The organism is Paraburkholderia lebeckiae, from assembly GCF_050436325.1.
Classification (GTDB): domain Bacteria; phylum Pseudomonadota; class Gammaproteobacteria; order Burkholderiales; family Burkholderiaceae; genus Paraburkholderia; species Paraburkholderia tuberum.
The window spans coordinates 2,128,609-2,186,279 of the sequence record NZ_JBNDLZ010000003.1; the positions used below are offsets into that span (position 1 = coordinate 2,128,609).

Annotated in this window: 48 protein-coding genes and 3 pseudogenes; 23 read left to right on the forward strand and 28 right to left on the reverse strand. The window is 64.5% G+C overall.

The genetic code is table 11. From position 1 onward, the window contains the following. Positions 1-183 precede the first annotated feature (183 nt). The 3 genes from OKW44_RS27725 to OKW44_RS27735 all read right to left on the reverse strand — a co-directional run bounded on the left by OKW44_RS27725 (position 184) and on the right by OKW44_RS27735 (position 1,300). Positions 184-372 carry a hypothetical protein gene (locus tag OKW44_RS27725; RefSeq protein WP_018418322.1) on the reverse strand — a complete coding sequence of 63 codons (189 nt, stop codon included), beginning with the start codon at positions 370-372 and terminating at the stop codon, positions 184-186. A 254-nt stretch (positions 373-626) separates the two neighbouring features. Beyond that, positions 627-929, reverse strand: a complete 303-nt coding sequence (locus OKW44_RS27730) for a hypothetical protein (protein ID WP_113061865.1) — start codon at positions 927-929, stop codon at positions 627-629. Next, positions 926-1,300, reverse strand: coding sequence for a phage holin family protein (locus OKW44_RS27735; RefSeq protein WP_018418324.1), 375 nt, complete (start codon positions 1,298-1,300; stop codon positions 926-928). Before OKW44_RS27735 ends, OKW44_RS27730 begins: the two co-directional genes overlap by 4 nt. Before the next feature lie 224 nt (positions 1,301-1,524). Here OKW44_RS27735 and OKW44_RS27740 point away from each other — a divergent pair, with 224 nt between their 5' ends. Beyond that, positions 1,525-1,926 carry a DUF6566 family protein gene (locus OKW44_RS27740; RefSeq protein WP_018418325.1) on the forward strand — a complete coding sequence of 134 codons (402 nt, stop codon included), beginning with the start codon at positions 1,525-1,527 and terminating at the stop codon, positions 1,924-1,926. Between the two features lie 162 nt (positions 1,927-2,088). Here OKW44_RS27740 and OKW44_RS27745 read toward each other — a convergent pair whose 3' ends face one another. Then, positions 2,089-2,334 carry a hypothetical protein gene (locus OKW44_RS27745; protein ID WP_018418326.1) on the reverse strand — a complete coding sequence of 82 codons (246 nt, stop codon included), beginning with the start codon at positions 2,332-2,334 and terminating at the stop codon, positions 2,089-2,091. A gap of 160 nt (positions 2,335-2,494) precedes the next feature. Further along, complete coding sequence (locus OKW44_RS27750; RefSeq protein WP_018418327.1) at positions 2,495-3,904, reverse strand: 3-deoxy-D-arabino-heptulosonate 7-phosphate synthase; 1,410 nt, start codon at positions 3,902-3,904, stop codon at positions 2,495-2,497. 326 nt (positions 3,905-4,230) lie between these two features. On the opposite strand from OKW44_RS27750, the gene OKW44_RS27755 reads away from it, so the two are divergent. From OKW44_RS27755 to OKW44_RS27795, 9 genes are all read left to right on the forward strand, one after another. Continuing rightward, the gene (locus OKW44_RS27755) at positions 4,231-5,481 is read left to right on the forward strand and encodes an MFS transporter (RefSeq protein ID WP_018418328.1); all 1,251 of its coding nucleotides are present in this window, start codon (positions 4,231-4,233) and stop codon (positions 5,479-5,481) included. Positions 5,482-5,937: 456 nt separating this feature from the next. Continuing rightward, complete coding sequence (locus OKW44_RS27760) at positions 5,938-7,296, forward strand: IS110 family RNA-guided transposase (protein WP_280783790.1); 1,359 nt, start codon at positions 5,938-5,940, stop codon at positions 7,294-7,296. A gap of 92 nt (positions 7,297-7,388) precedes the next feature. After that, positions 7,389-8,252 (forward strand): TetR/AcrR family transcriptional regulator, encoded by an 864-nt coding sequence (locus tag OKW44_RS27765; RefSeq protein ID WP_018418330.1) that lies wholly within the window; start codon positions 7,389-7,391, stop codon positions 8,250-8,252. Between the two features lie 212 nt (positions 8,253-8,464). Beyond that, positions 8,465-10,963, forward strand: a complete 2,499-nt coding sequence (locus OKW44_RS27770; protein WP_018418331.1) for an acyl-CoA dehydrogenase — start codon at positions 8,465-8,467, stop codon at positions 10,961-10,963. 144 nt (positions 10,964-11,107) lie between these two features. After that, complete coding sequence (locus OKW44_RS27775) at positions 11,108-12,523, forward strand: 3-oxoacyl-ACP reductase (RefSeq protein WP_018418332.1); 1,416 nt, start codon at positions 11,108-11,110, stop codon at positions 12,521-12,523. 14 nt (positions 12,524-12,537) lie between these two features. Beyond that, the gene (locus tag OKW44_RS27780; protein ID WP_018418333.1) at positions 12,538-13,473 is read left to right on the forward strand and encodes a MaoC/PaaZ C-terminal domain-containing protein; all 936 of its coding nucleotides are present in this window, start codon (positions 12,538-12,540) and stop codon (positions 13,471-13,473) included. A 59-nt stretch (positions 13,474-13,532) separates the two neighbouring features. Next, on the forward strand, positions 13,533-14,834 hold the full coding sequence (locus tag OKW44_RS27785) for an acetyl-CoA C-acetyltransferase (protein ID WP_018418334.1): 1,302 nt from the start codon (positions 13,533-13,535) through the stop codon (positions 14,832-14,834). A gap of 37 nt (positions 14,835-14,871) precedes the next feature. Further along, positions 14,872-16,659 (forward strand): AMP-binding protein, encoded by a 1,788-nt coding sequence (locus OKW44_RS27790; protein ID WP_018418335.1) that lies wholly within the window; start codon positions 14,872-14,874, stop codon positions 16,657-16,659. A gap of 97 nt (positions 16,660-16,756) precedes the next feature. Then, positions 16,757-17,695 carry a DUF1571 domain-containing protein gene (locus OKW44_RS27795; RefSeq protein WP_018418336.1) on the forward strand — a complete coding sequence of 313 codons (939 nt, stop codon included), beginning with the start codon at positions 16,757-16,759 and terminating at the stop codon, positions 17,693-17,695. On the opposite strand, the gene OKW44_RS27800 is transcribed toward OKW44_RS27795, so the two are convergent. The 5 genes from OKW44_RS27800 to OKW44_RS27820 form a co-directional block, all read right to left on the reverse strand. Further along, positions 17,692-18,123 carry a hypothetical protein gene (locus OKW44_RS27800; RefSeq protein WP_018418337.1) on the reverse strand — a complete coding sequence of 144 codons (432 nt, stop codon included), beginning with the start codon at positions 18,121-18,123 and terminating at the stop codon, positions 17,692-17,694. The genes OKW44_RS27795 and OKW44_RS27800 overlap by 4 nt on opposite strands. A 60-nt stretch (positions 18,124-18,183) precedes the next feature. Further along, entirely contained in the window at positions 18,184-19,761 is a 1,578-nt protein-coding gene (locus OKW44_RS27805) for an FAD-binding oxidoreductase (protein WP_018418338.1), read from the reverse strand. 100 nt (positions 19,762-19,861) lie between these two features. Then, on the reverse strand, positions 19,862-20,770 hold the full coding sequence (locus OKW44_RS27810) for an anti-sigma factor family protein (RefSeq protein ID WP_018418339.1): 909 nt from the start codon (positions 20,768-20,770) through the stop codon (positions 19,862-19,864). Next, positions 20,770-21,330 (reverse strand): sigma-70 family RNA polymerase sigma factor, encoded by a 561-nt coding sequence (locus OKW44_RS27815; protein WP_018418340.1) that lies wholly within the window; start codon positions 21,328-21,330, stop codon positions 20,770-20,772. The genes OKW44_RS27810 and OKW44_RS27815 overlap by 1 nt, the downstream gene beginning before the upstream one ends. Before the next feature lie 26 nt (positions 21,331-21,356). Next, positions 21,357-21,494 carry a hypothetical protein gene (locus OKW44_RS27820; RefSeq protein ID WP_018418341.1) on the reverse strand — a complete coding sequence of 46 codons (138 nt, stop codon included), beginning with the start codon at positions 21,492-21,494 and terminating at the stop codon, positions 21,357-21,359. Between the two features lie 445 nt (positions 21,495-21,939). Here OKW44_RS27820 and hfq point away from each other — a divergent pair, with 445 nt between their 5' ends. Then, positions 21,940-22,401: an RNA chaperone Hfq gene (gene hfq / locus OKW44_RS27825; protein WP_018418342.1), complete on the forward strand. Its 462-nt coding sequence runs from the start codon at positions 21,940-21,942 to the stop codon at positions 22,399-22,401. Between the two features lie 30 nt (positions 22,402-22,431). On the opposite strand, the gene OKW44_RS27830 is transcribed toward hfq, so the two are convergent. After that, positions 22,432-22,659 carry a hypothetical protein gene (locus tag OKW44_RS27830; protein ID WP_018418343.1) on the reverse strand — a complete coding sequence of 76 codons (228 nt, stop codon included), beginning with the start codon at positions 22,657-22,659 and terminating at the stop codon, positions 22,432-22,434. Positions 22,660-22,852: 193 nt separating this feature from the next. Between OKW44_RS27830 and OKW44_RS27835 the strand changes: the two genes are divergently transcribed. Next, positions 22,853-23,044, forward strand: coding sequence for a hypothetical protein (locus tag OKW44_RS27835; RefSeq protein ID WP_018418344.1), 192 nt, complete (start codon positions 22,853-22,855; stop codon positions 23,042-23,044). A 241-nt stretch (positions 23,045-23,285) separates the two neighbouring features. On the opposite strand, the gene OKW44_RS27840 is transcribed toward OKW44_RS27835, so the two are convergent. Further along, complete coding sequence (locus tag OKW44_RS27840; protein WP_026225445.1) at positions 23,286-24,002, reverse strand: DUF2968 domain-containing protein; 717 nt, start codon at positions 24,000-24,002, stop codon at positions 23,286-23,288. 153 nt (positions 24,003-24,155) lie between these two features. On the opposite strand from OKW44_RS27840, the pseudogene OKW44_RS27845 reads away from it, so the two are divergent. Together OKW44_RS27845 and OKW44_RS27850 are read left to right on the forward strand one after the other, a co-directional pair. Then, positions 24,156-24,467 (forward strand): annotated as a pseudogene (locus tag OKW44_RS27845) (ShlB/FhaC/HecB family hemolysin secretion/activation protein); the annotation flags it as partial. 200 nt (positions 24,468-24,667) lie between these two features. Continuing rightward, entirely contained in the window at positions 24,668-25,153 is a 486-nt protein-coding gene (locus OKW44_RS27850; RefSeq protein ID WP_018418347.1) for a DUF2147 domain-containing protein, read from the forward strand. Positions 25,154-25,311: 158 nt separating this feature from the next. Here OKW44_RS27850 and OKW44_RS27855 read toward each other — a convergent pair whose 3' ends face one another. From OKW44_RS27855 to typA, 6 genes are all read right to left on the reverse strand, one after another. After that, positions 25,312-25,770, reverse strand: coding sequence for a transposase (locus tag OKW44_RS27855; protein ID WP_018418348.1), 459 nt, complete (start codon positions 25,768-25,770; stop codon positions 25,312-25,314). Between the two features lie 99 nt (positions 25,771-25,869). Next, complete coding sequence (gene zapE / locus OKW44_RS27860) at positions 25,870-26,967, reverse strand: cell division protein ZapE (RefSeq protein WP_018418349.1); 1,098 nt, start codon at positions 26,965-26,967, stop codon at positions 25,870-25,872. An 87-nt stretch (positions 26,968-27,054) separates the two neighbouring features. Next, positions 27,055-28,497, reverse strand: a complete 1,443-nt coding sequence (lpdA, locus tag OKW44_RS27865; protein WP_018418350.1) for a dihydrolipoyl dehydrogenase — start codon at positions 28,495-28,497, stop codon at positions 27,055-27,057. A 138-nt stretch (positions 28,498-28,635) separates the two neighbouring features. Beyond that, entirely contained in the window at positions 28,636-29,913 is a 1,278-nt protein-coding gene (gene odhB, locus OKW44_RS27870) for a 2-oxoglutarate dehydrogenase complex dihydrolipoyllysine-residue succinyltransferase (protein ID WP_026225446.1), read from the reverse strand. Positions 29,914-30,053: 140 nt separating this feature from the next. Next, positions 30,054-32,915 (reverse strand): 2-oxoglutarate dehydrogenase E1 component, encoded by a 2,862-nt coding sequence (locus tag OKW44_RS27875; protein ID WP_018418352.1) that lies wholly within the window; start codon positions 32,913-32,915, stop codon positions 30,054-30,056. A 402-nt stretch (positions 32,916-33,317) separates the two neighbouring features. Then, complete coding sequence (typA, locus tag OKW44_RS27880) at positions 33,318-35,147, reverse strand: translational GTPase TypA (protein ID WP_026225447.1); 1,830 nt, start codon at positions 35,145-35,147, stop codon at positions 33,318-33,320. A gap of 317 nt (positions 35,148-35,464) precedes the next feature. On the opposite strand from typA, the gene OKW44_RS27885 reads away from it, so the two are divergent. From OKW44_RS27885 to OKW44_RS27900, 4 genes are all read left to right on the forward strand, one after another. Next, complete coding sequence (locus OKW44_RS27885) at positions 35,465-35,980, forward strand: MarR family winged helix-turn-helix transcriptional regulator (protein WP_018418354.1); 516 nt, start codon at positions 35,465-35,467, stop codon at positions 35,978-35,980. A gap of 52 nt (positions 35,981-36,032) precedes the next feature. Next, positions 36,033-37,553 (forward strand): efflux transporter outer membrane subunit, encoded by a 1,521-nt coding sequence (locus OKW44_RS27890; protein WP_018418355.1) that lies wholly within the window; start codon positions 36,033-36,035, stop codon positions 37,551-37,553. An 83-nt stretch (positions 37,554-37,636) separates the two neighbouring features. Beyond that, positions 37,637-38,878: an EmrA/EmrK family multidrug efflux transporter periplasmic adaptor subunit gene (locus tag OKW44_RS27895; protein ID WP_018418356.1), complete on the forward strand. Its 1,242-nt coding sequence runs from the start codon at positions 37,637-37,639 to the stop codon at positions 38,876-38,878. A gap of 34 nt (positions 38,879-38,912) precedes the next feature. Then, positions 38,913-40,475: a DHA2 family efflux MFS transporter permease subunit gene (locus OKW44_RS27900; protein ID WP_018418357.1), complete on the forward strand. Its 1,563-nt coding sequence runs from the start codon at positions 38,913-38,915 to the stop codon at positions 40,473-40,475. Between the two features lie 125 nt (positions 40,476-40,600). On the opposite strand, the gene truB is transcribed toward OKW44_RS27900, so the two are convergent. From truB to rimP, 5 genes are all read right to left on the reverse strand, one after another. Continuing rightward, positions 40,601-41,536, reverse strand: a complete 936-nt coding sequence (truB, locus tag OKW44_RS27905; protein WP_026225448.1) for a tRNA pseudouridine(55) synthase TruB — start codon at positions 41,534-41,536, stop codon at positions 40,601-40,603. 78 nt (positions 41,537-41,614) lie between these two features. Then, positions 41,615-41,980: a 30S ribosome-binding factor RbfA gene (gene rbfA, locus OKW44_RS27910; protein WP_008922231.1), complete on the reverse strand. Its 366-nt coding sequence runs from the start codon at positions 41,978-41,980 to the stop codon at positions 41,615-41,617. 221 nt (positions 41,981-42,201) lie between these two features. After that, positions 42,202-45,123, reverse strand: coding sequence for a translation initiation factor IF-2 (gene infB / locus OKW44_RS27915; protein ID WP_018418360.1), 2,922 nt, complete (start codon positions 45,121-45,123; stop codon positions 42,202-42,204). A 94-nt stretch (positions 45,124-45,217) separates the two neighbouring features. Continuing rightward, positions 45,218-46,693 carry a transcription termination factor NusA gene (gene nusA, locus OKW44_RS27920; RefSeq protein WP_018418361.1) on the reverse strand — a complete coding sequence of 492 codons (1,476 nt, stop codon included), beginning with the start codon at positions 46,691-46,693 and terminating at the stop codon, positions 45,218-45,220. Next, positions 46,690-47,148 (reverse strand): ribosome maturation factor RimP, encoded by a 459-nt coding sequence (rimP, locus tag OKW44_RS27925; protein WP_006052964.1) that lies wholly within the window; start codon positions 47,146-47,148, stop codon positions 46,690-46,692. Before rimP ends, nusA begins: the two co-directional genes overlap by 4 nt. Positions 47,149-47,798: 650 nt before the next feature. On the opposite strand from rimP, the pseudogene OKW44_RS27930 reads away from it, so the two are divergent. Further along, positions 47,799-48,185, forward strand: a pseudogene (locus OKW44_RS27930) (transposase); the annotation flags it as partial. A 301-nt stretch (positions 48,186-48,486) separates the two neighbouring features. Here the strand turns inward: OKW44_RS27930 and rluB are convergent. The 4 genes from rluB to OKW44_RS27950 form a co-directional block, all read right to left on the reverse strand. Beyond that, positions 48,487-50,262: a 23S rRNA pseudouridine(2605) synthase RluB gene (gene rluB, locus OKW44_RS27935; protein ID WP_018418363.1), complete on the reverse strand. Its 1,776-nt coding sequence runs from the start codon at positions 50,260-50,262 to the stop codon at positions 48,487-48,489. A 63-nt stretch (positions 50,263-50,325) separates the two neighbouring features. Continuing rightward, entirely contained in the window at positions 50,326-51,369 is a 1,044-nt protein-coding gene (gene scpB / locus OKW44_RS27940) for an SMC-Scp complex subunit ScpB (protein ID WP_018418364.1), read from the reverse strand. Between the two features lie 367 nt (positions 51,370-51,736). After that, complete coding sequence (locus tag OKW44_RS27945) at positions 51,737-52,957, reverse strand: pyridoxal phosphate-dependent aminotransferase (protein WP_018418365.1); 1,221 nt, start codon at positions 52,955-52,957, stop codon at positions 51,737-51,739. Between the two features lie 190 nt (positions 52,958-53,147). Further along, complete coding sequence (locus tag OKW44_RS27950) at positions 53,148-54,050, reverse strand: LysR family transcriptional regulator (protein ID WP_018418366.1); 903 nt, start codon at positions 54,048-54,050, stop codon at positions 53,148-53,150. Between the two features lie 403 nt (positions 54,051-54,453). On the opposite strand from OKW44_RS27950, the pseudogene OKW44_RS27955 reads away from it, so the two are divergent. Then, a pseudogene (locus OKW44_RS27955) lies at positions 54,454-54,849 on the forward strand (transposase); the annotation flags it as partial. 334 nt (positions 54,850-55,183) lie between these two features. Then, positions 55,184-55,441, forward strand: a complete 258-nt coding sequence (locus OKW44_RS27960; RefSeq protein WP_026225449.1) for a hypothetical protein — start codon at positions 55,184-55,186, stop codon at positions 55,439-55,441. Between the two features lie 368 nt (positions 55,442-55,809). On the opposite strand, the gene OKW44_RS27965 is transcribed toward OKW44_RS27960, so the two are convergent. Continuing rightward, positions 55,810-56,133 (reverse strand): hypothetical protein, encoded by a 324-nt coding sequence (locus OKW44_RS27965; RefSeq protein WP_018418368.1) that lies wholly within the window; start codon positions 56,131-56,133, stop codon positions 55,810-55,812. Between the two features lie 265 nt (positions 56,134-56,398). Between OKW44_RS27965 and OKW44_RS27970 the strand changes: the two genes are divergently transcribed. Both OKW44_RS27970 and OKW44_RS27975 read left to right on the forward strand, forming a co-directional pair. Continuing rightward, positions 56,399-57,118 (forward strand): YdcF family protein, encoded by a 720-nt coding sequence (locus OKW44_RS27970; protein WP_429411988.1) that lies wholly within the window; start codon positions 56,399-56,401, stop codon positions 57,116-57,118. Between the two features lie 198 nt (positions 57,119-57,316). Continuing rightward, positions 57,317-57,556 carry a hypothetical protein gene (locus OKW44_RS27975; protein WP_018418370.1) on the forward strand — a complete coding sequence of 80 codons (240 nt, stop codon included), beginning with the start codon at positions 57,317-57,319 and terminating at the stop codon, positions 57,554-57,556. Positions 57,557-57,671 lie beyond the last annotated feature (115 nt).

Here is a 57,671-nt window from a genome sequence, read left to right on the forward strand (position 1 = left end):
CGCGGACGGCGTGGAGTGCCGTGCTATGCGCGCTTGCAGAGTGGTTTCGGCTGCCGCCTGAATGCCCGAAGCCGTCATGACGACGTTTCGGACGCACCCGACCCGAGCGCCATGTCGCATGGCGCCTGCTGTATTGCCAGCCTCGTTTCGCTGAGCGCCTGGGCGCGAACAGCTAACGCCTCGTCAGCGTTTGTTAACGTCGATGGTCAGGATTTCGTATCCGGGGTCGGCGTGCTCGTTCGCGACTTTATTCGCTTCCTCGTACGAGCGAAAGGACGTGGCTTCCTTAATCTCCGGTGCCATGCCGATATCGCCGTCCTCCGCGGTGCAGAGGAACTTTTCGCCGGTCTTTACGACGTAGACGGTCGTCATATCTCCCTCCATGGCTTGCAGGGGAACTTCCAGTCTAGCAGGCTGGAAGGGTTGCACACGGTTCGCTGAGTCGTCCGAAAACGCTCGCGAGCGACCCGACGTCTAAACATGCCAACGACTCACTGACGACTGCTGGCCGCATCGAGACGACTTGGGGCGATCATGATCAGACAGCACCCGTGCGTCCTCGCCGTGGGTTCACGAACCAGGCGATTCTGCTTTGCTTACTCCAATCGCTGCTTTCGCTCAGGGCGTCACTGCGCGATCGACCGCCGCACATTGCGGGCAATCCACGCCGTAAGACCGGAACGGCCCGCGATCGACAGCGTGCGGCGCGGCCCCAACACGATGCCGCCGATCACCAGCACGAGAAGCAGCGCAACATGCGGCGCCTCGGCGAGCGACGCGAGCACATTGCCGGCGGAGGACCGCGAGGCCGCCCGCATCCCCGGCAACGCGGCGGTCCGGTTCGCCACGAGCAAGGCGGCTCGCGTTGCCTCCATGCGTTCCAGAATGGTGGCCCGGGCAAGCTCATTGGCGTGACGTGGCTGACTCATTTGAGCGACTCCCTGAGAGCGTCGAGATCGGAGTGAATCTCGGCCTTGAGGACGTGAAGCGATTGCGCCGGTTTCTGCGCCCGCAAGACGAGAAAAGACACGATGCACACGAGCAGCCACGCGGCGGCCACGCCCCAGACCACCGCAAGGAAGTAAGGCGTCTGCCACGCGGTGGCGATGATCGCGATGCAAAAGAAGGACAGCGTGAACAGGCCCGCGACTGCCAACGCCATGAGTGCGCTCAACTCGCGCACCAGACGCTTTCGCGTCTCCTCGACTTCCAGCGCGAACAGTTCGCTATAGTCGGTGACGCGTTCGACGCAGAATCGCCCGACGTTGCGCCACCTCGTGACCTTCGCATGGATCGACATGCCGTCCTCCTTACGATTCATTTGCGCCGGCCGCCATCAGCAAAGACTTCTCCCCTAGGCCGACAGAGCAAAGCGACGCCAGCGTTGAACGCGGCGCAAGGGCCGGGCCCGCGCTGAGCGATCGCACGCCGCGTGCCCGTGCCTGGACGGATGCATGCACGCGTTCGCCCTGGCGGCACAGGGCTTGCTTGAATCAGGCAGATCATTCGCCCCCCGAGGACAGCATGACCCCGCTCCCCCCAACCGATCACACTGACCGCGGCGCCGACGCCAGCATCGGCGAGACCGGCTCCGACATGGCTACCGCGGACGGCCGCGCGATGCCGGCCGCGCGCGCCGAGCGCGGCTCCCACCACGCGATGCACGACGCGCACCGCGGCGCGCTGATCACGGTGACCGCGCATCGGAACTCCCGAGGCGCCTGGATCGCCGACGTGTCGATTTCCCGCGAGGGTCGGCCGCTGGAGCTACCCGCCAATCTGGCCAACGTGGAGCCCGTGACGCCGGAATGGCTCACCGAGGCGGAAGCGTTGCGCGCCGGCATCGAACAGGGCCGCTATCTGATCGACCGGACACTGAGCGGCGGCGCCGCATCTCTGTCGGCGTCGCTGGGGCCGGTGCGCTGACGCGGGCGTCGCAATACGCGCACGTCGCAATACGCGCACGTCGCAATACGCACGTCGCAAATGTCGTGATTGCAGGTTCGACGGATGCCCCGGGTCGAGATTGTCTTTCTGATCGCCGAGGCGTCAGAACCGTGCCCGCGCCGGCGACCCGGCGCAAACGCGTTACTCGTCGCTATCGAGCCCGCCCGGGGGCGGCCCGATCGTCATGCCCGCGCCCGAGCCTGTGCGGGTTCCTGGGGGATAGGCATCGGTTGCTGTCTCGGGCGGAACGTCCGCGACGCAGCGGCTCGCGTCGCCGTCGCGCAGACATTGCACGAAACGGTCCGCCTCCTGTGGCGAGCGAAATCCGTAGATCTTGCTGGCAACCTGCACCTGTGTGTCCGACAGTCGCTTCGACGGCGTTTCCATCACTACTCCTTTTTGCTCGAAGATCTATCGCTACGAGCAACGCGCGCGCCACCTCTCATGCAATCGCCTTTCTCGCGGCCGACGACGCGCGCTTCATCACGGTCGTCAATCTGCCGGTCGACGGTGGGCTGAGCGCGTCGAACTGACAACCGAAGCAGGCCTAGCGCGCCGCGCTCAACCGTCTTGCGTCGGCGATGCCGACGGCGGCCCGCAAGTCGTCCGGATGAACCATCAATTCGCGGACCTCGCGCAGCGTCGCGTACTGGTCGAGCACCGTCCGCCATCTCGGCGATTCGAGCAACTGATGCCACACCGATTCCAGCACCGCGCAATCGGCGTCGCGCCCGTCCGCCAGTGCGCCCGCGAAATCGAGGCTGGCGTGCGCCGACAGCAGCTGCATCCGGCTCGCAGGGCTCAGCACGCGCGGCGCCGCTTCGACGGGTGCGTCACAGCAATAGAGCACGGTCCTGCGAAGACCGGCCCCGTCGCTCGTCAGCGCGGCGAGCGACGCGCCGCTCAAAACCACCGTCCCCTGCTGCGTCCGAAACGGGTAGACGGTGTGCGGGTCCGCATGCGCAAGCAGCGTCAGACCACGCACGAGCCGCGGCAGATCAGTGGTGGCCGCATCGACCGATGCCTTCGCTTCGACGAGCAGGCAAACGTCCCACGCCGCCGTGTCGGCTGGGGGCTGTGCCTGGCGCAGCAGCACCACGTCCCATTCGGTTTTCGCGCGCTCGTGGCTCGCGGGTATCGCGGCCGGCACGCGCATCGAGTTCACGACACGGTACGAGGCGAGCGCACCCTGCGCATCATTGAGGCGCCGCGCGAGCGCGTCGAGCGCATCGGCGGCCGATGCCTCGACCGCGGCGCCGCGCTGCTTCGAGCTCAAGCCTCGTGCCACGGCAGTCGAGCTTCCCGGGCGCGGCCCCTGGCGGTCCCACAGCGTCTGGTACTGACGCACGCGCTCGTCGGACGCGAGCGCGTAAAGACGGCGCAAGCGCTGCAAAGGGGCACTCTCCAGCAATTGCGCGAGGCCGCGTTGCAGCGCCGCGTCGTGCGCGATTTGCGGCGTATCGATGCAAGCTTGCACGGCTTCGGCCAGTTCGGGCCACGCTTCGGCAAACGCCAGCGCGTGCAGACGCGCCAGCGCGTCGCGTTGCGGGCCGGGTAGCAGCCGCTGCTGTTTGGCCGGATGTGCGATCGCATTGACGGCCGCGTAGATCAGCCGGCGATCGACGCTCGCGTGCGCGGCCAGCGACGCGTACTCGCGCACCACCGTGCTGCGATGCCGTAGCAGCATCGCCTGAAACACCGGGTCGCCGGCTTCCTCGCGCATCGCCTCCCGAATCATCCGCGCGAGCGCCTCGACGAAGAAGCGCTGGTTCGCCGCATCCGGCGCTTCGCGACGCGCGCTCGCCTCGCGAGCCTGCTCGATCGCGAGCGCGAGCACGGTGGCGGGTCTCGCCTGCTGCATCGGCGCGCAGACCGCCGCGAGCGCCGGCAGGCGATAGCGACGCGCGACAGCGTCGAGCATCTCGTCGAGCAACGAAGGCGATGGCGTCAAGGACATAGCGATATGTCGATCAGTTGGCGAAATAACTGTACATGAAGGTTCGATGCGGCGCGCGGACCGGCACGGGTCGCCCCCGTCAAAACGCCATTGCCATAAACTTCATAAAAAATGGGCGCTGGGAAATCCCCGATAAACATTACAAAACACAAACACAAATTCAGCACGAAAATTGCTGCCCCGGATTAACACGGAAAAAGACGGCTTCAACCATGCAGGCGCTTAATGCTCGGCGTACACTCGCCGGGAAGCCTTGCCATAAGGCGCAAGGACTACAGTGCCGTCCGCGATCAAACGCGGTTTGTGGAGACTCAGGAGAACAATCAATGAGCTGGACTCGGGAACAGAGAAACGTCACGATCGCCGCCTATCTAGGCTGGACGCTCGACGCATTCGATTTCTTTCTGATGGTGTTCGTATTGAAAGATATCGCGCAGGAATTCAATACGGACATTCCGTCCGTCGCGGTCGCGATCATGCTGACCTTGATGATGCGCCCGCTCGGCGCATTGATTTTCGGCTGGCTCGCCGACAAATACGGCCGCCGTCCGACGCTGATGGTCAACATCGCGTGCTTCTCGTTGCTCGAACTGCTGTCCGGTCTGTCGCCGAACCTGATGACGCTGCTCGTGCTGCGCGCGCTGTTCGGTATCGCGATGGGCGGCGAATGGGGGGTCGGCGGCGCGCTGACCATGGAAACCGTGCCGCCGAAGTCGCGCGGTATCGTCTCGGGTCTTCTGCAAGCCGGCTATCCAAGCGGCTACCTGCTCGCGTCGATCGTGTTCGGCCTGTTCTATCAATACATCGGCTGGCGCGGCATGTTCTTCGTCGGCGTGCTGCCCGCGTTGCTGGTGCTGTACATTCGCGCGCACGTGCCGGAGTCGCCCGCGTTCAAGACGCTCGAAAAGAAGGTACGGCCCGGCCTCGTCGCGACGCTCAAGAAGAATGTCGGCCTGTCGATCTACGCGATCATCCTGATGACCGCGTTCAACCTCTTCTCGCACGGCTCGCAGGATCTGTATCCGACCTTCCTGCGCGTACAGCGCCAGTTCGACGCGCACACGGTGTCGTGGATCACGATCACACTGAACATCGGCGCGATCTGCGGCGGTCTGTTCTTCGGCTGGGCGTCGGAGAAGATCGGCCGCAAGCGCGCGATTTTCATCTCCGCGCTGATCGCGCTGCCGGTGCTGCCGCTGTGGGCATTCTCGACCACGCCGATGCTGCTCGCGCTCGGCGCGTTCCTGATGCAGATCTCGGTGCAAGGCGCCTGGGGCGTGATCCCGGTGCACCTGAACGAAATTTCGCCCGATGAAATCCGCGCGACCTTCCCCGGTCTCGTGTATCAGCTGGGTAATCTGATCGCGTCGGTCAACGGTCCGCTGCAAGCGAAAATCGCCGAAATGCACAACAACGATTACGCGCTCGTGATGGCGGTCGTGATCGGCATCGTCGCGCTCGTGATCTGCGCGCTGATTCCGTTCAGCCGCGAGCGCCGCGGCATCGACATGACGCAGTCCGCGCGTGAAGTCGTCGGCGCGGAATCGACCGGCGGCGCGGTCGGAGGACGGGTTTAAGAGCTTGAGGCTTTCGGGAGCCGGGTCAACCCGGTCGCCGAGCGCAAGTCCAGATTACATCGCAACACAACACGAGGCCGTTCCGATTCGTTCGGAACGGTCTTTTTATTTTCCGCGCGGTATGACGCGCCGCGCTTCGCCAGCATGGCTACCCGACAGGTCTTCTAGAGGAGTTCGTCGAGCCCGTCACTTGATCGCACCGACCATCCTTTCTTATCCTAAAAAACATCCAAAGGGCCATGCCCTCCCCAAGGAGCAGAAACTCCGGGCAAGTCCTACACTGGCCACGCTGAAGGGAGCGGCCGTCCGCTTACTGGTGACTCATCCCGTTAAAAAACATGGTCCAGGGACCGATGCGGACCCGGCATTGGTGACACCGTGAGGTGATCCCGTTCAGGAAAGTGATAGATACCGCAGTCCCGCCCTTTGGCACTTCCATGACCAGGAGGGCCAGACATGGCACAGCCCAAACCGAGGCGAACCGTCGCTCGCCGCACCGATATGTCCGTTGTCAATCCGCACGCCGCAGGCATCGATGTCGGCGCACAGTTTCACGTGGTCGCGGTTGGACCCGAATGCGCCGAGGACCCAGTGCGTTCGTTCCGCAGCTTCACCGCCGATCTTCACGAACTTGCCAGGTGGCTCAGGCAGGTCAAGGTCACGACTGTCGTGATGGAGTCGACCGGGATTTACTGGCTTCCCGTGTTCGAAATCCTCGAGTCTTATGGTTTCGAGGTGTTGCTGGTCAACGCCCGGGAGGCAAAGAGCGTACCGGGCCGCAAGAGCGATGTGAACGATGCCCAGTGGCTGCAGAAGCTGCACCGGTACGGACTGCTGCGCGCCAGCTTCCGCCCCCGACAGGACGTGGCCACGCTACGATCCTATCTGCGGCAGCGGGAGCGCCTGCTGGAATATGCGGCGTCCCATATCCAGCATATGCAGAAGGCAATGATGCAGATGAATGTACAGTTGCATCACGTCGTTCAGGACGTCACAGGCGTCACCGGCATGAAGATCATCCGGGCGATCGTCGCGGGTGAGCGCGATACCGATGTCCTTGCACAGCATCGCGACATGCGCTGCAAAGCCTCCATCGAGACAATCCGTGAAGCGCTGGGCGGTCATTACCAGCCCGAGCACGTGTTCGAGCTCACCCAGGCCGTGGCCCTGTACGACTTCTACCAGACCCAGGTGACGCAATGCGATCAGCGGATCGAAATCGCGCTCAAGCAGTTGCAGGCTGGCATCGAACCCGTCGCCGCGCCACTGCCGGCAGCGCGACATCGAGGCAAGCAGTCAAACGACTTCTCATTCGACGTGCGTGCTGCGCTGTACGGGATGCTCGGTGTCGACCTGACGCAGATTCACGGCCTGGGACCCTACGTGGCGCTCAAGCTCATTGCCGAATGCGGCAACGACATGTCCCGCTGGCCGAGCGTGAAGCACTTCACGTCATGGCTGTGCCTCGCACCTGGCAACAAGATCTCGGGCGGCAAGATCCTGTCTTCGAAAACGCGCCGCTCCTCCAGCAAGGCCGCTGCCGCGTTGCGGCTCGCCGCCGTCACGGTCGGCAGGACCGACACCGCTCTGGGCGGCTTCTACCGACGGCTGTCAGCCCGCATCGGCAAGGCGAAGGCCGTCACTGCCACCGCACGCAAGATCGCGGCGCTCTTCTACAACACACTGCGCTACGGCATGGAATATGTCGATCCAGGCGCAGCCTATTATGAGGAACGTTACCGGCAGCGGGTCCTGAACAACCTGACGCGCCGGGCCGAGTCCCTGGGCTATGTCCTTCAGGCCAAAGCGACCTGACTCAGGGGAGTTTCTCAGGAAACGGTCGTTTCAAATATCGATTTGAATCGCGTGTTTGCGAGCCGGCAGCCCCGGCAACTGGAGACGGCATCATGGCAGTTCGCACAACCGGCCGGCATGCCCGCGATACGCAGTCACGCATTCTCGACGCCGCGGAGACGCTGTTCATCGAATCCGGCTACGAGGCGATGTCGCTGCGCCAGATCACTTCGCGCGCCGAAGTCAATCTCGCGGCGGTCAACTATCACTTCGGCAGCAAGGAATCGCTGATTCACTCGATGCTGTCACGCCGGCTCGATCAGCTCAACCACGAGCGCCTGAAGTTGCTCGACCGTTTCGACGTCATGCTCGGCGCGCGCCTGACCTGCGAGCACGTGCTCGGCGCGATGTTCATTCCGGCGCTGCGTCTGTCGCGCGATCCGCGTGTCGGCGGCAAAGCGTTTCTGCGCCTGCTCGGGCGCGCCTACGCCGACCCGTCGTCGTTCATCCGCGACTTTCTGAACGCGCATTATGAAGTGGTGGCGATGCGCTTCTTCGACGCGTTCCAGCGCGCGCTGCCGCATCTGCCGCGCGAGGAGCTCGGCTGGCGCTTGCATTTCGCGATCGGCGCGCTGTCGGGGGTGCTCGCCGGCACCGATACCGACAGCCTGATTGCCGAGTTCTCGCAAGGCAAGTCGATGAACGATCTGCAGCTCATCGCGCGCCTTGCGTCGCTGATGGTCTCCGCGCTGAAGGCGCCGCTGCCGGACGGCACGCAACTGGCCGCGTTCGTCGCCGTGCTCGGCGATGCGACCGACGGCGGCGTGGACGGCACGTTCGCCAGTGCGCAAGAACATACCAGCGGCGAGGAGGCCGCGTGCGCAGTGGCACGCGACACGGTCGACAGCAAAAGCCGCGGCGGCACTATGGAAGCGGCGCCGGCAAGCTATCAGCATGGGCTGCACGGCACCGCCTGACGACTTCTCACGGCGTCATCGCGTCATCACTCGACGTAACCACCACACGTCGTACATGGAACCCGATCGAGCTCGCTTACCCGAGCAGTACATCTACGTTGCGCAGCTGCGCCGTGCCCGTCAGTCGAGTCGGTAAGACGCGGTAACGCCCGACGCAAGTGCGCGACTCGCAGCTGGCCCGGCGATTGCGTCACCACAGAGGAGGAAACGTCATGCCGTGGTTCATCCTGGCGCTCGTCATCGCCGCATTCGCTCTCGTCTACGTTCAGGCCCGCGCCTCATGGTGGCTCGCGGCGCTGATCGTCTGGGTCGCCGCCGCGCACATGAGCGGCGCGGCCGGCCCGCTGCTGACGACACTGCTCGCGATCGTGTTCGTACTCCCCGCCCTCGTGCTGACGATCAAACCGCTGCGCCGCGCATGGCTCGCGAGACCGGTGCTCGACAGGTTCCGCAAGATCCTGCCGCAGATGTCGCCGACCGAGCGCGACGCGATCGAGGCGGGCACGGTCTGGTGGGACGCGGAGCTATTCTCGGGCCGCCCGCACTGGGACACGCTGCTCGGCTATGGCCCGGCCATGCTCAGCGCCGAAGAACAGGCGTTCCTCGACGTCGAATGCGAGCAGCTGTGCGCGCTCGCGAACGACTGGGAAACCACGATGGTCTGGCAGGACCTGTCGCCGCAAACGTGGCAGTTCATCAAGCAGCACGGCTTTCTCGGCATGATCATTCCGAAGCAGTACGGCGGCAAACAGTTCTCCGCGTACGCGCATTCGCAGGTGATCATGAAGCTCGCGACGCGCTGCTCGGCCGCGGCCGTGTCGGTGATGGTGCCGAACTCGCTCGGCCCGGCCGAGTTGCTGATGCACTACGGCACCGACGCGCAGAAGAACTACTATCTGCCGCGTCTCGCGCGCGGCGAGGAACTCCCCTGCTTCGCGCTGACGAGCCCGTATGCCGGGTCCGACGCCGCCGCGATTCCCGATGTCGGCATCGCTTGCCAGGGCCTGCACGAAGGCCGCGAAACGCTCGGCTTTCGCGTCACGTGGGACAAGCGGTACATCACGCTCGGGCCGATCGCGACCGTACTCGGCCTCGCGTTCCGCGCGCTCGACCCCGACCATCTGCTCGGCGCGAACGACGAACCCGGCATCACCTGCGCGCTGATTCCGACCGACCACCCTGGCGTCGACATCGGCCGCCGTCACTGGCCGTTGAACGCGGTGTTCCAGAACGGCCCGAACTCGGGCAAGGACGTGTTCATTCCGCTCGACTGGGTGATCGGCGGACGCGCCCAGGTCGGCAACGGCTGGCGCATGCTGATGGAGTGTCTGGCGGCGGGCCGCGCGATCTCGCTGCCGTCGTCGAACGTCGGGATGGCGAAGCTCGCGGTGCGCGGCACCGGCGCATATGCCGCGATTCGGCGCCAGTTCCGCACCGCCGTCGGCAAGTTCGAGGGCGTGCAGGAAGCGCTCGGCCGCATGGGCGGCAACCTGTATGTGATGGACGCCGCGCGCCGCCTGTCCGCGCAGGCGGTCGACCTCGGCGAAAAGCCGTCCGTCATTTCGGCGATCGCCAAATATCACATCACCGAGCGCGCGCGCATGGTCATCAACGACGGCATGGACGTCGTCGCGGGCAAGGGTATTTGCATGGGGCCGTCGAACTTTCTGGCGCGCGTGTATCAGCAACTGCCGATCTCGATCACCGTCGAAGGCGCGAACATTCTGACGCGCTGTCTGATCATCTTTGGCCAGGGCGCGATTCGCTGCCATCCGTACGTGTTGAAGGAAATGACGGCAACGCGCGAGCCCGATCGCGCGAAAGCCTTGCGCGAGTTCGACGCGGCGTTCTTCGGCCACCTGAATTTCACGGTGTCGAACGTGGTGCGCAGCGCCGTGTATGGGCTGAGCGGCGGCGCGCTGATCGCGAAGCCGCGCCGCGCGTATGCGCCGCTCCATGCGTACTATCGCGCGGCGACGCGTCTGTCGACCGTGTTCGCGTTGCTCGCCGACGTGTCGATGTTCGTGCTCGGCGGCGATCTGAAGCGTCGCGAACGCATCTCGGGACGCCTCGGGGACGTAGTGTCGCAGCTGTTCCTGATCTCGGCGACGCTGAAGCGTTTCGAGGACGAAGGCCAACAGCACGACGACCTGCCGCTCGTGCGGTGGGGTGTCGAGGATGCGCTGTACAAGGCCCAGCGCGCGCTCGACGGCGTGCTCGCGAACTACCCGAACCGGGTCGCCGCGACGCTCGTGCGTGTGCTCGCATTCCCGTTCGGCCTGCCGCATCGCGAGCCGTCGGACCGGCTCGGCAGCGAGATCGCCGAACTGATGCAAACGCCCGGCCCGGCGCGCGAGCGGCTCGTCGCCGACTCGTACGTGCCGCACCCCGACGTCGATGCGCTCGGCTATGGCGAGCTTGCGTTCGCGCTCAATCCGCAGTTCACGCGGATCGAGCAGAAGCTGCGCGAGGCGGTGAAGCAAGGTCTGCTCGAACCGCTGCCGCAGAGCCTGCCGCAGTTCGCCGCATGGACCGATGCGGCGCAACGCCAGGGCCTCGTCGACGCGGACGAGCGGCGCGTGCTCGACGACTACGCGCGCTACGGCGCGCAGGTCGTCAAGGTCGACGATTTCCCCGCCGACTTCGACCTGCTCGCGAGCTTGCAACAGCGCAAGCAGGCGCTCGAAAAGGCGCTGGAGCTGGTGGCCTGATGCCCGCGCTCACGCAGAAAAAACTACCGACCCGGCGCGGCAAACCGTACCCGAGTCACGCAACTCAAGGCACACTGACACACGTCCGGCGCCCCTGAAAATCACGGGGCTGCCTGCGGCGCGTCCAGCGGAGCAACCGATAACATGAACGACTCCTACCTGAAGTTCGTCAACTCGCCGTTCGGCGGCCGTCTCGCGCGCTCGCTCGGGCTGCCGAAGCCCGAGGTGCTGCGACGCTATCGCGCGGACCGGCCCGAGTTCGACGGACTGATCGCGATCGGCGCGGGCCGCGAGCCGCGCCTGTTCGACGCGCTCGCGAATCTGATCGCCACCATCGGCATGACGAGCGTCGCGCACGAAAGCGCCGGGCTCTGGGTGCCGCTCGCCCATCGCCACGGCCTGATGACCGGCCGCTTCGAGCCGGCCGAAGCCGGTGCGCCGGGCAAGCTTGCCGCGTTGATGTTCGACGCGAGCGGTATCGACGACAGCAGCCTGCTCGAACCGCTGCACGGCTTTTTCCACGACACGCTGCGCTCGCTCGGCAAGTGTGGGCGCATCGTCGTGCTGGGCCGGCCGCCCGAGGCCTGCGCGAGCCCGCGTCAGTGGACTGCCCAGCGCGCGCTCGAAGGGCTCGTGCGCTCGCTCGGCAAGGAAGCGCGGCGCGGCATCACCGCGAATCTCGTGTACGTGGAGGAAAGCGCTGAAAACGCCATCGAGGCGACGCTGCGCTTTTTCCTGTCGCCGCGCTCGGCCTATGTGTCCGGTCAGGTGGTGCGGATCGCGGCACATGGCGCGCTGCCGCACGACGCGCCCGCGTTCGACTGGCGCCAGCCGCTCGCCGGCCGGCGCGCGCTGGTCACGGGCGCGGCCCGCGGCATCGGCGCGGCGATCGCGAGCGTGCTCGCGGCCGAGGGCGCGCATGTGATCGGCCTCGACATTCCGTCCGCGCGCGACGCGCTCGATGCGACGATGCGGCGGCTGAACGGCAGCCCGCTCGCGTTCGACATCGCCGCGCCCGAAGCGCCCGCGCAGATCGCCGCCGCGCTCGACGAGCTCGGCGTCGACATCGTCGTGCACAACGCCGGCATCACGAAGGACAAGACCATCGCGAAGATGACCGACGCCGTCTGGCAAAGCGTAATCGACATCAACCTGAGCGCGCAGGAACGCATCGACGACGCGCTGCTCGCGGGCGGCATCTTGCGCGATGGCGGGCGCATCGTCGCGGTGTCGTCGATCAGCGGCATCGCGGGCAATCCCGGCCAGACCAACTACGCCACGTCTAAGGCTGGCGTGATCGGCCGGGTGCAGAGCATGGCGCCGCCACTGCGCGCGCGCGGCATCACGATCAACGCGGTCGCGCCCGGCTTCATCGAAACGCAGATGACCGCGAAGATTCCGCTCGCGATCCGCGAGGCGGGCCGCCGCATGAACTCGATGAGCCAGGGCGGCCAGCCCGTCGACGTCGCGCAGACCATCGCATGGCTCGCTCATCCGGGCTCGGCCGGCGTGACGGGGCAGGTCGTGCGCGTGTGCGGTCAAAGCGTGATTGGCGCCTGAACGGGAGCATGGGTATGAACGAACCGCGTGATCCGTTCGGCAGCCGTCAGCTTGCGCCCGCGCCGGGCGGCGACGGCACGCGGCCGAAAACCGTCGTCATCGAAACGCTGCCCGCGCCGGCAAAGCTGTACGGGCGCGCGCTGACGGGGATCGTCAAGCGCGGCCGCGACACGCGGCTGCCGCCGTTGCGGCTCGTGCGCCCCGCCGTCGTGCTCGAGCCCGGCCCCGTGTGGCGCTATGCGCGCGTGTGCGGCTTCATTCCCGAGCACGGCGTGCCGCTGACCTACCCGCACCTGCTCGCGTTTCCGCTGCATCTGCTGATGCTGACCGACCCCGCGTTTCCGTGGCCCGCGCTCGGTCTCGTGCATCTGGCCAATCATGTGCGGTTGCGCCGCCCGCTCGCCTACAAGGACCTGCTGCGCATCGAGGTCGAATTCGGCGCGCTACTGCGTCACGACAGAGGTCAGGCGTTCGTCGTGCATACGCGCATCTATCGGCGCGGCGAGGCGGTGTGGGACGGCGACAGCATCTATCTGAAGCGCGCGGTGCCGGCGCTCGGCCATCCGCTCGAAGCGTTGACGCTCGGCCCCGATGCGCTGCAACGGATCGCGCGCTGGCAACTCGCGCCGCAATTGGGCCGCGACTACGCGAGCGTGTCCGGCGACTACAACCCGATCCACATCAGCGCGCTGTCGGCAAAGGCGTTCGGTTTTCCGCGCGCGATCGCGCATGGCATGTGGACGCTCGCGCGCGCGGCGTCGTCGCTGCAGCCGCCGAAGCCGCTCGCCGAAGCGACACTCAGCGCCGAGTTCAGGGTGCCGATGCTGCTGCCGGGCGAAGCGTCGCTGTGGAGCGCATCGCCTTCGCTGATCGAGCGCGATCTCGAGGTGCGCGATATCGCCGGGGAAAAGCCGCATTTGCGCGGGCGCATGCAGTGGCGGCTGCTGTGAACCGCGAGCGCGCCGTTCGCATCGACCAATAATCTGGGAACGACACAAAGGAGCCGAGCATGTCCCACCCGCAACCTGCCGTGCGCCGCGTCGCCGTCATCGGGGGCAACCGGATTCCGTTTGCCCGCTCGAACACCGCGTACGCGAGCGCATCGAATCAGGACATGCTGACCTTCACACTGCAAGGGCTGATCGATCAATATGACCTGCACGGCGTGCGTCTCGGCGAAGTCGCGGCGGGCGCCGTCATCAAGCATTCGCGCGACTTTAACCTGACGCGCGAGTCCGTGCTGTCCACCACGCTCGCGAAGGAAACGCCCGCCTACGACGTGCAGCAGGCCTGCGGCACCGGCCTCGAAGCCGCGATTCTCGTCGCCAACAAGATCGCGCTTGGGCAGATCGACGCGGGCATCGCGGGCGGCGTCGATACCACGTCCGACGCCCCGATCGGCGTCAACGAGCGCATGCGCGAGATCCTGCTCGAAGCGAATCGCGGCAAGACGACCGGTCAGCGTCTCGCCGCGTTCAGCAGGCTGCGGCCCGGCATGTTGTTCAAGCCGCTGTTGCCGCGCAACGGCGAGCCCCGCACGGGGCTGTCGATGGGCGAGCATTGCGAGCTGATGGCCAAGCGCTGGAACATCTCGCGCGAGGCGCAGGACGTGCTCGCGTACGAGAGCCATCGCAAGCTCGCCGATGCGTACGCGCGCGGCTTCGTCAACGATCTGATGACGCCGTACAAAGGCCTCGCGCGCGACAACAACCTGCGCGCCGACCTGTCGCTCGAAAAGCTTTCGAACCTGAAGCCCGTGTTCGACCGCGACGCGGGCACGCTGACCGCCGGCAACTCGACGCCGCTGACCGATGGCGCATCCGCGGTACTGCTCGCGAGCGAAGCGTGGGCGGCCGAGCGCGGCTTGCCCGTGCTCGCGTATCTGAGCTGGTCGGAAACCGCGGCGGTCGACTTTTTCGACAAGCAGGAAGGCCTTCTGATGGCGCCCGCCTACGCGGTGCCGCGCATGCTCGCGCGCGCCGGTCTCACGTTGCAGGACTTCGATTTCTACGAAATCCACGAAGCGTTCGCGGCCCAGGTGTTGTGCACGCTCGCGGCATGGCAGGATGACGAATATTGCCGCACGCAGCTTGGCCTCGCCGGCGCGCTCGGTGCGATCGACCGCACCAGGCTCAACGTGAACGGCGGTTCGCTCGCGACCGGCCATCCGTTTGCGGCGACGGGCGGACGTATCGTCGCCGCGCTCGCGAAGATGCTGGCGCAACTCGACAAACCGGCCGGCAGCGCACGCGGGCTGATCTCGATCTGCGCGGCGGGCGGCCAGGGGGTCGTCGCGATTCTGGAACGCTAGCGCGGCAGCGCATACCAATATTTTCAGGAGGCAACCGATGACCGAGCCCACCCAAGCCCCGCTGCACGTGCCGGACGCAGGCGGCACGCCTCGTCAAAACCCGGTGCCCCACCCCGCTCCGAACACCGACGGCATCTGGTACGCGTCCTATCCGGACGACGTGCCGCGCGACATCGACGTCACGCAATACGAGTCGATCGACCAGTTCTTCGACGAATGCACCGCGCGGTTCCGCGAGCGCGTCGCGTACGTCAGCGTCGGCGCGAACCTGACGTACGGCGAGCTGGGCCGCAAGGCGAGTGCGTTCGCGGCGTACCTGCAAAGCATCGGCGTGGAGCCGGGCGAGCGCGTCGCGATCATGCTGCCGAACACCTTCCAGTATCCGGTCGCGCTGTTCGGCACGATCAAGGCGGGTGCCGTGGTCGTCAACGTGAATCCGCTCTACACGGTGCGCGAACTCGCGCACCAGCTAAAGGACAGCGGCGCGCAGACGATCGTCGTGTTCGAGAACTTCGCGAAGACGCTCGAAGATGCGTTGCCGGGCACCAAGGTGCGCAACGTGATCGTGACCGGGCTCGGCGATCTGCTCGCCGACGGCGCGAACCTGAAGGGACACCTGCTCAATTTCATGCTGCGTCACGTGAAAAAGATGGTGCCCGCCTACAAGCTGCCGCAGTCGGTGCCGCTCCTGAAAGCGCTTTCGGCCGGTTATGCGCGGCCGCACACACCGGTGCGCGCGACCCACGAAGACATCGCGTTCCTGCAATACACGGGCGGCACGACCGGCGTCGCGAAAGGCGCGATGCTCACGCACCGGAACATCCTCGCCAATCTGTTGCAGGCGAAGGCGTGGGCCGCGGGGCAGCTGTCCGGCGAGGGCGAAACGGTGCTCACGCCGCTGCCGCTTTATCACATCTACTCGCTGACCGTGAATGCGCTGATCTTCATGGGGCTCGGCGGGCGCAACATCCTGATCGCGAATCCGCGCGACATGAAGCGCGTGATGATGATCATCCGTCACGAAAAATTCACCGGCATGACCGCGGTCAACACGCTCTATAACGCGTTCCTCGACAACGAGGAATTCTGTCGGCGCGACTTCTCGGACCTGAAGCTCGCGATGGCGGGCGGCATGGCGACGCAGAAAGCCGTCGCCGAGCGCTTCAAGGCGGTGACGGGCAAGCCGATCGTCGAGGGCTACGGACTCACCGAGTGCTCGCCGATCGTCTCGATGAATCCGGTCGATCTGACCAATCTGCGCGACTTCGAGGGCTCGATCGGCTTGCCCGCGCCGTCCACGCAGGTGCGCTTCAGGAAAGACGACGGCGGCTGGGCCAATATCGGCGAGGCGGGCGAGCTGTGCGTGAAGGGCCCGCAGGTCATGAAGGGCTACTGGAACCGCCCCGACGAAACCGCGAAGGTGATCGACGACGACGGCTGGCTCGCGACCGGCGACATCGGCGTGATGGACTCGCGCGGCTTTATCCGTCTGATCGATCGCAAGAAGGACATGATCCTCGTGTCGGGCTTCAACGTGTATCCGAACGAAATCGAGGACGTGATCGCCGCGCATCCGGAAGTGCGCGAAGTCGCCGCGATCGGCGTGCCCGACCCCGAGCAGGGCGAGCGCGTGAAGGTGTTCATCGTGCGGCGCACGCCGGCACTGACCGCCGAGCAGGTGATTGCGTACTGCCGCAAGAATCTGACTGGCTACAAGGTGCCGAAGCTCGTCGAATTCCGCGACGAGCTGCCGCAAACCAACGTCGGCAAAATTCTGCGCCGTGCGTTGCGCGACGAGGAACTCGCGAAACAGAAGTCTGCCTGACGGGAATAAGCGTTGCTTCAAAGCGTTATTGCTTTGTTGCTTCGCGTTATTGCCTTGCATGTTGCATGAGCGGCCGCGTCACTTTCTGGAGAAATTCATGAAGCACCGCATGTCCGCCCATTCGCATCGGCTGCGACATCGCTTGCCGGGTGCGCTGCTCGTCGCGGTCGGCCTGCTGTCGGTGCCGACGGCCTTCGCGCAGAACGACGACCGCCCGCCCCCGCTCAACACCGCGAGCGCCGTCAAGCCGCCCACCACGCCGGCCGCGCAGGTCGGCAAGCTGACGCTCGACCAGCAGGTCAAATGGCTGCGCGCCGCGCAGCAAAGCGGCACGCTCGAAAAGCTCGACGACGCGCAACTGGTCGCGCTGTTCCAGTCGCTCGATCCGCTGACGCTGCCGCGCTATATCAAGGAAGGGCCGAACGACTACCCGTCGTACGAGTTCACGATGTCGCGCTCCGAGCGCATTCGCGGCATCTGGCCCGACCAGCCCGATCACATGCTGGTGCGCGTCGCGCACGACCCGCTGCGCATCTACGCGAAGTGGCTGCCCGACGGCGCGCACGCGGGCCAGGAAATCATCTACGACGAATCGAAACGTAGCGACGAAACCTACGGCCACCTCGGCGGCATCATGAACGTGATGCCGTTGTGGACGTCGCTGACCGGCACGCTCGCACGCTCGCAATCGAATCACAGCGTGCGCGATCTCGGCACCGAGTACGTTGCCGATCAATACCTGAGCGAAGGAAAAAAGTACACCGAGGCCGGCTTGCCGCGTTCGGTGCAGATCGCAGTGAAGACGATCGACGGTGTGCGCGTCGTCGCGTTCACGTTCGAAACACCGGTCGGTCAGCCACAGTTCTACGCGAAAAGGGAAACGCTCGGGCTCGATCTGCGTCATCCGTTCTTTCGCAGCGTCCAGTCTTACGACAACGACGGCAAGATTTTCGAGCAGATCGTGTTCGAGAGCATCACGCCGAGGACATTCGACGATTCGACCTTCGATCCGAAGAACAAGGACTACAAGTTTTAGCCGCGCGCGCTGCGCGGCGTCAGTGCGAAGGCCACGTGGGCGGGTTGCGCATGCAGCCCCTCGCGCGCTTCGTGACGATGCTCGACGAAGCGTCCCGTGCGAAGCGCGAGGTGTTGCAGGACGAAGTAATCGGACGCGCGCGTGAAGCCGATCAGCGCGAGCATCGCGTGCGGGGTCCGCCCATCGTCGAGCAGTGGCGCAAGTGTGGTGAACCAGAGCGCGCCCGCATCGTCGCCGGTTTCGAAGGTCGGCAACCGAAGATGCGCGGCATAGCGTGCGAACGACGCGCCGCATTCGAGCGTCGAGTCGACGATCGCGAACGCGCGCGCATCGTCCGCGCACGCGGCGGCTTGCGCGAGCCACGGCCATGCGCCGCCCGCGGCCGTCGCGAGGCATGCACCGGTGAGCATGAAAGTGCGTCGATCCATTGGCGTGTACGTTCCGTTCTGTTTGCGCTTCGGTCTGCCGTGCGTGTCCGCACGTGTCGTTCACGTGTACCCCCGCCGGTCGCGCCATGCCGCCGGCCAGATGCCCTGCTTGCCCGGCGCGAGAATGCCGTTCGGATCGAGCGCATCCTTCAGCGTTTCGGCAAAGCGCAGCGACGCACCGTCGTTGAAGCTGTATTGCGCGGCCGCGAAATCCATGTACGCGAGATGCGCGCGATATTCGCCGTAGCCGGCCGCGCGCGCGTCGCTCATCAGCGAGCGCAGCAGCGCGCCGGCCTGCTCCACCTGGTTCGCGTCGTCGCGATCGAAAATCGCCGCGAAAATATGATGCAGATGCCGCGCGCCCGCGGTGAAGCCACCGTAGTAGTCGAAGCCGTATTCGGCGGCACGCGCTTTCACCATCGTGTACTGGCGCATCGCGTCGCGCCCGGTCGCCGGACAGATCGGCGCGAAGTCGACGTGCGCGCCCGCGCCGCCGCGCCAGTCGAGCATGCGAAACGCGGTCATCGCGGGAATGCCGGCCATGTTGCGATCGCCGCCGCCCGTCGGCAGAGCATCGCCCGCATAGCGCGCCGCCGTGAGCCGCGCCTCTCGCACCCGCGCGAACGCGCGCTCGATCAGCGCGTAGCGCGCGTCGATCAACTCGGGCGTGCCGTACAGCGCGAAATGCAGGTTCCATCGCCCGACGTCGAGTTTGTCGAGCATCGCCTGCACCGCGCTCCCGGGCATCGCGCCCGCGCCGTCATACCACTGCCGGCGTGGCGACAGGCTCGCCGCGCGCCGCAATCCGCCCTCGATCACCGCGTGATTGCGGATCGTGCCGTCGAGCCGCAACGGCCGCAGAATCTCGACGATCTCCTCCAGATCGGCCTCGCGACGAAACTGGATTTCGCCGAGCAGATACGCGGGCGGCGCGGGCATCAGCCACACGCCGAGCTTCGTCACGATGCCGTAGTTCGACTGCATGAACATCGCATCGAACGAGGGCCCGTAGCCCGGCTGATACAGCTGCCACGCGGTGCCGATCTCGACGCCGCCCATGCCGGTGCGCAGCACGTCGCCGTTGGCGAGCACGACCTCCATCCCGCATTGGGCCGCCGCGTGATCGCCGTAGTCGGTATAGCCGAAGCCGCGCTCCAGCGTGTTGCCGACCACGCTGCCCCAGCCGGCAGCCGGTGGATCGACCCACAGCTTGTAGCCCTTGTCGCGCAGATGCGCGTACAGATCGAAATAGCTGACGCCCGGTTCGACCAGCGCGTAGGCGAGCGTTTCGTTGACTTCGAGGATGCGGTTCATGCGCTGCAAGTCGAGCACGACCGAGCCGCTGAGACGCGGCGCCGCGCCGCCGTACGCGAAGTTGCGCCCGGTCGACACAGTCCACAGCGGAATCCGGTACTGATTGGCGATGCGCAGCACCGCGCGGATTTCATCGACCGACGCGGGCAGCAGCGCGGCGCTCGCGACAAACGCCCCCGGCTCGCCAGGGGCGAACGGATCGCCATAGGCGGCGAGGCCGGCGTCGGACCGCAGCACATGCGCTTCACCGACGATCGCGCGCCAGCCGGCGAGCGCGCGGTCGAACTGCGCGGGGGACAGGTTGGGCGGCAGCGTCTGGGGCAAGGCGTCTCCTTGTCGGTCGGGTAACCCGCAGGTGCAGTCGCGCGGGCAGCTATGCGTGCGTCGCCGCTGACTGCCATGACGACACGCTACCGCCCGCCCGCTACTGCTGCCACGTCTCGGGCTTACCACCGAGCGCGCTGCACACGTCGAGCGCGATTTCGCGCAGCGTGCCTTCCGCGATCGCGCCAGACAGCGCGTAGCCCATGCCGTCGCTGATCCAGTAGAAGGTGCGGCGGTTGCCGTCGCGAAACAGGCGGAACGCGGTTTCGTCGCGCGTGACGCCGGTCACGTACAGCGTCAGGCGCGCGCCGGCCTGGTTCTCGTACATGAACTGCGCAGCCGGCCCAGCCTCGCCGGGCAACAGCCGGCCGCCCACCAGCGAATAGCCATACTCCTGCAGCGACGGCACCGACAGCGGACGATTCAGCCGCTTCGACAGCCAGCTGATCAGATGCGCCTCTTCGCTCGCGGCGACTTCGACCGGATGACGCCGCTCCGGCGAGTACACCGCGTACGCGACATCCGCGCGCTGCGCAAAACCGGCCGGCTGTGCGCCGAAGCCGCTCCACGCGCCGCCGGTCAGCCGCGGCGCGAGCGGACCGAGGGCCAGCGCGAGCCCGGCGCCGGCCGCGAGCCAGCAGGCGGCGAGACCCGCACGCTGCCACCACGGCCGCGTCCGACGCACGACGATAAAAGCCGGCTCCTCCGCCTCCGTGGGCTGGCCGCCTGCATAGCTTCGCTCGCCGGATTCAGCGGCTTGCTGCCGATCGTCGGCCCCCTGCCCTGCTTGCGCTTGCAGCGCATCGCTGTCCGGCACGCCGCATAGCGCCCGCAGCGCCGCCTTCTGCGCGCGCCACGCGGCCACGCGCGCGGTGGCCTGCGGGTGCTGGCGAAGCTGCATTTCGATCGCGGCTTGCTGCTCTTCCGGCAATTCGCCATCGACATAGGCCGACAGCGCGCGTAGATCGAGCTCGTCATGCAAGCCGGAATCGGAGTCGTCGTTGTTCATTATCGGTTTCTCACCACTTTCAGCGGCGCGACTGTTTGCGCCGCCCGCGGCGCACGGGGCTGCGGTCCGTGCATCGGCCCTGGGGGTTCCTCGCACAGCAACGTGCGCATATGCTCGCGCGCGCGCGACAGCCGCGACATCACCGTACCGATCGGCACCCCCAGCGCGCTCGATGCCTCCTGGTACGACAGCTCCTCGACGCACACCAGCAGCAGCACCTCACGCTGCTCGAGCGGCAGGCAGTACAGCGCGCGCTGCACGTCGCGCAGCACCAGACCGTCGACCTCGCCGTGCGGCGCCTCGAGATTGCGCCACGGCGCGCTTTCGTCGTCGACGGCGATCTCGCGGCGCCCGCGCAACTGGTCGATGTACAGATGCCGCAGGATCGTCAGCAGCCACGCGCGCAGGTTGCTGTTCGGCCGGAATGCCGACCAGCGCGCAAGCGCGCGCTCCGCCGTATCCTGCACGAGATCGTCGGCCCAGGCGCGGTCGCCCGTCAGTGCGCGCGCATAGCGGCGCAGCTGGGGCAACCACGCGATCACTTCCGCTTCGAATGTCACCCGGCGTGCCAGGCTCGGTCGCGGCGTTAGTAGCCGCCGCCGCTGCTGTTGCTGTTGTTGCTCGAACCCGACGCGGCGTTGTCGGTATCGGCCGCGTGCGCGAGGGAGCCGCACGCGAGCGCGAGCAGGACGAAGAGCGCTGACAGAATACGGGATACTTTCATGGTGAACCTCCTGGCAGATGCCCGGCACGCGATCGACCGATCGACCGACCGGCGCGGCGGGCGGCAGCCGCGGAATGCGGTACTGCCATACTGGACTTAACGCCGCGATCGCGTGGTTTATTCCACCGCCGTCGTGGCGCTGTTTCGCTGCGCTGTTTCTCCGGGCTTTTTCGCGGCGCTTCGACGCCGCCGGCGTGGTCGCGCAACATGCCCCTATGTTCTTCCTTTTCCGCCAACCATGCCGTCAATGCCTGGAGAGACCGGAAGAAGACGACATTGACCAGCAGATTCGTAACTCAACGTTACAGTCCCGCGTTATCGGATGCTTATGTGCTCACAAGTCGTTATAGTGGACAAAGTCCGCCCCGTCGACGCGTTCTGCCCCCGCATAGGGTAGAAAGGGTAAAATCGCGGCGAACCACCGTCTATCTAACCTGAATTGTCCATGGCTTCCGCAGAATCGCATCCGCAAAACGACTTCATGAACGCTGCGCGCAAGGAACGAAAGCGCGTCGAGATCTATCTGGTCAACGGCATCCGCCTGACCGGATGCATCGAGTCGTTCGATCAGTACCTGGTGATGCTGCGCACGCCGGTTGGCCTGCAAGGCATCTACAAGCGCGCGATCTCCACGATCCAGCTCGACACCGGCACGCGGCCGGCGCCACGCACGGGCCGAACGTCACATGGCGAACATGGCGCGCGCGGTCCGCATGGTTCGCGCGAACATCGCGAGCCGCGTGAAGGGCGTGAATCGTACGGCGCGCCGTCGGCGGAACGCGCGCCGAGCGAGCGTAGCGGCAACTCCGAAGGTCCCGTGGTCGTCACGCGGCGGCGGCGTCTGTTCGGCACCGGCGGCGAAAGCGGCAATCACGGCGGCGGTAGCCCCGGCGGCAATCAGGAATAAATACGAAGAAGCGGTAACGGCCGCGCCTCGCTACTCCGTGGACGGACCGAGGTGCCGCAGAATTTTCTCCAGTTGGGTCAGCTGACGCTCGGTCAGCTCGAATCTCCCCTCGACCGCCAGCACGCGGCGCCGCCAGTAGCCGGCGTCGAACAGGTGCAGCGTCGGTTGCCGCGTCGCCCAATTCAGGTGTTCCAGTTCGGCTTCCGCGACGTGGGCTGCGAGCACTCGTCGCGTGCCCGCCGGCTTTTTCCCGTTCATCTGGTTCGCTGTGTGATGGATTGGTCGAGGTGTCGTCCGCGGCTCAAGCGCAGTTCGAGCGCGGCCGGGACACCCGGAGAACGAATCGATGCCGGGCGGTTTTAAACGACGCGCCTGCGCCACCCGGCGGTCGTTCGCCGATAGCCGCGATGCGCTATGCTGAATGATTGACCCTCTACCGATGGAGCGCGCCATGACCAGCAAAAACCAGCATGCCTCCCGACCGGCGCGCACGCGCCGGACGCCCCCGACGTCCGCCGATACGCGGCTCGACGAAGCGCTGATGGAAAGCTTTCCCGCCAGCGATCCGGTCGCCGTCGACGTGACGCAGCCGTCTCGCGAACGGATGCGCAAAACGCAAGCGGATACGCGCAAGCGGCATTGAAGTCGCGTCGTCTTGCGTCGTACGACGGCGGCGCACAACGACACGGCAACGAGCCGTCAGGGGCTCGCGAAAATGCCGAGTGCAAATGCCGAAAAGTCCGGCGGTAAACGTGCGATGCGCGGGTTGGCGGGGTGCGGAAAGCACCGATCAAACACAACAACGGTAACGCCCGCGGACGAGCCGGACGGCGCACCGATTTCCGCGCCGTCCCGCCACTCCACCCAGGCTCACACCGTCGTGCTCAATGCACCGGCAAGCCGCTATTGAGCTGACGTTGCAGGTCGCGCACCTGGCGCTGCGCGACGCGCAACTGATCCTGCGCGGCGGCCTTCTGCTGCACCAGTTCGGTCGCCTCGGCGCGCTTCTGCTCCTGCTGGCTCGCGACGATGCTTTGCTGCTGACGCGCGACGTCGAGGTCGGCCTGCAGCCGGCTCGCGCGTTCCTGCGACAGCGCGACCATGCGCTGCGTGAACGCCTTCTGCGCTTCGAGTTGCGTACGGCGGATCTCGATGTCCGACAGTTGCATCGTCTGCCGCGCGAAATCCTTGTAGATTAGCTCGGCGCGCGCGGCGTCCTGCGACTTGATGACCCGCCACAAGTTTTTCTGCTGGAACAGCGCGACGTAGTAGGTCATCTCCTTGCCGTAGAACAGCAGGCTCGCGCCATAGCTGCCGTTATACGTGGTGCGCAATTCGGTCAGATCAGGGCCGTGGATCATCTGCTGCAATTCAGCCACGTTCCCGGTGGCGGATTGCCGGTTTTCATCCGGCGTCAGTGCAGTGGTTTCCGCCTGGCCGGCCTGCGAGGTGTCGGGCAACGCACTCGTCGTACCCGGCAGGGACACGACCGTACCGCTCGCACCACTGTTCTGCAGAGCCTGTGCATTCGCGCCCTGAAGGGCCCCCAATACGATGCATGCGGCCAGAGCAATCTCTCGTAGCTTCGACTTTCGGTCCATGTGATACCTGTTGAACAGATTTTGTTTTAGTAGGAAACGGGGAATTATCACTCACTTTCGCGGGTTTCGGGCTCTTCGTCGAAAATTTGGTACTTGCGCGTTTGCTTCTATAGAACAGGCACAAGCATGGTCCCGCCTCACCGGCGCGGCAGCTATGAGCCGGGCAATGCGTCTGGCGATTCGGGCTGGGGCGCGACGGTCGAGCCCAACCGGCCGATCACGCTCGGCTTCATATATCTGCGCTCGTTCTCGCCGTATGTGTCGTTCGACGTAGCGCCGGTCTATCTGCACGCGGGCACGCCGTCGCAGTTGCGGTTTTCATCGATCGTGTTCGGCTTCGGCGTTTCGGATGCGCACTACTACAGCCTCGATGTATCCGTCGGAAAAACGCTCGGTGACGCGCCGCTGGAGAGCGCATCGCACAGTCCGTGCATCAACGCGAGGTTCCGCTACCAGCGGAATTGACACGCTTCAGAAGTGCGCGAGCGGATTAGAAGCTCCACTATCAAACGACGCATGCACTTTCGCGTATTCTGCGCTGACGATGCGAACGGCACACCGCTGGCATCGTTGCGCATCGCGAAGGCCGGTACCGCGCATCCGACCACGATGCCCATAACGCCGCGCGACCATGATCGCGCTGTCTCATATCAAGGAGGAAGGCAATGACGCAATTCACTCGACGTGCCGGCGCGCTTGCGTTGCGCACCGCCCGTCACGCCGCGCTCGCCGGCGCCCTGCTCGCCAGCGCCGTGACCGCGATGGCGCAGACCGATACACCGATCGGCACGTGGCAAACCATCGACGATCACACGGGCCAGCCGAAGGCGCTCGTGCAGATCACACAGGACGGCAATGGCGAACTGAACGGCAAGGTTATCAAGGGTCTCGGCGCGAACGACCAGCCGGATCGCCGTTGCACCGAATGCACCGACGCGCGCAAGGATCAACCGGTCCTCGGCATGACCATCATCAACAGCATGAAGAAGGATGGCGACGCGTGGGATCACGGCCAGATTCTCGATCCTGAAAACGGCAAGGTCTACAAATGCAAGATGCATCTCGAGGACGGCGGCAACAAGCTCGTGGTGCGTGGCTACATTGGGGTCGCGCTGCTTGGCCGCTCGCAAATGTGGATACGGCAGCAATGAGGGTCGACGTGCGGCGCATGCGTGGCGCCTGGCACGTCGCCTGAATGTGCGCATGATGCTGCAACGATGCGCGCTCAGCACCAGGAGGTGCACATAAAAAACGGCCGGCGATCAAGAATCGCGCGGCCGTTTTCATTGGGGCAAGCTGTTTGCGATGGTCATGCTGCCTGCTTGAGCGGTGCAGCGTAAGCGAACGGCAACGCCGGCACCGACGTGGCCGGTACCGGATTGCATACGGCGGGCGGAACACGAAACGCCGCGGGCACGCCCTTGGACGTGGCGCGCTTGTGCTGCACGCTCGCGTGCGTGCGCATACGCGTTTGCATCAACCTGCAGAAATCTTCGCTCGCGGTGCCGAGCAGTTGCTCCGTGACGTGCTTGAGCACGCCCGATTCGTACCACGACTTGAAGCGGCGATGACAGGTCTGATATGACGGGTAGCGGCGCGGCATTGCGGACCAGGTGGCGCCGCTATATATGACCCAAAGCACGCCGTTGAGCACCGAACGGGTATTGGCAAGTGGACGGCCACGCATTTCGGTACGCGGCCGGAGTTCGGGCAACAGTGGCGCAACGCGCTGCCATTCTTCATCGGTGATTTCGCGATACGGGTTCATGCTTCCTCCTTTGTCAGAACAACGACAAAAGATAGCCAGTCATCCGTGCGCGGAATATCAGACCACTCCGAATCCTGAAAATGTGTCGTGCGCGGTGGCTCAGGTTAGGGACGTGTCGACGATACGGCGCGGCGTGTCGAGATACTCCTTCGACTGCATCTCGACGATGCGCGACACCGTACGCGTGAATTCATTGACCATCGGACCATCGACGTACAACTGCTCCGGCGGCACCGCAGCCGACATCAACAGCTTGACCTTGTGGTCGTAGAACACGTCGATGAGCCACGTGAAGCGGCGCGCTTCCGACGCCATGCGCACCGACATCTGCGGCACGTCCGACAGGATCACCGCGTGAAAGCGGGTCGCGAGTTCGAGGTAGTCGTTCTGCGAGCGCGGGCCCCCGCACAGCGTCGCGAAGTCGAACCAGACCACGCCGTCCGCGCGGCGCAGCGCCTTCAGCTCGCGCTTCTCGATATGCAGCAGCGGGCTTTCGTCGGGCACCGCGGCGAGGCGCGCGAAAGCGTCGCGCAGCGCCTTGCCGGCAGCGGCGTCCAGTGGCGTGTGATAGACCTCCACCTGCGCGAGCGTGCGCTGGCGATAATCGATCCCCGCGTCGACGTTGATCACGTCGAGCTTCTGCTTGATCAGCTCGATCGCGGGCAGCATGCGGTCGCGATGCAGGCCGTCCGGGTACAGCGTGTCGGGCGCGTAGTTTGACGTCATCACGAACTGCACGCCGTTCTCGAACAGCTTGTCGAGCAGGCGGTACAGGATCATCGCGTCGGCGATATCCGACACGTGGAATTCGTCGAAACAGATCAGCCGATAGCGCTTCGCAATGCGGCGCGCGAGTTCGTCGAGCGGATCGGCCCGGCCTTTGAGTTCTTCGAGTTCACGATGCACTTCGCGCATGAACTCGTGGAAGTGCAGACGGGTTTTGCGATGCAACGGCACGATCATGTAGAAGCTGTCCATCAGGAAGCTCTTGCCGCGGCCCACGCCGCCCCACATGTACACGCCGCGCGGCAGATCCGGGTGAATGATCAGCTTCCTGAACGCGTTCGAGCGGCGCGACTTGTATTCGGCCCACTCTTCATAGCACCGCTGCAGGCGGTCGACCGCCGCGCGCTGCGCCGGATCGGAATGATAACCGCGCGTCTGCAGTTCTTTTTCGTAGTATTCGGTGACGTTCATCGTGTTGCTGCAAAAAGAAAGGCGGGAGGGATTGAACCCCGCCCGCCTTTGGTGATGCCAAGGTTGCGTTTCGGTCAGCGTGCGTGCTTACATGTTCAGCGCGCGCTTGTCGACGGCGAGTGCCGCTTCGCGCATGACTTCCGACAGCGACGGGTGCGGATGGCAAATACGGCCGATGTCTTCCGACGCCGCCTTGAACTCCATCGCCACCACGGCTTCCGCGATCAGGTCCGATGCGTTCGCCGAGATGATGTGCACGCCGAGCAGTTCGTCGGTCTTCGCGTCGGCGATCATCTTGACGAAACCGTCCGCCTTGTTGATGCCGAGCGCGCGGCCGTTAGCCATGAACGGAAACTGGCCGGTCTTGATCTCGCGGCCTTCCGCCTTCAGTTGCTGCTCCGTCTTGCCGACCCATGCGATTTCCGGTTCGGTGTAGATCACCCACGGAATGCAGTTGTAGTCGATGTGCGGCTTCTGACCGTCGATCACTTCGGCAACCAGCACGCCTTCGTCCTCAGCCTTGTGCGCGAGCATCGGGCCACGCACCACGTCGCCGATCGCGTACACGTTCGGCACGGCCGTCGCGCAGTGGTCGTCCACGTCGATGAAGCCGCGCTCGTTGGCCTTCAGGCCGATCGCTTCGAGGCCGAGGTTATCGGTGTTCGGCACGCGGCCGACCGACACGACCAGGCGGTCGGCTTCGAGCGTCTGCGCGTTGCCGTCCTTGTCCGTGTAGGCGATCGTCACGCCGTTCGCGCTCGTCTTCACTTCGCCGACCTTCACGCCGACGTGGATGTCGAGACCTTGCTTCTTGAACTGCTTGGCCGCTTCCTTCGACAGCGCCTGGTCAGCCGCGCCGAGGAATTCCGGCAGCGCTTCGAGTACGGTCACGTCCGCGCCGAGGCGGCGCCACACCGAGCCGAGTTCCAGACCGATCACGCCCGCGCCGATCACGGCGAGCTTCTTCGGTGCCGTGTCGAAGCTCAATGCGCCTTCGTTGTCGGCGATCAGCTTGTTGTCGACCGGAATGCCCGGCAGATGACGCGCCTTCGAACCCGTTGCGATGATCACGTTCTTCGCCGTGACGACTTCGCTGCTTGCACCATCTTCGCCTTCGCCGCTGACTTCGATCTGCACGCCGGCGTCCGTCTTGCCGGTGAACTTGCCATGGCCCTTGAGCCACGTGATCTTGTTCTTGCGGAACAGGAATTCGATGCCCTTGGTCATCTTCTCGACGATGCCGTCCTTGCGGCCCATCATCTTCGAGATATCGACCGAAACGTTTTCCACCGAGATGCCGTGGTCGGCAAGGTGATGCGACGCGTTCTCGAACTCTTCCGACGAAGCGAGCAGCGCCTTCGACGGAATGCAGCCGACGTTCAGGCAGGTGCCGCCGAGCTTCAGCGTGCCGGCCGGGTTTTTCCACTTTTCGATACATGCGACGGTCTTGCCGAGTTGCGCTGCGCGGATGGCGGCGATATAACCGCCAGGGCCTGCGCCGATCACGACGACGTCAAATTCTTTGGACATGACAATCCCTTTGATGGCGGAACGGCGCCGGGCCACTCGAGGTGGCGCGCGCCGTTCCTGTACTGCGGAATGCTAAAGACGTGCTACGAATGACGCCGGCCCGCGCAAACCGCCGGCCGGCGTCGGTGGAACGTGCGCTTACAGGTCGAGCAGCAGGCGAGCCGGATCTTCCAGCGCATCCTTCATCGCGACCAGCGACAGCACTGCTTCGCGGCCGTCGATGATACGGTGGTCGTACGACAGCGCGAGGTAGTTCATCGGGCGGATCACGATCTGGCCGTTTTCGACCACTGCGCGTTCCTTGGTGGCGTGCACGCCGAGAATCGCGGACTGCGGAGGGTTGATGATCGGGGTCGACAGCATCGAGCCGAACACACCACCGTTCGAGATCGAGAATGTACCGCCGGTCATTTCTTCGATCGACAGCTTGCCGTCCTTCGCCTTCTGACCGAATTCGGCGATCTTTTTCTCGATGTCGGCGAGGCTCAGCTGATCTGCATTGCGCAGGATCGGCACCACCAGACCACGCGGCGAGCCGACAGCGATGCCGATGTCGAAGTAGCCGTGGTAGACGATGTCGTTACCGTCGATCGACGCGTTCACGAGCGGGAACTTCTTCAGCGCGTGAACAGCCGCCTTCACGAAGAACGACATGAAGCCGAGCTTCACGCCGTGTTCCTTCTCGAACTTGTCCTTGTACTTGTTGCGCAGATCCATGACCGGCGCCATGTTCACTTCGTTGAACGTCGTAAGGATGGCGTTGGTTTGCTGCGATTCGAGCAGACGCTCGGCGATACGCGCACGCAGACGCGACATCGGCACGCGCTGTTCCGGACGGTCCTTCAGCCACTGGTCGGCCGACGCCGGTGCCTTGACGTCCGGCAGCGACGGCTTCGCAGCCTTCGGTGCGGCAGCCGGAGCCGGTGCGGCCTTGGCAGCAGCCGGAGCAGCCTGCCCAGCGGTGAGCACGTCGCCCTTCGTGATGCGGCCGTCGCGGCCCGTGCCGGCGAGGTCGCCAGCAGCCAGACCCTTCTCGGCCATCAGCTTTCCGGCAGCCGGCGAAGCAGCGGTGTTCGAGCCCGTTGCGGCAGCAGCCTGAGCCGCCGGTGCGGGAGCCGCGGCAGCGACCGGAGCCGGCTTCACTTCGGCTTCGACAGCGGCGGCGCCTGCGGTGCCTTCCGTGTCGATCTTCGCGATCACCTGCTCAGCCGTGACCGTGTCGCCGTCGTTCGAAATGACTTGCGCGAGCACGCCTGCTGCCGGTGCCGGCACTTCGAGCACGACCTTGTCGGTCTCGATTTCGATGAGGATTTCGTCCTGAGCGACAGCCTCGCCGGGCTTCTTCTTCCACTGCAGCATGGTTGCCTCCGAGACCGACTCGGAGAGCTGGGGAACCTTGACTTCAACAATAGCCATTATGAGTATCCTGAATACGTATCGGGTGACGGCGCTTCTTCACGACCGCCTGCGAACCGTGAACGCCGCGCCTGAACCTCATGCGATCGTTCGGCGCGGCGCGGGAAAGCGCACTGCGCTTTCCCGGCTCGTCTGTTTCTTTATTTAGCGATCGACGCGCTCTTGAGACGGCCGAAAGCGCCTTCGATCAGCGCCTTCTGCTGCTCGTAGTGCTTCGCGTAGTAGCCGACTGCCGGCGAGGCCGAAGCCGGACGGCCGCTGTACGCCAGCTTCTGCCCTTCCTTCATGCCTTCCTTCAGATGGTGCTCGATGTAGAACCAGGGGCCCTGATTCTGCGGCTCGTCCTGCACCCACACCACTTCGGTTGCGTTGTCGTACTTCTTCATTTCCGCTTCGAACTGCTTGTGCGCGAACGGATACAGCTGTTCGATACGGATGATCGCGACGTCGTTCACCTTCGCTTCACGGCGATGCGCGACCAGGTCGTAGTACACGCGGCCCGAGCAGGCCAGCACGCGCTTGACCTTCTTCGCGTCGATGGTTTCGTCCACTTCGCCGATGACCGGCTGGAACGAACCCTTCGCGAGTTCCGACAGATCCGACACGGCTTCCTTGTGACGCAGCAACGACTTCGGCGTCGCGACGATCAGCGGCTTGCGGAACAGGCGGATCATCTGGCGACGCAGCAGGTGGAAGACCTGCGCCGGCGTGGTCGGCTGAACGACCTGCATGTTGTGGTCTGCACACAGTTGCAGGAAACGCTCGATACGCGCCGACGAGTGCTCCGGACCCTGGCCTTCGTAGCCGTGCGGCAGCAGCATGGTCAGGCCCGACACGCGGCCCCACTTCACTTCGCCCGACGAGATGAACTGGTCGATCACGACCTGCGCGCCGTTCACGAAGTCGCCGAACTGCGCTTCCCACGCGACGAACGTGTTCGGTTCAGCGGTCGAGTAACCGTATTCGAAGCCGAGCACCGCTTCTTCCGACAGCACCGAGTCGATCACCGTGAACTTCGCCTGACCTTCGGCGATGTTCTGCAGCGGCACATAGGTGCCGTCGTTCCAGCGCTCGCGGTTCTGGTCGTGCAGCACCGCATGACGGTGCGTGAACGTGCCGCGGCCCGAATCCTGACCCGTCAGACGAACTGCGTAGCCCGAAGCGACCAGCGATGCGAACGCGAGGTGCTCGCCCATGCCCCAGTCGAGCTTCGCTTCGCCGCGGCCCATGGCGCGACGGTCGTTGATCACGCGCTCGACGAGCGGGTGAACCTTGAAGTTTTCCGGAATCGTGGTGATGCGTTCGGCGAGGCGCTTCAGTTCCGCGAGCGGCACGGCCGTGTCGGCCGCGTCGGTCCACTTGCGGTTCAGGAACGGCACCCAGTCCACCGCGTACTTGCTCTTGTAGTTCGAGAGCACCGGGTCGACCGTGTGGTGGCCTTCGTCCATCGCCTTGCGATAGGCCTTGACGAATTCCTCGCCATCCTCGGCCTTGATGATGCCCTGCTGCACGAGCTTTTCAGCGTACAGCGCGCGCGTGCCGGGGTGCTTCGAAATCGTCTTGTACATCAGCGGCTGCGTGACCGCCGGGGTGTCCTGCTCGTTGTGGCCCAGCTTGCGGAAGCAGACGATGTCGACGACGACGTCCTTGTGGAACTGCATGCGGAAGTCGATCGCCATCTGGGTGGCCAGCACGACCGCTTCGGGATCGTCACCGTTCACGTGCAGCACCGGCGCTTCGATCATCTTGACGACGTCCGAGCAGTACAACGTGGAGCGCGAGTCGCGCGGGTCCGACGTCGTGAAGCCGATCTGGTTGTTGATGACGATGTGCAGCGTGCCGTGCGTGCCGTAACCGCGCGTTTGCGCGAGGTTCAGCGTTTCCATCACGACACCCTGGCCGGCGAAAGCCGCGTCGCCGTGGATCTGCACCGGCAGCACCTGAACGCCGTTTTCGTCGCCGCGACGGTCCATACGCGCCTTCGCCGAGCCCTCGACCACCGGGTTGACGATTTCGAGGTGCGACGGGTTGAACGCGAGCGACAGGTGAACCGGGCCGCCTTCCGTCGCGACGTCCGACGAGAAGCCCTTGTGGTACTTCACGTCGCCAGCCGGCAGATCGTCGACGTGCTTGCCTTCGAATTCGGCGAACAAGTCTGCGGGCATCTTGCCGAGCGTATTGACCAGCACGTTCAAACGGCCACGGTGAGCCATCGCGATGACGATTTCCTGAACGCCGCGCAGACCGCCGTGGCGCACGACTTCGTCCATCGCCGCGATGAAGCTCTCGCCGCCTTCGAGCGAGAAGCGCTTCTGGCCGACGTACTTGGTGTGCAGGAAACGCTCGAGGCCTTCGGCGGCCGTCAGGCGATTCAGGATGTGCTTCTTCTTGTCGTTGTTGAAGCTCGGCGTCGAACGGATCGATTCGAGGCGTTCCTTCCACCAGCGCTTCTGCTCCGGATCGCTGATGTACATGTACTCGGCGCCGATCGTGCCGCAGTACGTGTCGCGCAGGGCTTTGACGATCTCGCGCAGCGTCGCGCGCTCGAACCCGAAGTACAGATTCGTTGCGCTGAACTCCTGGTCCATGTCGGCTTCGGTGAAGTCGTAGAACGCGGGTTCAAGTTCGGGAATCGCGGGACGCTCGCGGCGCTTCAGAGGATCGAGATTGGCCCATTGCGAGCCGAGGAAGCGATATGCGCCGATGAGGGACTGGACGTAAACCTGTTTGCGGGCGGTTGCGAGATCTTCGCCGCCGGCCGTTGCGCGCGGCAGGAAGGCATTGGCCTTGGCGCGCTGGGCAAACGATTCGACGATCGGGCCATGGGCCACGTCGTTGGCGTTGCTGCCGTCCGATGCGGGCACGTTCTGCAACGCATCGAAATAGCTGCGCCAGGTCTCGGGCACTGACGCCGGATTATCGAGATACGCTTCGTACATTTCTTCAACGTACGGAGCATTGCCGCCGAACAGATAAGAGTTCGACTGGAATTGCTTCATCATTTTTACGCTCACCTTTCTTCGAGTTTCTCGAGAAATAGCGGGTTACCGAACCTTCCGCGACACGGCCTGACCGTTTAGCGGATTGCGCGAATCAAGTCTTGCTTGGAAGGACCTAAAACTTTGCACCCGGGAGCATAGCACAGAACGAATAGCCCAGATAGCGAACGGCACAGGCGCAAAGCCTGTGACGGCGGGCGTTTCGCGGGCGACGGGGTGCCTTTTCACTGCGCGCAACAGTGTTCTGTGAGAAATGAAGGCGAACGGCGCGATGGGTGTCTACATGTGTGCCGCCCCGGAAAGTGGCAGGCATGATGCAGCGCCAAACGTTTTGATACGCCAAAAACAAGGAAGCCACCCGAAGGTGGCTTCCGCTCCCTGCTATCCAGACGGATCGAGTCCGGCTTATTCGCCGGCAACCTTGTTGCGGCTCGCGCTGCGGCGCTCGTGTTCCTTCAGGTAGCGCTTGCGCAGACGGATCGACTTTGGCGTGACTTCGACCAGCTCGTCGTCGTCGATGAACTCGACCGCGTATTCGAGCGACAGCTGAACCGGCGGCACGAGACGCACGGCTTCGTCGGTGCCAGACGCGCGCACGTTGGTAAGCTGCTTGCCCTTGATCGGGTTCACGACGAGATCGTTGTCGCGGCTGTGGATGCCGATGATCATGCCTTCATACAGCGCTTCTCCCGGCGACACGAACATGCGGCCGCGGTCCTGCAGCTTCCACAGTGCGTACGCGACTGCCGCGCCGTCGTCCTGCGAGATCAGCACGCCGTTACGACGTTCGCCGACCGCCCCTTCCTTGACCGGCTGGTAAGAATCGAACGTGTGGCTCATCAGACCCGTACCGCGCGTGAGTGTGAGGAATTCCGACTGGAAGCCGATCAGACCACGCGCCGAAATTCGGTACTCGAGACGCGTGCGGCCACGGCCGTCCGATGCCATGTCGAGCATTTCGCCCTTGCGGCGGCCAAGTTCTTCCATCACGCCGCCCTGGTGGGTGTCTTCCATGTCGACGGTCAGATTTTCGTACGGCTCGTGCTTCTCGCCGTCGATTTCCTGCATCACGACGCGCGGACGCGACACGGCCAGCTCGTAGCCTTCGCGACGCATGTTTTCGACCAGAATGGTCAGGTGCAGCTCACCGCGGCCGGCCACTTCGAACGTCGTTTCGTCGCCGGTATCGCGCACGCGCAGCGCGACGTTGTGATTAAGTTCCTTCATCAGGCGGTCGCGAATCTGGCGGCTCGTGACGAACTTGCCTTCACGGCCCGCGAGCGGCGAGGAGTTGACGAGGAAGTTCATCGTCAGCGTGGGTTCGTCGACGGTGATCATCGGCAGCGCTTCCGGCTGTTCCGGCGAGCAGATCGTCACACCGATGCCCACTTCCTCGATACCGTTGATCAGCACGATGTCGCCCGCCTCAGCCGAGTCGACCTGCACGCGATCAAGACCCTTGAACGACAGCACCTGGTTAATCTTGCGATTGAGGATTTCGCCGTCCGGCCCCAAGCGCACCGCGACAGCCATGCCCGGCTTGATGCGGCCGCGCGTGATACGGCCAATGCCAATACGACCAACGTACGACGAGTAGTCGAGCGACGTGATTTGCAGTTGCAGCGGACCTTCCGGGTCGGCCGGGCGCACCGGCACGTGCTGCAGGATTGCCTCGAACAAAGGACGCATGTCGCCGTCGCGTACATCAGGCGTGAGACCCGCGTAGCCGTTCAGGCCAGATGCGTAGACGATCGGAAAGTCGAGCTGCTCTTCGCTCGCGCCGAGCTTGTCGAACAGGTCGAAGGTCTGGTTGATCACCCAGTCGATCCGCGCGCCCGGACGGTCGACCTTGTTGACCACGACGATCGGCTTCAAACCCAGTGCGAGCGCCTTCTTCGTGACGAAGCGGGTTTGCGGCATCGGGCCTTCCACCGCGTCAACGAGCAGCAGCACCGAGTCGACCATCGACAGCACGCGCTCCACTTCGCCGCCGAAGTCGGCGTGCCCCGGCGTGTCGACGATATTGATGTGCGTGCCCTCGTACTCCACCGCGCAGTTCTTCGACAGGATGGTGATGCCGCGCTCTTTTTCGATGTCGTTCGAGTCCATCACGCGCTCGGCGATCTGCTGGTTCTCGCGGAACGTGGCGGTCTGACGGAGGAGCTGGTCGACGAGCGTGGTCTTGCCGTGGTCGACGTGAGCAATGATGGCGATGTTGCGTAGGGCGCGGGTCATAGGAAACCTGAAGACGGTTGAGTGCGCCGCTTGCTTATGCTGCTGGTTGAGGAGCCAAACCACGACGACAAGCCCAAAGCGCACTTTTGGGAACCCAAAATTATAGCACGCACGGATGATCCTTTCTGGTATTCCCCGATAGACCGTCCACTCTGCGCGAGTTGCGCGAATCGCGCCTTGCCCCGCCCTACGTCATTCCGTACGGTTTGTTGCTTTAGCGCGAAATAATCCTTGCCTAAGCTGTATTAACGCTTGTCGCGTCAATCAACAGCCAGCTATACTAATGCCTAGTCAACCATTGCATTCGCACGAGAATCATGACGGAGCCGTCCAACGAACCCACGCCGAATCTCAGCGAGTACCAGCTCGGCGAAAGCGTCGGCTATCTCATTTCACGGGTGAAATCGACGCTATTAAACCTGGTCACGCAGCGCAGCATGGCCGAACTCGGCATCACCAGCCAGCAAGGCAGCATCCTGTTCATGGTGGCGAGCGGCAAATGCCTGCTCGCGGCTGAGTTGGCGCGTGAATACGGTATCGACGCAAGCGCCGTCACGCGCCTGATCGACCGGCTCGAAAAGCGCGGCCTGCTCACGCGGGTGCGCAGTAACGAAGACCGGCGCGTCGTGCGCCTCGCGTTGACGCCGGAAGGCCATGCGATTGCGGCTCGCATGCCGGCCATTTTCAATGGCGTGCTCGATAACCTGCTGAACGGGTTCACCCCGGAAGAAGTGGGCTTCCTGAAGAGCATGCTGCGTCGCGTGCTCGTCAATTCCGGCGAACACACGGGACTTTCCCGCGACGCCGCAAGCCATTCCGATAGCAAATCGTAATAGCTTGCTTGCTGCGTCCATCAATACATTCCACTCAAAGAAGAGTCGAGCGATGAAATCCCTTTCCCTGTCCGCGCCCGCGCTGTCGAGCCGGGCCGCTGTCGCCGCCGCGGTGACGGCGCTCGCCCTCACGGGGTGCGCGAACTACTTCGGCGTCAAAAGCGACAAGCAGATCGCGTCGCCGACGCAGTACGAGTCGACGCAGAGTCTGCCCAACGAGGGCGGCCAGTGGCCATCGTTCGACTGGGCCAACCAGTTCGGCGACCCGCAACTGCCGAAGCTGATCGCGGAAGCGCTCGAGGGCAGCCCGTCGATCGCCCAGGCGCAAGCGCGGCTCGCAAAGGCTTCGTCGTATATCGAAAGTTCGCGCGCAGCGCTGTTCCCGAAGGTCAGCGCGAGCTATTCGTGGACCCGCGAGCTGTACTCGGCAAACGCCCTTTACCCGCCTCCGTTCGGCGGCACCTGGTATAGCGAGAACAACGTGCTCGCGAGCGCGTCGTGGGATCTCGACCTGTGGGGCAAGAACCGTCAGCGGCTCGGCCAGGCCGTGTCGCAGCAGAAAGCCGCCGAGGCCGATATGCAGCAGGCGCGCGTGACGCTCGCCGCGTCGGTCGCGAGCACCTACAACCAGCTAGCGCAGCTGTATGCGTTCCGCGACATCGCCGCGCGTGAAATCGCGAACCGCCAGGACGTCGGCCGTATCACGAATGACCGCGTGACGGCCGGCCTCGACACCAACGTCGAGAAGCAGACCGCCGCCGGCAACGTCGCGACGAGCCAGTCGAACCTGACCGACCTCGACGGCCAGATCACCGTCGTGCGCTACCAGTTGGGCGCGCTGCTCGGCAAAGGCCCGGACCGTGGCCTGCAGATCGACAAGCCGGTGCTCACCGGCGGCGACGGGGTCGCTCTGCCGGACAACATCCCGGCCGACCTCGTGGCGCGTCGCGCCGACATCGTCGCCGCGCGCTGGCAGGTCGAAGCCGCGATGCATGACGTGAAGGAAGCGAAAGCCGAGTTCTACCCGGACGTGAATCTCGCGGCCGGCTTCGGCTTCGACGCGTTCGGCTGGGGTCGTTTCCTGACCGCGTCGAGCCGTCAGATCCAGTTCGGCCCGGCGATCCATCTGCCGATCTTCGACGCCGGCGCGTTGCGCGCGCAGTTGAAGGGCCGCTACGCCGACTTCGAGGGCGACGTCGCGAACTACAACCAGACGCTGATCAACGCGCTGCAGGACGTATCGACGCAGGTGTCGTCGATCCGCTCGATCGACCGCCAGGAGGGCGACGCCCAGCGCGCGCTCGACGCGTCGAGCAAGGCGTACCAGCTCGCCGTAATCCGCTACAAGGCCGGCCTGTCGCCGCAGCTGCAGGTGCTCACCGCCGATGAAAACCGCCTTGCCGCCGAGCAGACGGTCACGGGTCTGCAAATGCGCCGCCGCAGTCTGCAGATCGGTCTGATCAAGGCACTGGGCGGCGGATTCGACGCAACCCAGACCGGTCTCGTCGTGCCGACCGATGCTCCCGCATCGGCCAACGCTGCGAACCACGCCACGAGCACCGCCGCGAACTGAGCGAGCCCGCCCGCGCCGACGCACAGGCATAGACACGAACACCCGAATAAACGACGACGTTCAAAAGAACCCGGAGCACATCAATGAGCACCCCCCAGCAGCCCGCCACTCCACCGCAAGCGGCGAACAACGGCAAACGCAAGCGCATGATGACGCTGCTCGTCATCGTGATTCTGATTGCCGCGATCGCGTACGGCCTGTACTACTTCCTCGTCGCGCGCTTCCATGAAGACACCGACGACGCCTACGTGAGCGGCAACGTCGTACAGATCACCCCGCAGGTCACGGGCACCGTGATCGCGGTCAACGCGGACGACACCCAGGTCGTCAAGGCCGGCGACCCGCTCGTCGTGCTCGACCCGGCCGACGCGCGCGTCGCGCTCGAACAGGCCGAGGCCAATCTTGCGCAGGTCGTGCGCCAGGTGCGCGGTCTGTTCGCCGACGACAGCCAGTACGAAGCGCGGGTCGCGGCGAGCCAGGCCGATCTGTCGCGCGCCCAGGACGACCTGAAGCGCCGTATGACGGTCGCGCAGACCGGCGCGGTATCGCAGGAAGAAATTTCGCACGCACGCGACTCCGTGAAGAGCGCGCAAGCCGCGCTCGACGCCGCCAAACAGCAACTCGCGGCAAACCGCGCGCTGACCGCGAACACCACGATCGCCGATCACCCGAACGTGCAGGCCGCCGCCGCGAAGCTGCGCGACGCATACCTGAACCACGCTCGCAATACTCTGCCAGCGCCGGTCACAGGCTATGTCGCAAAACGCTCGGTGCAGCTCGGCCAGCGCGTTTCGCCGGGCTCGCCGCTGATGGCGATCGTGCCGCTGCATGACGTGTGGGTCGAAGCGAACTTCAAGGAAGTGCAACTGAAGCACATGCGCATCGGCCAGCCGGTCGAACTGACGGCCGACGTCTACGGCTCGTCGGTGCCGTATCACGGCAAGGTGGTCGGCTTCTCGGCCGGCACGGGTTCGGCGTTCTCGCTGCTGCCCGCGCAGAACGCGACCGGCAACTGGATCAAGGTCGTGCAGCGTCTGCCGGTGCGTATTTCGCTCGATCCGCAGGAACTGGAGAAGCATCCGCTGCGTATCGGTCTGTCGATGCAAGCTGACGTGAACATCAAGGACGACACCGGCGGCCAGCTCGGTCAGGCGCCGTCCACGGCTTACCAGACCAACGTCTTCGACAAGTACGGCGCGGAAGCCGATGCGGAAATCGCCCGCATCATCTCGGAAAATGCCGGCGCGAACGCGAACGGCGGCGCGCAGAAGTCGACCGCGGCGAGCGCCGCGGCCGCCGCGAAACCTGTGGCCCATAAGAGCTGAAGGTCCGCCCGATGATTCATAGAAGGCTCTTTTAATGGCTCAGGCTCAGGCGCAAGTCCCTCACCCGCCGCTCGAGGGCGCGCAACTGGTGATCGGCACCATCGCGGTGTCGCTCGCCGTGTTCATGAACGTGCTCGACACGTCGATCGCGAATGTGTCGATCCCCTCCATTTCCGGCGACCTCGGCGTATCGTCCGACCAGGGCACGTGGGTGATTACGTCGTTCGCGGTGGCCAACGCGATCTCGGTGCCGCTGACCGGCTGGCTCACCGACCGCATCGGCCAGGTGCGGCTGTTCATGGCGTCGATCGTGCTGTTCGTGCTGTCGTCATGGATGTGCGGGCTGTCGCCGAACCTGCCGTTCCTGCTTGCGTCGCGCGTGCTGCAAGGCGCGGTGGCCGGCCCGATGATCCCGCTGTCGCAGACGCTGCTGCTCGCGAGCTATCCGCGCGCGAAGGCGCCGATGGCGCTATCGATGTGGGCGATGACCACGCTGATCGCACCGGTTGCCGGTCCGATTCTCGGCGGCTGGATTTCCGACAACATCTCGTGGCCGTGGATCTTCTACGTCAACATTCCCGTCGGTGCGGTCGCGGCCGCCGCGACGTGGATGATCTTCCGTAACCGCGATTCAGTCATCAGGAAGGCGCCAATCGACGGAGTCGGCCTCGGTCTTCTGATCGTCTGGGTCGGCTCGCTTCAGGTGATGCTCGACAAGGGCAAGGACCTCGACTGGTTCTCGTCGACGACGATCGTCGCGCTCGCGCTCGTCGCGGTGATCGCGCTCGCGTTCTTCATCGTATGGGAGTTGACGGCCGAGCATCCGGTGGTTGATCTGTCGCTGTTCAGCCGGCGCAATTTCACCGGCGGCACGATCGCGCTGTCGATCGGCTATGGGCTTTACTTCGGCAATCTCGTGCTGTTGCCGCTGTGGCTGCAGACGGATATCGGCTACACGGCGACCGAAGCCGGACTCGTGATGGCACCCGTCGGTGTGTTCGCGGTCCTGTTGTCGCCGCTGACCGGCAAGGTGCTGCCGCGTACCGATCCGCGCTATATCGCGACGCTGTCGTTCCTGATTTTCGCGCTGTGTTTCTGGATGCGCTCGCGTTATACGACGGGCGTCGATACGTACTCGCTGATGCTACCCACGCTGATTCAAGGTATCGGTATGGCCGGCTTCTTTATTCCGCTCGTGTCGATCACGCTGTCGGGCTTGCCGGGCCATCGGATTCCAGCGGCCTCGGGGTTGTCGAACTTCGTGCGGATCATGTGCGGCGGTATCGGCACGTCGATCTTCCAGACCGCCTGGGATCACCGCACGATCATGCATCACGCGCAACTGACCGAGCAGGCGAATGCTTACAACCCGGCGTTCGGTCAATCGATTCGTCAGATGGGCGCGGCGGGCCTGGATCAGCAGCAGACCTATGGTCTCTTCAATACCATGGTCACGCAGCAGGCCGCGCAGCTCGGCGTAAACGATCTGTTCTTCATTTCGGCCGGTATTTTTATCTCGCTGATCGCGCTCATCTGGATCACGCGGCCGGAACGGGCAGGCGGCGATGCGGGAGCGGCGGCGGCCGCGGCGCATTGAGGGGGTGTTTGTGGTGTTGCTTTAGTTCGACATCGCTCCACCGGAGGGCATGATCAAAACGGGATCGCCTCGATGGCGATCCCGTTTATTTTATTGTCCGCGCCGGGCTGGCAAAACGGCGACCTCTAGCTCTCCGTCGTCACGATCAGACGGTCGGGTGCGAGCACGCCTTCGCCCGGCTTCGCGACCCCGAGAAGCCGCCCCTGCGCCGAGTACACCCTTACGCGCGGGGCAGTCACCGCGTCGGCGGCGATCGTCAACGACGACAGCTTCAGGCGCTGGCCGTGAAGGAAGCGGCGCGTGTCATCGTCGTTCAGACAGACCTGCGGGAACGTCGACAGCAGCGTGTCGACCGGTTGCAGCCATGCGTCGCGTTCGAGTTCAGTCGCGTCGGACAACGCGTCGAGCGTGACTGAATGCTCCAGCGTCAGCGCGCCGACGCCCGTGCGCCGCAGCGCGACCAGATGCGCGCCGCAGCCGAGCGCCTCGCCGATATCCTCGGCAAGCGTGCGCACATAGGTGCCCTTGCTGCACGTCACGCTAAACGTCACATCCGGCAACGCGCACGCAATCAGCTCGAGCGCGCGAATCGTCACCTGCCGCCCTTCCCGTTCGACCGTCTGGCCAGCGCGCGCGTACTCGTACAGCGGCTTGCCATCGCGCTTGAGCGCCGAGTACATCGGCGGAATCTGAACGATCTCGCCTATGAATTTCGGCAAGGCCGCCCGCACCGCCGCTTCGTCGCAGTCGACGTCGCGGATGTCGAACGCCTCGCCTTCGGCGTCGCCGGTGGTCGTGCGGATACCGAGGCGCATCGTCGCCTCGTAGGTCTTGTCGGCTTCGAGCAAGTCTTGCGAAAACTTGGTGGCCTCGCCGAAACACAGCGGCAGCAGGCCGGTTGCCAGCGGATCGAGCGTGCCGGTGTGGCCCGCCTTTTTCGCCAGGTAAAGACGTTTCGCGCGAACCAGCGCGTCGTTGCTCGACAGGCCGAGCGGCTTGTCGAGCAGCAGCACGCCGTCGAGCGCGCGACGCGGCACGCGGGGGCGTTGAGGTGCGGTCATGTCGAGGGAGGCAGAACGTTCGGGAAATACGAAAAACGGCGCCGCGCGCTACGTGGAACGCCACGGCATGGCAGACGCTCAGTCGTCTTTCGCGCGCGTGGAATTTGCCTCGTCGATCAGACGCGACATCTCCACGGCGCGCTCGATCGTCTTGTCGTAGTGGAAATGCAGCGTCGGCACCGTGTGGATATGCAGGCGCTTGAACAGCAGATTGCGCAGATGGCCGGCAGCGTGCGTCAGCGCTTCGAGCGTTTGCTGCGGGTCGCCCGTCAGCGTCGTGAAGTAGACCTTCGCGTGCGCGTAGTCGGGCGTCAGCTCGACGCTCTGAAACGTGACGATGCCGATGCGCGGATCCTTGACCTCGCGCAGCAGCTCAGCCAGGTCGCGCTGGATCTGATCGGCGATCTGCACGTTGCGATTGGGAGTAGTACGTTTCTTAGGCATGGTGTTGTGTGCTCCGCTAAGACGGATGCAAAAAATTGGTTCGCGCGAGCCGTGTTCGATATTCGTTCGATACGACGGCGTCGCGGTCGCCGCGGCGGGTGAGAGTCCATTTGCGACGAACGCGGCAACCAAGCCAGCAACAAACTCGACACTGCTGGCTCAAAAACAACGGGCGGAGCGGGCGTCAAGCCCGTTCCGCCCGCTGTGACGTGCCGCGTGAATTACAGCGTACGCGCGACTTCGGTGACCTCGAAGACTTCGAACTGATCGCCTTCGACGATATCGTTGAAGTTCTTGATCGACATACCGCACTCGAAGCCCTGACGGACTTCCTTCACATCGTCCTTGAACCGCTTGAGCGAATCGAGCTCGCCCGTGAAGATGACGACGTTGTTGCGCAGCACGCGCACCGACGACGAGCGCTTGACGAAACCGTCCGTGACCATACAGCCGGCCACCGTGCCGACCTTCGGCACCTTGAATACCTGGCGTACTTCGACCGTGCCCGTCACGACTTCGCGCTTCTCCGGCGCCAGCATGCCCGACATTGCCGCCTTCACCTCATCCACGGCGTCGTAGATGATGTTGTAGTAGCGGATGTCGACGCCATTAGCTTCCGCGAGCTTGCGAGCCTGCGCATCCGCGCGGGTGTTGAAGCCGATGATGACCGCCTTCGACGCCGTCGCGAGATTGACGTCCGACTCGCTGATGCCGCCGACCGCTCCGTGCACGATCTGCACACGTACTTCGTCGGTGGAGAGCTTCTGCAGCGACTGCACCAGCGCTTCCTGCGAACCCTGCACGTCGGCCTTGACGATGAGCGGCAGGTACTGCACTTCGCCCTCGCCCATCTGCTCGAGCATGTTCTCGAGCTTCGCGGCCTGCTGCTTTGCGAGCTTGACGTCGCGGAACTTGCCCTGACGGAACAGCGCAACTTCACGCGCCTTGCGCTCGTCCGGCATCACGATCACTTCTTCGCCAGCCTGCGGCACTTCCGACAGACCCTGGATTTCGACCGGGATCGACGGACCCGCGGACTTGGTCGGCTTGCCGGTTTCGTCGAGCATGGCACGCACGCGACCGTAGGCGCTGCCTGCCAGCACGACGTCGCCGCGGTTCAGCGTACCCGACTGGACGAGGATCGTTGCGACCGGACCCTTACCCTTGTCGAGCTTCGCTTCGATGACGAGACCCTTGGCCGGCGATTCGACCGGTGCCTTCAGCTCCAGCACCTCGGCCTGCAGCAGCACGTTTTCGAGCAGATCGTCGATGCCCGTGCCGGTCTTCGCCGACACCGGCACGAACGGCGAGTCGCCGCCGTACTCTTCCGGCACGACGCCTTCCGTGACGAGCTCTTGCTTCACGCGATCCGGATTCGCTTCCGGCCTGTCGATCTTGTTGATCGCGACGACGAGCGGCACGCCGCCAGCCTTCGCGTGGGAGATCGCTTCCTTCGTCTGCGGCATCACGCCGTCGTCGGCGGCCACCACCAGGATCACGATGTCGGTCGCCTTTGCACCGCGGGCACGCATTGCCGTAAAGGCTTCGTGACCCGGCGTGTCGAGGAACGTGATCACGCCGCGCGGCGTTTCGACGTGGTAGGCGCCGATGTGCTGCGTAATACCGCCCGCTTCGCCTGCCGCAACCTTCGCGCGGCGGATGTAGTCGAGCAGCGAGGTCTTGCCGTGGTCGACGTGGCCCATCACCGTGACGACCGGCGGACGTGGCAGCGCTTCGGCGTCGCTCGCTTCGCCTTCGACCAGCATGGCTTCCGGATCGTCCAGCTTCGCCGCGAGCGCATGGTGGCCCAGTTCCTCGACGATGATCATCGCCGTTTCCTGGTCCAGCATCTGGTTGATCGTGACCATCTGGCCGAGCTTCATCATCACCTTGATGACTTCCGAAGCCTTCACCGCCATCTTGTGCGCGAGATCCGCGACCGTGATGGTTTCCGGCACATGCACTTCACGCACGATCGGTTCGGTCGGCGCCTGGAACGTGGTGGCCTGCTCCTGATGCTTGCCACGCCCCTTCGGACCGCCGCGCCAGCCACGATCGACGCCGCCGCTCGAATCGCCGCGCGTCTTGATGCCGCGGCGCTTCGCTGCGTCGTCCTGCCAGCCGCTCTTTCCGCCGCCCGGCTTCTTCTTGTCGCCCGCCGACGGTGCGCTCGCGGGCGCCGGAGTCGCGGCGGCTGACGGCTTCCTGGCTGCCGGGCGCGCCGGTGCTTCACCAGCCGGACGCGCCGGCTTGTGCAGCGTGCCCTTGGCTTCGGCCGCCTTGGCCGGCTCGGCGGGCTTCGGTGCCGGTTCCGGCGCCTTCACCTGCACCTTGCGCGGCGTGTTCATCATTTCGCGAATCGCGCGCGCTTCGGCTTCGGCCGCCGCGCGGCGCTTGGCGATTTCCTCCTGTTCGGCGCGCGCCTTCTCGGCGGCCACGCGCGCGGCGTCTTCCGCTTTCTTCGCGGCTTCGCGTTGCGCGGCGCGTTCCGCTGCCGCGCGTTCGTCGTCCTGCTCGCTTGCCTTCTCGGCAACCGGTGCAGCGGCTTTCGCCGCCGCCTGCTGGGCCTTCTCGCGAGCCGCCGCCTCGACCGCAGCCGCTGCACGCTTCTTCGCATCTTCTTCCGCGCGCTGACGCTCGGCTTCCGCGGACTGCTCGCGCGCCTGACGCTCGGCTTCTTCGCGCTCGAGCTGTTCCTGGCGCGCCTTCAGCTCCTGCGCCTGCTTTTCGAGCAGCTCGGCTTCGTGACGTGCTTCTTCCTCGCGACGCTGCAGTTCGAGATCTTCGGCGTCCGCGTTCTCGGCCACATGATTCGATGCATCCCCGCCTTCCGCGACGGTCTCGTCGCGGCGGACGAACGTGCGCTTCTTGCGCACCTCGACCTGAATGGTGCGAGCTTTGCCCGTCGCATCGGACTGCTTGATCTCCGACGTATGCCGTTTCGTCAGCGTGATCTTGCGCTTGTCTGCATCAGTCGAGCCGTGAGACTTGCGCAAGTGGTCGAGCAGACGCGCCTTGTCCGTTTCGGACAAGGAGTCGGCTTCGCTCGCTTTTGTGACGCCAGCTGCCTGCAGCTGCTCAAGCAGCACGCCTGCAGGCATTTTCAGTTCCGCGGCAAATTGGGCTACGTTGTTACTCGCCATTCATTCCTCTTAATGCAAGGACCGATTCCTTGCGGTTAGCATCGGGTCATGCGGCCTGACGGCCGCGTTCAATTCAGTGCGCCATGGTCATTTCTCACTGGAACCAGTGTTCACGTGCTTTCATGATCAACGCCTTAGCGGCATCCTCTCCCATCCCAGTCATCTCAACCAGTTCATCCACGGCCAGCTCGGCGAGTTCGTCGCGCGTCTGGATCTGATGTTCGGCCAGTTTCGCGAGCAGGTCGGCGTCCATGCCGTCCAGGCTCTTCAGGTCGAGCGCTACATTCTCGACCTTTTCTTCGTTCGCGATCGCCATCGTCAACAGCGCGTCGCGCGAGCGGTTGCGCAGTTCGTGAACGGTGTCTTCGTCGAATGCCTCGATTTCGAGCATTTCGTTGAGCGGCACGTAGGCGATCTCTTCGAGGCTCGTGAAGCCTTCGTCGATCAGGATGTCGGCGACTTCCTCGTCGACATCGAGACGCGCCATGAACAGGTCGCGCAGGACGCCGCGTTCCTGATTCTGCTTCTGCGCAGATTCGTCCGGCGTCATGATGTTGATCTGCCAGCCGGTGAGCTCGCTGGCAAGCCGCACGTTCTGGCCGCTGCGGCCGATCGCAACCGCGAGTTCGTTCTCGTCGACGACGACGTCCATCGAATGCTTTTCTTCATCGACGACGATCGACTGCACGGCTGCCGGCGCGAGCGCGCCGATCACGAACTGGGCGGGGTCTTCCGACCATAGCACGATGTCAACGTTTTCGCCACCGAGCTCGTTGCGTACGGCCTGCACGCGCGAGCCGCGAATACCGACGCAAGTGCCGATCGGATCGATGCGCTTGTCATAAGCCACCACGCCGATCTTCGCACGCACGCCCGGATCGCGAGCCGCCGCTTTGATCTCGAGCAGGCCCTGCTCGATTTCCGGCACTTCCATCTCGAACAGCTTCATCAGGAATTCCGGCGCCGTACGCGACAGCTCGATCTGCGGACCACGCGCTGTGCGGTCGACCTTCGCGATATACGCGCGCACGCGGTCGCCCACCCGAAGGTTTTCCTTCGGGATCAGCTGGTCGCGGCGCAGCAACGCTTCGACGCGGCCCGATTCGACGATGAAGTTGCCCTTGTCGAGACGCTTCACCGAGCCGGTCATGATGTGTTCGCCGCGCTCGAGGAAGTCGCTCAGGATCTGCTCGCGCTCGGCGTCGCGCACCTTCTGCAGGATCACCTGCTTGGCGGCCTGCGCGCCGATACGGCCGAATTCGATCGACGGAACCGGCTCCTCGATAAACTCGTCGAGCTGAATATCGGGCTGCTGCTCGCGCGCCTCGAACAGCAGAATTTCCTGATCCGGTTCCTGCAGACCTGCTTCGTCCGGCACCACCTTCCAGCGGCGAAACGTTTCGTGCTCGCCGCTTTCACGGTCGATGTGGACGCGGATGTCCGCATCTTCTTCGAAGAGTTTCTTGGAGGCCGAAGCGAGAGCCGCTTCGAGCGCGGCAAATACCACGTCCTTGTCGACATTCTTCTCGCGTGCCAGCGCATCCACCAGCATCAACACTTCGCGACTCATTGTTTGCGGCTCCTAAAGTCAACTTTCGGAACAAGGCGCGCCTTGTCCATGTCCGCGAGCGTGAAATCGAGCATCGCGGCACCTTCTTTTCCTTCAAATTCCAGACCGATCGTCTCGCCCTGCGGAGCATGCAAAATACCCCGGTACGACTTCCGACCGTCCAATGGCTTTTTCAGTGTGATAACCGCTTCGCTGCCCGCGAAACGTTCAAAATCCGCCAGTTTTTTCAGCGGGCGGTCGAGACCGGGCGACGATACTTCGAGCCGCTCGTAATCGATATTTTCGACCGTCAGAACGTGCTGGAGCTGACGCGTGACTTTCTCGCAGTCTTCGATTGCGATGCCGGCTGGCTGGTCGATATAGATACACAACATGCCGCGCCCGGTGCGCTCGAGATCGACGAGCTCGTAGCCGAGTCCCACGACCGTGGTTTCAATCAGTTCCGTCAGTTGCACAGTGCCCTCTTAGATGTTCGCGCAGCGAGCCTCGCCTCTTCTGCAAACAACCAATGCGGGCCGCGCGCCAAGCCGGCGCACGTTCGTGCGAACCCGAGATGCCGAACCACGATGAACTGAGCGGCAAAAAAAAATGGGCTGAACGCCCATCATCTTATTGCCGGTGGTCGCACCTGAGCCGCACATGATGAAACCGTACGCCCAGCGACTTCGCGATTGTAGCCATTTTTCGGCCCAAACGCAATCTGCGGAACGCCGGGCGACGCGCATTTCCGCTTGATTTGATAGGAATCTTTCGACAATGTGGCGGCAAATCCGGGCTTTTGCAAGGTCGCCCGAGCCGTCGGGAAAGGGAGCCGGCCGGGCTACGCCAATACTTTGCAGCGATGCGTCCTATCGGTCTTCAGCGCAGTTTCGCACGGCGTTTGACGCATTGGAACGCCGCTCGAACGCGGCAAACGAGAGGCGGCATAAAATCGCCAAAAACGATAAACGGCTTGGCAGGGAAGCACTCGACATTGCTAGTCAGTATGACTCCCGTGAGGCAATGGCTGGCCTGCCGTGAGAAATCAAACGCGGGTTAGCATTGCAGCCAGAGCAGCACAGTGCGGACAAGGCCGCTTCCGGCGATTTCCGGCACGGAGGCCAGCATGGAACACGATAGCACGCTGTGCGTCGGTCTCGATGTACATACACAAGGACTCGATCACAGTCGCGGATGCGTCGGGCCCGGGCGAAGTCGAACTGCTGGGCAAGATCGGCACGACGCAGGCGGATATCGATCACCTGTGCAGGCGCCTGCAGGCGAAAGCGCGGTACATCTGCGTTGTCTACGAGGCCGGTCCATGCGGCTTCGGACTTTACCGGCAGTTCGTGCAGAATAGATTCGGGTGCATGCGCGCCGGTGACCTCTCCGCAGTGTACGTGCCGAGCGAGGACGACGAAGCGTTCCGCGATCCGGCACGGACGTGGGTGGCGCCAAAGACGACCTGAAGCGCGCACGGCAACGCGTGAAGGCCTTTCTACTCTCGCTTGGGACGAGTAACCCGCGACCAGGCTACGCAACGGACTACTGCATCCGACTTGCGGTTCTAGATAGCGGCAGGCTCATTGGGCGGACATCTGTAGTGCGGTACCCAACCCGCGGATATCAGCTTGATCCACCGTCGAAGCGTACTGCTACGCCGCCCTGAGGAAATTCCGGCAACATGAATTCGAAAAACTAAAAAACCGATCCCGATTGACACCGGGAGTCATATCAGCCTGGCAGGTAGTGCGAACTGCACGAAGGGTATGGCCGTTCAACGGCCACCCCTCAAACGCGGTACAGCGCCCCGCTCAACGGCCGCGCGAGCGACCGCGCGCCGTGCCGCCGCCACGATTCGCGCCGCCCGAACCCGCGTTGCCGCCGGCACGGTTGGCGTTGCCGCCACGATTGCCGGCCGGCCCTCGATTCCCGCCGCTGTTGCCGGGCGCGCTGGCACGCTTGCCCCCAGTGCGCGCACGGTCGCCGTTGGGCGACGACGCGCGATTGCCGTCGACGTCGCGGCCGCGCTGCCCCCCGGCGCCGCGATTGCCCACACCGACACCAGAACCAGTGCCGCCCCCCATGCCCGCGCCGAAGCCACCACCAGCCGCGCCACGGCGACCCTGTCCGCGCGGCTGCTGCTCGAAGCGGCTGTGCGACATCAGCACCGGCTCGCGATTGATAAAGCCCATCGACGTCTGCATCGGATCCGGCTGACGACGCTCCGGCGCCGCATTGCGGCTACCGCGCTCCTCAGTCGGCGCCTTCAGGCCGACCGATGCCATCAGTGCGCGCACCTGATTGTCCTCGAGTTCTTCCCAGCGGCCGCGCTTCAGACCACGCGGCAGGGAGATCGGGCCATGGCGCGTACGGATCAGCCGGCTGACCATCAGGCCGGCCGCTTCGAACATGCGGCGTACCTCGCGATTCCGCCCTTCAGCGAGCGCGACGTGGTACCAGTGATTCGTGCCTTCGCCGCCGCCGTCGCGGATGCGCAGGAAATTCGCCGGGCCGTCCTCGAGTTCGACGCCGTTTAGCAACTTCTGACGCATACCCTCGGCGAGTTCGCCGACGACACGCACCGCGTATTCGCGCTCGACGCTATAACGCGGATGCATGAACCGGTTCGCGAGATCGCCCGAGGTGGTCAGCATCAGCAGACCTTCAGTGTTGAAGTCGAGACGCCCGACCGCGACCCACTTGGCGGTTTTCATCGGTGGCAGCTTATCGAACACCGATGGACGGCCCTCCGGGTCCGCGTGGCTGACGATTTCGCCGGTCGGTTTGTGGTACAGCAGCACGCGCGGCGGCTTGCCGGCGACCTTGCGCTTGACCGGCTTGCCGTTGATGCGGACCTGGTCGGTCGGCATGATGCGCTGGCCGATGTGCGCCGGTTCGCCGTTCACCGACACGCGGCCGGCGATGATCAGCTCTTCCATGTCGCGGCGCGAGCCCATGCCCGCCTCGGCGAGCACCTTGTGCAGCTTCGGCGCGTCGTCATCGGGCGACAGCACGCGCTTCGGGACCGCTGCCTTGCCACGGCGCAGCATCGGCGCGCGTACGCCGCCAGTCGTGGTGTTGTCGGCATCGAATGCGGGCGACGTCACGTATGAGAACAGATCGTCCTGAGCTGACTCCGCGGTCGCATCGGCGCCGCGGCGATTCTGGCGCTGGCCCTCACGTTGACCTTCGCGCGGCTGACGTTCGCGCTGGTCTTCGCGTGACGCGCCCTCGCGCTTTGCGCCGCCGGCGTTACGACGCCCGCCCTGTTTCGCACCCGCGTCCTTGCGCGGCGTGCGGACCAGGGCGACGACCTCGCCGTCCGGCGGCGTTTCGGCGACGACCTGCGCGCCTTGCGCGGGCGCGCCCTCGGCTGCCTTCGTCTTCGCGCCGGCGCGGCGTCGCGCGATCAGGCTGCGCGGCCCGCGACGCAGACCGCGGCGGGGGCGCTCTTCGTCCTCTGCTTCCGCGCCATGAGCCGGGCGCTCGCCCTCGCCTGTCGACGCTTGCGTAGTGCGTTCGTCGGTCCGTGTCGACGGCACGGGGCGCTCGGATTCGGACGAATCGGTGTCGTGGGTATGTGTCAAAACAACCTCAAAATGTCAGGTCGCGCGCGCCCGTTGCGGGCGCGGCAAAAAAGTTCGGTTACGTCAGGCGCTGCGCGACTCGGTTTCGTCGTCGGTCAGAAAACCTGCGTCCTGCGCGGCATCGCGGCGATCCTCGGGATCGTCGTGCGCCGCCTCGATCGGGTTCCGCTCGGCAGCGTGCTCCGTATTGCGAGCTACGCCCGAGCCGTGCGCGGGTGTTGCCGGATCGGTCTGGGCGACCGGATCGTAATGCTGTGCCGAGCCGGCGACGCTGGTCTGCGCTGCCGTGGGTGCCGGTTCGGGCTGTTGTTCCGTGTCGTGCGGCGCGCTCGACGCGTCTGACGCATTCGTCGTGCCGGCCTGCCCGCTCGCTTCCGCACGGGGCTCCGGTTCGAGCGTCGACTCGGCTACCGTCTCGTGCGGCGCTGCTTCAAATCCCGACGCGGCGTGCTGCGCCGCTTCCGGCGGAGCCGGCTCGCCAGCCTCACCCGCCATGTCGTGCCCGGCATCCTGCACCGGCTGCTGCAGGCTTTGCGCGTCGCCCTCGGCAAACTCGATCGCGTGCTGACCCAGCAGATCTGCGTTCAGTTGTGCGGACGGATCGGCAAGCGGAGGCAACTCGTCAAGGGCCGTTAGGCCAAGGTCATCGAGGAACTGGCGCGTGGTCGCATACAGCGCCGGACGCCCCGGCACGTCGCGATGACCGATCACCTCGATCCAGCCGCGATCCTCGAGCTGCTTGACGACCTGCGTATTCACCGTCACACCGCGAATTTCTTCGATATCGCCCCGCGTCACCGGTTGCCGGTAGGCAATGATCGCGAGCGTTTCGAGCACCGCGCGCGAATACTTCGGCGGTTTTTCCGGATGCAGCCGATCCAGGTACGAACGCATCGCGGGCTTGCTTTGAAACCGCCAGCCCGACGCCAGCCCGACCAGCTCCACACCGCGCCCAGACCAGTCCCGCTTCAGGTCTTCGAGCAAGGTCCGAACAGTGTCTGCCGACACGCCGTCGGCAAAGAGCTTGCGCAATTCGCCGAGCTTTAACGGCTCCTGCGCGCAGATCAAGGCAGTCTCGAGGACGATCTTCGCCTCTTGGGTATTCATGCAGCTAGGTCAGACCCTGTGGTCAAAGAACCGGATCAAACAGACGATGTGGAACTGAAGACGCGCTCGCCCGATTTTGATCGGTCATATTGATGGGAGCACGCACCGGGGGGTGGCGAACAGACTTATCGAGCCAGACCCAGCCGGACGGAGCGGCGATATTCCTGAAAGGAATCGCGTGACTGAGCGCCATATTACGCAAAAACGACCGGGGCGTAAAGCCGCGATCTGCCCTGCATCTTCCGCTGCGGCGCTGACCGGTGTGGCGGCGCCCGCCCGGGTCGAGTGGCCAGCAAGAAGATTCTCACGATTCGCGGCTTTTCGCCACTCGCGGCGCGGAGCGCGGGGGGCGTACGAGGCCGCATGCTCAGGCACCGGCGTGGCGCGCCAGAAACCGCGTCAAGCGCTCGACGCCGGTATCGAGCCGCACCGTATCGCACGCGTAGCACCAGCGCACGAATCCCTCGCCCTGCGGCCCGAACGCGCTGCCTGGTGCCACGCCGAGCCCGGCCTCCCGCACCATCGCCTTGCACAAATCGAGACTGCGCGTCGAGCCCGGCATCGAGAAGAACAGATACATCGCGCCCAGCGGGGCCTTCACATCGACGCCGGGAACCGCCGACAGCGCGCGCACCAGATGATCGCGCGACGTCCTCAGATCGCGCACCAGCTGCTGCGTAAAACGCTCCCCCTGCTGGAGCGCCGCGATGCCCGCCTGCTGCACGAACGACGGCGCGCACGAAGTGTTGTACTCGACCAGCTTCGCCAGGTCGCCCATCAACGCGGTCGGCGCGACGATCCAGCCGAGCCGCCACCCCGTCATCAGCCAGGCTTTCGAGAACGAATTCACGCAGATCACGCGTTCGTCGCGTGTCGCGAGGTCGAGAAACGATGGCGCGGTGCGCACACCGGCCGCCTGGGCGGCGTCGTCGCCGGGATAGTAGAGCCGCTCATAGACCTCGTCTGCGACGATCCAGATGCCGTGCCGCCGGCATTGTTCGAGCACGCTGCGCTGGTCGTCGCGATTCATCACCCAGCCGGTCGGGTTGTTCGGCGAGTTGATCATCAGCATCTTCGTGTCAGGCGTCAGCGCGGTCAGCAATTGCCCGACGTCGAGCTCCCAGCCGCGTTCCCCGTAGCCGAGCGCGACGGTTTCGACATGCGCGCCGAGAATCTTCGGGATTTCGACCAGATTCGGCCATAGCGGCGTCACCGCGACGACGCGGTCGCCGACGCCGACCACCAGCTGCGCGGCGAGCATCAGCGCGTTGACGCCCGCGCTCGTGACCGCGACGTGCTCGGGCGACGTCGCCCCGTGCAACTCGCTGACGTAGCCCGCGAGTGCCGCGCGCAATGGCGCGATGCCGAGATTGTGCGTGTAAAACGTCGCGCCGGCGGCGAGCGCAGCGCTCGCGGCGTCGCGGATGAATGCGGGTGTGACGCGATCGGACTCGCCGAACCAGAACGGCAGCACGTCGTCGACGCCGAAACCAGCGTTCGCGACTTCACGGATTTGCGATGGACGCAGCGCGCGTACGACGTCGCGCGCAGTCGGGATGGAGGGCACGGGCAGGTCCAATTCGCTCATCGAGGCTTCCGGGTGGGTGAAGGATAAGAGGCTCGGGGCGCAACCGCGAAGGCGTGCGCGATGAAGGTGGTAGTTTAGCGGACCGGGTAACCGGACAGCGGCGAAGCGAGTAGCAGTAGGCGGCGTGTGGGCGGCGGGCCGCGCCCGGCGCCAATCCACCAGTCGGACGGATCGCACGCGATCCCTCCCGTTAATTCAACTCCTCGGCCCGGCCCGGCGACTGGCGGATCAGATTCCACACCGCCTCGGCCGCGGGCGACAGCGACCGGTCGCGCCGCCGCACCAGTTCGACGCGGCGTTCCGCTCGCGGCACCAGCGGACGCGCGACCAGCGCCGCCCCCGCCGGCAGCGGCAGCGCGAGCCACGGCAGCACGCTGATCCCGACGCCCGCCTCGACGAGCCCGAACACCGTCGCCGAATGGCCGAGTTCCTGCACCACAGTAGCGTTCACGCCCTGCGCCTGCATCACGGCATCGATGAGGGGGCGGCTGCCGGACGCATAATCGAGCATCACGAGTTGCTCGCCGTCGAGGTCCTTCCACGTAACCTGCTTGCGCGCGGCGAGCCGGTGATCGTCACGCGACACGATGCAGAACGAGTCCGTCATCAGCGTCTCGCTGAGCAGATCGTCGTCGGAGAACGGGCCGATGATCACGCCGAAGTCCACTTCACCCGACTTCACCTTGCGCACTACGTCGCTTTGCACGTCGTCGCGCAGCCCAAGCGTCACATAAGGAAACTGCTGTCCGCACGACGCGACTACGCGCGGCATCAGCCGGCACGCGACGGTCGGGCTCGCCGCGACCACCACGCGTCCGCGGCGCTGCTCGCCGATTTCGCGGATCTCGCGCAACGCGTCGTCGAGATCCGACAGCAGTCGCGACACGCTCGACACGAGGTTGCCGCCTACGTCGGTTAGTTGCACTTCGCGCGTCGTGCGATCGATGAGCTTCAGGCCGATCTCGCTTTCGAGCTCGCGCACGCAGCGACTGACCGCCGACTGCGTGAGCCCGATTTCGTCGCCGGCCCGACTGAAGCTTTGCAAGCGCCCCACCTCGATGAAAACCCTGAGCTGTCGCAGCGTTACATTCATTTACTCACCTCATCAATAGCTTGGTTTGATGCGCATTGTACGGCCAAATCCATGCGGCATAGCACTGTCCACGCGGTCGCTGCAATGCAGCAAAAAGGCGCGGATGCACGCCGGCCGGGCCTATCTGCCCAAGATTGGTGATTGTCCCGATTTGCGAGATGGGTTTTTTGGATTCTTATACGGCCCTGGTTGGCGCCCGCGTTGGCCCGCCGCCACGGGGCTTTCAGGCAATCGGCAGCAAATTGGCACACTTCGTGCGTTGTGAAACGCACAGGGTCGGCGCCATGATTTCCGATGGCAATCCGTGGCAAGCCGGTCCCCTTTGGCACTCGCCCATCGAGTGCGTGAAGAGTGCGCGGCGCGGGGCAGCGCACCGGAGTTAGCTTCGCTGAGGTGAAACATGATGCTGTTCGACGATTTAAGAGATAACGAGTGGGCGCTGGTCGAGGCTTTGTTCTGCGCCGAGCCGGCGCGCAGCGAACGGCGCGGTCGACCGCGCGTGGAAGCTCGGGCGGTGGTCAACGCCGTGCTTTGGGTCTTGTCGACAGGCGAAGGCTGGTCCAAGTTGCCGGGCCGCTACCCGTCCCCGCCGACTTGCCGCCGGCGCTTCGACGAGTGGCAAGCCGATGGCACGCTCGCTGAAATTGTGAAACGGCTTGGCACGAGCGGCCGCGAAATCTCGCTGCGCGGCCGGATCGGCGCAACGGCCGCGAAACCGCCAGCACCGCCGAGCCGCGACCGTCTACGCGGCGCGTTCTGGACCAATCCGGAATCGTGGCGCGCGCCGGTCAAGATGGCCTGACGCGAAACTACGCTGTCACCGGGCGCCTGTGGGCGCCCGGTTTTTTATCGAGCCGACTTTTCGACGATTGCGTGCGCGCCCACGACGCGCCAGTATTTGACGGTCGCCTCCAGACGCCGCCTATCCCCTTCGCGCGCCCCTTTCGTCGCGCCTCCCGCATGACCGCCACAGCGCTCCTTGCGCGCTGCCTCAGACTCCCAAACTACCCGATAGCTCCGGGTGAAACATCCATTTACTATTAATTACAGCGTGCTTTCGTACCCCGGCATACCTTAATACTTATGCAAACAGGCCTTGAGTCGAGGGGCTCAAGGTTGAGGGGGAATTCGGAATGAAACCAATGTCACTGCTGTTGTGCGGCATTGTGATTTCATCGATGGCGATGGCCGCGCCCGCAATTGCGCAACAACGCCCGCAAGGGTGGAACTGGCGCCCGGACCGCCAAGCCACGCTGGAAGCGCGGCAGCAAAGCGAGGCCCATAATCGCGACTTCACGCCGCCGACGCCGCGTGGCGATCTCCGCGGCGATATCGCCAGCAATGTGCGGGCACGGCCCGATGCGCCGCGTGAGGATCAGCGGCGGCGTTGAGTTAGTAAGTCGTAGCTCCGGACGGCGCGGGGCGCGACGCGGTGCCCACTATCTTGCATCGCGCACTTACGATTGGGGAACCACCGGACACAGTACCGGTCTGACTCAACGCCATTAGCACAGCGTGGCAGTAGTAATTCCGGTATGCCCGTATCTTCGTGATACGGGCTTTTTTTCGCCCTCGAGGCGTTGATGGCATGAAAGGCGCGCAACGGCCTGCGCGGATCGCGTCGCCGCCTCGTCGATGGGGAAGCCGAGATTCGGCCCCGAACGCGCACCGCGACCGGTCGACGTTAGCGACGGCCCGCCGAGGGGGTGACAGGCCCAGGCGGACCGTGACTCAGTTCAGATAAGCGATGAACCTTGAGCTAAGACCTGACTTCGGCTGTCGCGGCGGACTGCGGTTCGGCCGCGCCGAGAACATAATCGTTCATCCGTTGCGCTGTCCATGTGAGCAGACGCTCGTCGTGCTCGAGCCGCGCAAACTCCGCTTTGCCGCGTTCGGTGAGCACGGCGATGTCGACGGGAGCATGAAAGCCTGGCGCCGGTGCGACGGTTCGCTGGCGAACGGTGTCCATCAGCCCCAGCGCGCGAAGATATTGGAAGACACCCGGCCTTCTGGCCCAGGGAACCTGACGATATTGCGCTCGCCGCAGCGCTTCAAGTACCGCTTCGTTGGAATACGTGGTCATCTCACTTCTTTCTTAAAGTGCAGCTATGACACATTCATGCCCACGCGTCACTGCGCCACCGGCGACGCGCGTAGCACCCGCTCCTGGTCAGAAGCTCGCCGCCTGTCTGACAGCGGATTTCCGCCAGGTGCTGCCTGGTCTCGTTTTCGGAACCCCCGTCAGAACGGCATGTTAGCGTTCTCTCCATGAACCGACGATGCAACCGCCGCGGCGCGATGGCAGGCCCGTGGATTTGTCCCGAAAGACATACGTTACCCCATTTAAATTGATTCTATTCACTTTATTAGCGCTTTTTTTTGCAGCAATCGTGCTATGGAAACGTGCGCGCCGGCCGCTCATCGTCTGCATGATCGCGTTGTTCTGGCTGCTCGCGGCCGGCTGGCTGACCGCGCCACTGCTCGACCTGGCGCAGCCGCAACGACAGAGCGCCACGGCCGCCACCTTCGCGCCACGCACCGCGATCATCATGCTCGGCGGCGGCACGATCTACGACCACGACCACGTGCTGGTGCCACCGCGCGACGTACTCTCGCGCATCGAGGTCAGCGCGCAGAACTACGCGGCCTGCAAGCGCACGGCGAGCACGTGCCGGGTGATAGTAAGCGGCGGCAATCCGCAGCGGCATAGCGCGACCGAAGCCGACACCTACCTGCCCTATCTGCTGCGTCAGCACGTGGCGCGCTCGGACATCGTGCTCGAGCAAAGCAGCCGCACGACCTATGAGAACGCGCGCAACGTCTCGGTTATTGTCGGTCAATCACATTACGACACGTTGATACTCGTGACCTCCGCGTATCAAATGCCGCGTGCGCTGCTCGATTTTCAGCGCTTCGGCGTCGAGCCGCAGCCGCAGATTTCGAGCGCGCGGCGCGCGCGGATCGGCGTGCTGCCGCGCTTCGCCAATCTCGTGGCCGCGGAGATAGCGTTGCATGAGCTAATCGGCCTCGCGCAATTTCACCTGTATCGCGCGATCGGCTGGTTCTGACGAACGATGTCGGCCGCTCCGCTCTCGCACTCAAGGACGTCGCGTTTATTCAACCAGCGTTCAGCTATTACAAAACGTAACAAGTGTTGAGCACGGTTACAAAGCCATCGGCTGGAGAAGAGTTTGCTCGATAGAATGCATTGTCTTTCCCACTGGACAGGCAATACTCGGGTCCACCACCATTCTACGGAGGTAACGATGAAGAAAGTGTCCATGGCGATCCTGGTTTCTTTGTGTGCCGCAGCCGGCGCGGCTTACGCGCAGGACAACGGCATCACGACGAGCACCGATCCGGCGAAGGCCGCCGACGTCGAGCAGCGTGCGCAAGATTTGCAAAACCGCGAGCAGTCGATGGGAAGCGCACCCGCCGCGCCGGCCAAGCATCACAAGATGGCTCCGCATCATCCGAAGAAGGGTGCCGACGCGTCGGGCACCTGAGCAACTTCGCGGATCTCGCCTCGCGGCCTCGTCGTGAAGGTGAAAAAGCCGAAGCTGGCAGTGCCGGTTTCGGCTTTTTTATTTGTGCGACCCGCTCGTTGCTGGCAAGGTAGTC

Bases quoted from the DNA above. Each gene is read 5' to 3' on its own strand.
- OKW44_RS27750 (WP_018418327.1), bottom strand. From the start codon at position 3,904: ATGTCCTTGACGCCATCGCCTTCGTTGCTCGACGAGATGCTCGACGCT.
- OKW44_RS27760 (WP_280783790.1), top strand. From the start codon at position 5,938: ATGGCACAGCCCAAACCGAGGCGAACCGTCGCTCGCCGCACCGATATG.
- OKW44_RS27755 (WP_018418328.1), top strand. From the start codon at position 4,231: ATGAGCTGGACTCGGGAACAGAGAAACGTCACGATCGCCGCCTATCTA.
- OKW44_RS27745 (WP_018418326.1), bottom strand. From the start codon at position 2,334: ATGGAAACGCCGTCGAAGCGACTGTCGGACACACAGGTGCAGGTTGCC.
- nusA (WP_018418361.1), bottom strand. From the start codon at position 46,693: ATGAGTCGCGAAGTGTTGATGCTGGTGGATGCGCTGGCACGCGAGAAG.
- OKW44_RS27725 (WP_018418322.1), bottom strand. From the start codon at position 372: ATGACGACCGTCTACGTCGTAAAGACCGGCGAAAAGTTCCTCTGCACC.
- OKW44_RS27960 (WP_026225449.1), top strand. From the start codon at position 55,184: ATGAAACCAATGTCACTGCTGTTGTGCGGCATTGTGATTTCATCGATG.
- OKW44_RS27950 (WP_018418366.1), bottom strand. From the start codon at position 54,050: ATGAATGTAACGCTGCGACAGCTCAGGGTTTTCATCGAGGTGGGGCGC.
- OKW44_RS27885 (WP_018418354.1), top strand. From the start codon at position 35,465: ATGACGGAGCCGTCCAACGAACCCACGCCGAATCTCAGCGAGTACCAG.
- OKW44_RS27900 (WP_018418357.1), top strand. From the start codon at position 38,913: ATGGCTCAGGCTCAGGCGCAAGTCCCTCACCCGCCGCTCGAGGGCGCG.
- rbfA (WP_008922231.1), bottom strand. From the start codon at position 41,980: ATGCCTAAGAAACGTACTACTCCCAATCGCAACGTGCAGATCGCCGAT.
- truB (WP_026225448.1), bottom strand. From the start codon at position 41,536: ATGACCGCACCTCAACGCCCCCGCGTGCCGCGTCGCGCGCTCGACGGC.
- OKW44_RS27735 (WP_018418324.1), bottom strand. From the start codon at position 1,300: ATGTCGATCCATGCGAAGGTCACGAGGTGGCGCAACGTCGGGCGATTC.
- OKW44_RS27740 (WP_018418325.1), top strand. From the start codon at position 1,525: ATGACCCCGCTCCCCCCAACCGATCACACTGACCGCGGCGCCGACGCC.
- OKW44_RS27765 (WP_018418330.1), top strand. From the start codon at position 7,389: ATGGCAGTTCGCACAACCGGCCGGCATGCCCGCGATACGCAGTCACGC.
- OKW44_RS27775 (WP_018418332.1), top strand. From the start codon at position 11,108: ATGAACGACTCCTACCTGAAGTTCGTCAACTCGCCGTTCGGCGGCCGT.
- OKW44_RS27780 (WP_018418333.1), top strand. From the start codon at position 12,538: ATGAACGAACCGCGTGATCCGTTCGGCAGCCGTCAGCTTGCGCCCGCG.
- OKW44_RS27820 (WP_018418341.1), bottom strand. From the start codon at position 21,494: ATGAAAGTATCCCGTATTCTGTCAGCGCTCTTCGTCCTGCTCGCGCTC.
- OKW44_RS27770 (WP_018418331.1), top strand. From the start codon at position 8,465: ATGCCGTGGTTCATCCTGGCGCTCGTCATCGCCGCATTCGCTCTCGTC.
- OKW44_RS27830 (WP_018418343.1), bottom strand. From the start codon at position 22,659: ATGAACGGGAAAAAGCCGGCGGGCACGCGACGAGTGCTCGCAGCCCAC.
- OKW44_RS27730 (WP_113061865.1), bottom strand. From the start codon at position 929: ATGAGTCAGCCACGTCACGCCAATGAGCTTGCCCGGGCCACCATTCTG.
- OKW44_RS27785 (WP_018418334.1), top strand. From the start codon at position 13,533: ATGTCCCACCCGCAACCTGCCGTGCGCCGCGTCGCCGTCATCGGGGGC.
- OKW44_RS27790 (WP_018418335.1), top strand. From the start codon at position 14,872: ATGACCGAGCCCACCCAAGCCCCGCTGCACGTGCCGGACGCAGGCGGC.
- OKW44_RS27795 (WP_018418336.1), top strand. From the start codon at position 16,757: ATGAAGCACCGCATGTCCGCCCATTCGCATCGGCTGCGACATCGCTTG.
- OKW44_RS27800 (WP_018418337.1), bottom strand. From the start codon at position 18,123: ATGGATCGACGCACTTTCATGCTCACCGGTGCATGCCTCGCGACGGCC.
- OKW44_RS27835 (WP_018418344.1), top strand. From the start codon at position 22,853: ATGACCAGCAAAAACCAGCATGCCTCCCGACCGGCGCGCACGCGCCGG.
- zapE (WP_018418349.1), bottom strand. From the start codon at position 26,967: ATGAACGTCACCGAATACTACGAAAAAGAACTGCAGACGCGCGGTTAT.
- infB (WP_018418360.1), bottom strand. From the start codon at position 45,123: ATGGCGAGTAACAACGTAGCCCAATTTGCCGCGGAACTGAAAATGCCT.
- typA (WP_026225447.1), bottom strand. From the start codon at position 35,147: ATGACCCGCGCCCTACGCAACATCGCCATCATTGCTCACGTCGACCAC.
- OKW44_RS27840 (WP_026225445.1), bottom strand. From the start codon at position 24,002: ATGGACCGAAAGTCGAAGCTACGAGAGATTGCTCTGGCCGCATGCATC.
- OKW44_RS27895 (WP_018418356.1), top strand. From the start codon at position 37,637: ATGAGCACCCCCCAGCAGCCCGCCACTCCACCGCAAGCGGCGAACAAC.
- lpdA (WP_018418350.1), bottom strand. From the start codon at position 28,497: ATGTCCAAAGAATTTGACGTCGTCGTGATCGGCGCAGGCCCTGGCGGT.
- OKW44_RS27945 (WP_018418365.1), bottom strand. From the start codon at position 52,957: ATGAGCGAATTGGACCTGCCCGTGCCCTCCATCCCGACTGCGCGCGAC.
- OKW44_RS27855 (WP_018418348.1), bottom strand. From the start codon at position 25,770: ATGAACCCGTATCGCGAAATCACCGATGAAGAATGGCAGCGCGTTGCG.
- OKW44_RS27810 (WP_018418339.1), bottom strand. From the start codon at position 20,770: ATGAACAACGACGACTCCGATTCCGGCTTGCATGACGAGCTCGATCTA.
- odhB (WP_026225446.1), bottom strand. From the start codon at position 29,913: ATGGCTATTGTTGAAGTCAAGGTTCCCCAGCTCTCCGAGTCGGTCTCG.
- OKW44_RS27850 (WP_018418347.1), top strand. From the start codon at position 24,668: ATGACGCAATTCACTCGACGTGCCGGCGCGCTTGCGTTGCGCACCGCC.
- OKW44_RS27965 (WP_018418368.1), bottom strand. From the start codon at position 56,133: ATGACCACGTATTCCAACGAAGCGGTACTTGAAGCGCTGCGGCGAGCG.
- hfq (WP_018418342.1), top strand. From the start codon at position 21,940: ATGGCTTCCGCAGAATCGCATCCGCAAAACGACTTCATGAACGCTGCG.
- OKW44_RS27975 (WP_018418370.1), top strand. From the start codon at position 57,317: ATGAAGAAAGTGTCCATGGCGATCCTGGTTTCTTTGTGTGCCGCAGCC.
- scpB (WP_018418364.1), bottom strand. From the start codon at position 51,369: ATGAATACCCAAGAGGCGAAGATCGTCCTCGAGACTGCCTTGATCTGC.
- OKW44_RS27875 (WP_018418352.1), bottom strand. From the start codon at position 32,915: ATGATGAAGCAATTCCAGTCGAACTCTTATCTGTTCGGCGGCAATGCT.
- OKW44_RS27890 (WP_018418355.1), top strand. From the start codon at position 36,033: ATGAAATCCCTTTCCCTGTCCGCGCCCGCGCTGTCGAGCCGGGCCGCT.